Origin of the sequence: Roseomonas sp. CECT 9278, from assembly GCF_918698155.1 — a bacterium.
GTDB lineage: Bacteria > Pseudomonadota > Alphaproteobacteria > Acetobacterales > Acetobacteraceae > Neoroseomonas.
In genome coordinates, this window is sequence record NZ_CAKKLX010000011.1 from 56091 (window position 1) to 113625 (window position 57535).

The window sequence follows — 57535 nt, forward strand, 5'->3', positions numbered from 1 at the left end:
GGCCGCGCTGCGCGCCGGGGCGTACTTCCACCCCAGGCACAACATGTTCCTGTCCTGCGCGCATGGGCCTGCCGATATCGACGCGGCGTTGCAGGCGGCCGATGCGGGCTTCGCCGCGGTGGCGCGAATGGGCTGACGCTTCAGCGCGGCGCCAGCGATTGCCGCGCGGCGGCGGATGCCGCGATGCCATCCCAGCCGTAGCGCATGGGCGTGAGGCGTGCCTCGGCCCAGGTGGCGTGCTGGTCCGCGTAGTGCGGGCTGCCGGGGTGGCCCGAGGTGCCGTGGAAGACCGTCCAACGCGACTTCTCCCAGTCGCCGACATCGAAGACGTAGCGCGCCAGCGCGCCGTAGGTCGCGCGGGTCCCGCCGGAGGGGAGCAGCCCATTGGCGAAGACCGTATCGCCATCGCCGCCGATGGCGCGCGCCGGCGGGTCGAGCAGCGGCGCCGCCGCGGGAAACAGCGCGCCCAGCGGATGGGCCAGGCGCGGGCGATGCGCCTCGCCCCAGGGCTGCGCCGCGATCGGGTCGGTCGCGGCGGTGGTCAGCGCAGCCTGCAACGCCTGCGCCCAGGACCAGCCGCCGAGCAGCGATGCGTCGTCGGCACGCAGCAGTGCCGGCAGCGTCCACCAGAGTTGATTGAGCGGCACAACGCCCGGCGCGACGGCCAGCAGCGGGTCGCCCGCCAGCCCACCGAGGCCGCTGCGGTCGGCCAGGATGCGCGTCAGCGCCAGGCGCAGCGCGATGTAGCCGCTGGCGGCCAGGCTGTCTGCCGCCATGCGGCCATCCCAGCCAAGCAGCGTTTCGCGCAGCGCCGCCGCGGCGGCATCCTGCGGCGCCGGCAGCGTGGCCAGGTGGTCGCGCAGCAGCACCGCATTGGCGGAGAGCGTGTCGCCATGGATCGCTTCGGCCGTTGTGCCCGGCTGGCCCAGCAGCTTGCCGATGCGGCGCGCGCGGGTCGGCGGATGGCAGTCGGTGCAGAGGTAGTCCGGGCCGCCATCGGCCACGACACGGTTGTTCGCGGTGACGATCATGCCGCCCGCCGGGTCGATCTGGCGCGGCATGGAGTCGAAGGGGATCCAGCCCTGCCATTCGTGCTCGCCGGTCCAGCCGGGCACCGGCAGCCAGCCATTGGCGCGCGGCCGCCGCGGCACCATCGCGCGCACCAGGTGGCCGATGCGCCCTGTGGTATCGGCCGCCACCAGGTTGTGGTCGATCAGACCCCAGCCGCGCGTCGCCTCGAACAGCGATGACACGTCGGGCGCGCGCAGCATGCGCGGCAGGCAGTCGAAGGACAGGTCGGTCTCGGCGAATTGCACGGAGCGCAGCGCCAGCGCGGTGCCGCTGGCCGGATCGCCGGCGACGATGGGGCCGTGGGTGGTCTCGATGACCTCGATCTCGCGCGCGGGCGCGCCGCGCGCGGCGATGGTCTCGCGGCGGCGGCGCACCGGCAGCCAGGCATCGCGGAACAGGTGTTGCGCGGCGGTGGCATCGAAGCGTTCGACGAACAGGTCGTGGATATCGACGAAGGCGTGCGTCACGCACCAGGCGACGCGGCCGTTATGCGCGAAGTGCGGGAAGCCCGGCACGCCGGGCACTGTCAGCCCCACCACGTCGAAGGCATCGCAGGCGAGATGCCCCTGCGCGTACATGTTGGGGATTTCCAGCAAGCGATGCGGGTCGCCGGCGAGCAAGGGCCGCCCGGTCGAGCTGCGCCCGGCCGACAGCGCCCAGTTGTTGCTGCCACCACCCGCGGCATCCGGCGCGGCGCGGTCGAGCAGCGCGGCGATGCCAGGCGCGAGGTCCGCCAGCGTCGCGCTCCAGCGCGCCGCCTCGACCCCTGGCGGGATGCAGAGCAGGTCGATGCCAGCATCCTCGTAGCGCAGCTTCGCGGCCTGGTCGGCGCCGACCAGTGGCAGCGCCGCGGCGCGCCACAGCTTGAACCACACCGAGCCCATCAGCAGGCCGAGACGCCGCATCACCGCGATCGGATGCCAGGTCTCCCAGCGCATCGGGGTGGCGCCGAGCAGCACGTATTCCACCGCCGGCGGCGCGCCTGAGTCCAGGAAGGCATTCACCCCCGCGACATAGGCTTCGAGCATCCCACGTGCTTCATCGCCAAGCGCGGCGAGATCGCGCCGGCAGGCGGCCTCCATGCCCAGGCGACGGCACAGCACGTCCATCTCGGCGGCGGCCGCGCCAAGCCATTCGGCGCTGCGCCCCAGGGCGCGGCGCAGGTTCAGTTCCATCTGGAACAGCCGGTCCTGCGCGTGCACGAAGCCCTGCGCCAGGAAGGCGTCGTGCTGCGTGCGCGCGCGGATATGCGGGATGCCCTCGGGGTCGCGGAACACCGCGACGGCATCGGTAAGGCCCGCGACCCGCAGCGTGCCATCGAGCGGCGGCAGCGCCGCGCGCAGCGTCTCGGGCGTCATGCGGCGAGGTCCACCTCCCAGAACATCGGGTAGGAGGACTGGATCATGTTGTTCAATGTGGTGCGGTAGCCGGCGGGGATGGTGAACTGGCCCCACATGACGGCGGGCGTCAGGTCGTAGGCGATGGTCTGGATCTCGGCGGCGACGCGCGCGCGCGCGGCCTCGTCCTCGGCGCGCGCGAAGGACTGCAGCAGCCGCGGGATCCGGTCGTCGCAGGACCATCCGGGGAAATCGGCGCAGGTCGAGGCGACATAGAAATGCGTGAGTGGGGAGAACATGTCGGTCCCGTTCGAATAGACCGAAAACATCGACCACCCATCGCGCCGCACGCGCCGTGCCAGCACCGTGCCCCAGTCCATCACCTGCTGGTCCACGTTGAAGCCCGCCAGCTTCATGTTCTGCACCAGCACCATCGACGCCGTCTGGCTGATCGACCCGGCCACCTCCATGGCGATCACGGGTTCGCCGCGATAGCCGGCGGCGCGCAGGTCGGCGCGCGCGCCCTCGATGTCCACGCGTGCGCCGGCCGCACCGGCGGTCGAGGAATAGGGCGCGTCGCACATCCAGAAGGACGGGCATTGCGGCGCGCGGAAGCGTTCGGGCACGCCGATCGCGGTCAGCACCGCCGTCTGGTCCGCCAGCTTCCACAGCACACGCCGGATCGCGGGATTGTCGAAGGGCGCGACCGCGTGGTTCAGGCGGAAATTACCCTGGAACTGGTGCAATCCACCCAGCCCCAGCAGCCGCACGCCACGCGCGCGTTCCAGGCGCGACAGCATGTCGAAGGGCAGGTACTGCATGTAGTGGATCTCGCCCTGCATGAGGGCGTTGGCGCCGGTCAGCTGGTCGGGCATGACGCGCAGGTTGAGCTGGTCGATCTTCACGCGCTTGCCGCCGGCGAGGAAATTCGGCGGCTCGGCGCGCGGCACGTAGTCCGCGAAGCGCTCCAGCACCATGATGTTGCCCGGGCGCCAGAGATCCGCGCGGAAGCGGAAGGGGCCGGAGCCGATGATCTCGGTGATGCGCTGCGTGTTCGGCACGCGCGCCAGGCGTTCGGGCATCATCACCGGCAAGGGTGCGTTGGGCTTGCCCAGCACCTGCAGCAGCAGCGGGAATGGTTCCTTCAGCACCAGGGTGAAGCTGCGCGCGTCGGTCGCTTCCATCGAGGCCGTCGCGGCCTCCAGCATGCGCCCGAGCGGATCGCGTGGCGCCCAGCGTCGCAGCGACAGCACGCATTCCGCCGCCGTGACCGGCGCGCCGTCATGCCATTTCAGACCCTCGCGCAGGCGGAAGCGCCAGGTCAGGCGATCGGCGGAGGTCTCCCATGCCTCGACCATCTGCGGCTTGATCTGGCCGCGGTCGTCCATCGCGAACAGCGTGTCGAAGACGTGTGTGGCGAAGGTGCGCGTGATGGCGGCGGTGATGACATGCGGGTCGAGGATGACGACCTCGGATTCCAGCACGACCTCCAGCGCCCGTGCGGCACGCGCCTCGGGCGGTCGGATGATGCCGGAGGCGGCGAGTGCGGCGCCTGCGCCCAGAACGCCGCGCCGGCCCGTGGTTGCTTGCAGCATCTCCGCTTCCTCCGCGCTTGGAGGCGGAAGCCTAGCAGCCCGTCGGCGACGCGCCAGCCTTGCATCGGCCCCGGCCCTGAACCGTGGTTCGTTGACAGCCCCCCCCGAGCGCCCACAGCCTTCCCTCGGGACCAGGCCCTGGCGACACGCAGGGACCACCGGCAACGGCGGTCCGAACGGGAGAGGGACGAGCGCATGGCAACCTCGCGACGCAGCTTGGTGGCGGCAACCGCGGCCGCGACCGCGCTGCTTCCGCGCGCGGCAGGCGCGCAGCGCGCCTACCCGTCGCGGCCGATCCGCCTGGTGGTCGCCTGGGCGCCCACCGGTTCGATCGACACCGTGGCGCGCAAGGTCGGCCAGAAGTTGTCGGACCAGTTGGGCCAGCCTGTCGTGATCGAGAACCGCTCCGGCGGCTCCGGCACCATCGGCGCGGCCGAGGTCGCGCGCGCGGCGCCGGATGGCTACACGCTGCTCGCGATCGACAGCACCTACGGCATGATGCCCTTCCTGCACAGCCGCCTGCCCTTCGACCACGGCCAGGCCTTCCAGGTCATCACCATCACCGCCTTCACGCCGGTGATGGTCGCGGTGCATCGGGATTCGCCCTACCGCACCCTGCAGGACCTCACGGAAGCCGCGCGCCGCGGCCCGGAGCGGATCACCTATGGCAGCGGCGGCGTCGGCAGTTCCGTGCACTTCGCCACCGCGGCCTATGAGATCGAGGCCGGCGTCAAGCTGTTCCACGTGCCCTATCGCGGCGGTGGCGAAGCGGTGATGGCGGTGCTGTCGAAGCAGGTCGATGTCGTCTTTGCCTCGCCCAGCGCCGCCGTCGGCGCCGCGACATCGGTCCTGCGGCCCTTGGCGATCAGCGGTACGGCGCGCATGCCGGCGCTGCCGGAGGCCCCGACCTTCGCCGAGGCAGGGCTGCCGAGCTACGCGATCACGCATTGGTCGGGCCTGGCCGCGCCGAAGGGAACGCCTGGCGATGTGATCGACCGCCTTCATACGGAGACGGCGCGGGCATTGCGGATGCCCGACGTGCTGGAGTTCTTCGCCTCCATCGCCTGCCTGCCCGGCGGTGCGCCGCCCGCCGAGATGGAGCGGCTGATGGCCGAGGAGACGGTGCGCTGGCGCCGCGTGGTCGAGGCCTCCGGCATCCGCCCGCAATGAAGGCCGGCTTCGATGTCGTCGTGATCGGCGGCGGCTGCGCCGGCCTGGCCACGGCGATCGCGGCGAGCGACCTCGGCCTGGATTGCGTCGTGCTGGAGAAGGCGCCGAAGCTCGGCGGCGGCAGTGCGATCTCGAGTGGCTATCTCTGGATCGGCGCCAATCATCTTGATGCGGCAGCCGGCGGCACCGACACGCCGGAGGCGGTGACGGACTACATCCGCTACGTCGGCGCCGGCGCGGTGGACGAGGCCCGCATGGCGGCCTTCGTCGCCGAGGCGCCCGGCGCGCTGCGCTTCTTCGAAGCGGCCGGCATTCCCTTCCGGCTGTCGCCGCGCATCGACCACTACGGCATGGCACCGGGCGCGCGCGGTGCCGGGCGCATCGTCGATACGCCGCCCTTCGATGCCGGTGCCTTCGGCGACGCGGTCCTGCTGCCAGCAGGGCCGTTGTTCCGGGTCTCCGGCTCGACCCTGCCGGGCGGCGCCAATTCGCCGGCGCTCTGGGCGGCTGCCGAAGCCGCGGCGCGCGACCAGCCCGGACTGCGCGGTGGTGGCGCGGGGCTCGTGAGCCGGCTCGTGCAGCTCGCGATCGGGCGCGGCATCCCGCTGCTGACGGGCGTGGCGGTCGAACGCCTGACCGTCACCGATGGGCGCGTCAGCGGCGTCGTGGCGACAGGCGGCATCATCATCGAGGCCAGGCGCGCGGTGGTGATCGCCAGTGGCGGCTACGAGTCCAGTCCCGAACTGGTGGACCGCTTCGAGGCGCTGCCCGGCTGGCAATCCATGTTCCCCGGCAGCGTCACCGGCGACGGGCTGGTGATGGCGACCGAGCACGGCGCCGCGACGCAGGTGATCGGCAACAACCTGTCGGTCTTCCTCGGCTTCCGCAATCCGGACGAGGCGCCTAGCGGGGTGGCGCCCTGCCGGCTGTCCGGCACGCAGGAATTGCCGTCGCCGCACACGATGGTTGTGAACCGCCATGGCCGGCGCTTCGCCGACGAATCCTTCTTCCAGGCGATGGCGCCGGCGCTGCACCACTTCGACGTCGTTGCGCGCGAACGGCCGAACCTGCCCTGCTGGCTGATCTTCGACCGGCAATTCGCCGACAGCTTCTCGTTCGGCGGGCGGCCGCCCGGCGCCGCGATACCATCCTGGGTGCAGCGCGCGGACAGCATCGAGGCGCTGGCACGGGCGTTGGGCATCGATGCGGATGGCCTTGCCGCGACCGTCCGCGGCTTCAACGCGGATGCGCGCGATGGCGTCGACCGCGCGTTCGGCCGCGGCCAATCAGCCTGGGGGCTGAACCGCTACGACCCACGCACCACGCTCGGCGCGATCGACGCGCCGCCCTTCTACGGCATCCGCCTGCATCCGACGGCCCTGTCCTCCGTTGGGTTGCTGGCGGACGCCAAGGCGCGCGTGCGTCACGTGCGGGGCCATCCGATGGCGGGCCTGTATGCTGTCGGCAATGCGGCGGCGCGAACGGAAACCGGGTCGGGCTACCAAACCGGGTTCTCGCTCGCCTCCGGCCTCACCTTCGGCCTGATCGCGGCACGCGACACCGCATCCGACAGGGAAGCGAACTAGCCATCGAACGGGACGTGTACCCAGCCCTGCATCAGGATCCGCGCGCTGCGGCTCATGATGGCCTTGGTGACCGTCCACTGTCCGTCGGCCTGCTGCGCCAGCGAGCCCACGCGCAGCGTGCCGGAGGGATGGCCGAAGCGCACCGCCTCGCGCTCGCCGCCACCCGCGGCCAGGTTCACCAGCGTACCCGGCACGCAGGCCGCGGTCGCGATGGCAACCGAGGCGGTGCCCATCATCGCGTGGTGCAGCTTGCCCATCGACATCGCGCGCACCAGCAGGTCGACATCGCCGGCACCGATCATCCTTCCGCTGGAGGCAGCGTAGTCCCTCGGCGGCGAGACCCAGGCGACCTTCGGCGTGTGCTGGCGTTGCGCGGCCTCCTCGAGCGTCTTGACCAGGCCCATGCGCAGCGCGCCATGGGCGCGGATGGTCTCGAGCCGGGCCATCGTCGCGGCATCGCCGTTGATGTCGTCCTGCAACTCGGCGCCAGTGAAGCCGAGGGCATCGGCGTCCAGGAAGATGGTGGGGATGCCGGAGTTGATCATGGTCGCCTGGAAGGCGCCGACGCCCGGCACCTCCAGCGTGTCCACCAGGTTGCCGGTGGGGAACATGGAGCCGCCATCGCCGTCCTCGGCCGGATCCATGAACTCGAGCCGGATCTCGGCGGCCGGGAAGGTCACGCCGTCGAGCTCGAAATCGCCCGTCTCCTGGACCTCGCCCGCGGTCATCGGCACGTGGGAGACGATGGTCTTGCCGATATTCGCCTGCCAGATGCGCACGATGGCGATGCCGTCGCGCGGCACGCGGGCGGGATCGATCAGCCCGTTGCGGATCGCGAAGGGCCCGACCGCGGAGGTCAGGTTGCCGCAATTGCCGCTCCAGTCGACGAAGGGCTTGTCGATCGACACCTGGCCGAACAGGTAGTCGACATCGTGATCCGGGCGCGTGCTGCGGCTCAGGATGACGGCCTTGCTGGTGCTGGACGTCGCGGCGCCCATGCCGTCGGTCTGCTTGCCATAGGGGTCCGGGCTGCCGATCACGCGCAGCAGCAGCCGGTCGCGCGGCGCGCCCGGCACGCGCGCCGCCTCCGGCAGGTCGTCCAGCACGAAGAAGACGCCCTTGCTGGTGCCGCCGCGCATGTAGGTGGCGGGAATCCGGATCTGCGGTGCGTGGGCCATGGTCGCTTCCTGGGCAGTGCCTTGGGCGAAGGATACAGCGCGCCGGCGCCCGTGGAAGGTGCCGGCGAGCGGGACGCGGTCAGCCAGCCTGGCGGGGCGCCTCGGCGTTCAGGAAGTCCTGCGCGAAGCGTTGCAGCACGCCGCCGGCGTCGTAGATCGAGGCCTCCTCGGCCGTGTCCAGCCGGCAGGTCACGGCGGCTTCGACCGTGCTGCCGTCGCGGCGATGGATGACCAGCGTGAGGTCGGCGCGCGGCGTGCGCGCACCGGCCACGTCGTAGGTCTCGGTGCCGTCCAGGCCAAGTGTCAGCCGGTTGGTGCCCGGCTTGAACTCGAGCGGCAGGACGCCCATGCCGATCAGGTTGGTGCGGTGGATGCGCTCGAATCCCTCGGCGACGATGGCTTCGACACCTGCCAGCCGCACGCCCTTCGCCGCCCAGTCGCGCGAGGAACCCTGCCCGTAATCGGCGCCGGCCACGATGATGAGGGGCTGGCGGCGGGCCATGTAGGTCTCGATCGCTTCCCACATGCGCATGACCTGCCCGTCGGGCTCGACGCGCGCGAGCGATCCCTTGGCACCGGCCATCTCGTTGACCAGCGTCGGGTTGGCGAAGGTGGCGCGCAGCGCGGTCAGGTGGTCGCCGCGATGGGTGGCGTAGGAGTTGAAGTCCTCCTCCGGCAGGCCCATGCGCGCGAGGTACTCGCCGGCCGCGCTGTCCAGCAGGATGGCGTTGGACGGCGACAGGTGGTCGGTGGTGATGTTGTCGCCGAGCACCGCAAGCGGCCGCATGCCACGCAGCGTGCGCTCACCGGCCAGCGCGCCCTCCCAATAGGGCGGGCGGCGGATGTAGGTGCTCTGCGGGCGCCAGTCATAGAGCGGGCTGACCGTCTTGCGCGCGCCCTTGTTGCCGAACATCGGCGCATAGACCTTGCGGAACTGCTCCGGCTTCACGGCGGTGGCGACGACGGCGTCGATTTCCTCGTCGCTCGGCCAGATGTCCTTCAGGCGGATCTCCCCGCCATTGGCGTCGACGCCGAGCACGTCGCGCTCGATGTCGAAGCGGATCGTGCCGGCGATGGCATAGGCGACCACCAGCGGCGGCGAGGCGAGGAAAGCCTGCTTCGCATAGGGATGGATGCGTCCATCGAAGTTGCGGTTTCCCGACAGCACCGCGGTCGCGTACAGGTCGCGGTCGATGATCTCCTGCTGGATGCGCGGGTCGAGCGCCCCCGACATGCCGTTGCAGGTCGTGCAGGCGAAGGCGACGATGCCGAAGCCGAGCTGCTCCAGTTCGGCCGTCAGCCCGGCCTCGTCGAGGTACAGCGCGACAGTCTTCGAGCCCGGCGCGAGCGAGGACTTCACCCAGGGCTTGCGCGCCAGCCCCGCGCGGTTGGCGTTGCGCGCCAGCAGCCCCGCGGCGATCACGTTGCGCGGGTTCGATGTGTTGGTGCAGCTGGTGATGGCGGCGATGATCACCGCGCCATCCGGCATGAGGGCGCCGTCCTGCGTGACCGGTGCCGCGACGCCACGCGCCGCGAGGTCCGCGACCGGCAGGCGGCGATGCGGGTTCGACGGCCCGGCGAGCGTGCGCACGACGGTCGAGAGGTCGAAGCGCAGCACGCGCTCGTACTGCGCCTTCGCCAGCGTGTCCGACCACAGCCCTGCGGTCTTCGCGTAGGTCTCGACCAGCTTCACCTGCGCATCCTCGCGCCCGGTCAGGCGCAGGTAGTCGATGGTCTGCTGGTCGATGGAGAACATCGCGGCGGTCGCGCCGTATTCCGGCGCCATGTTCGAGATCGTCGCGCGATCGCCCAGCGTCAGGCTCGATGCGCCGGCGCCGTGGAACTCGAGCCAGGCACCGACGACCTTCTCCTTGCGCAGGAACTCCGTCAGCGTCAGCACGATGTCCGTGGCGGTGATGCCTGGCTGCGCCCTGCCGGTCAGCTCGACGCCGATGATGTCGGGCAGCCGCATCCAGGACGCGCGGCCGAGCATCACGTTCTCGGCCTCCAGCCCGCCGACGCCGATCGCGATCACGCCCAACGCATCGACATGCGGCGTGTGGCTGTCGGTGCCGACCAGCGTGTCGGGGAAGGCGATGCCTCCGAGCGTGCAGATGACCGGCGACATCCGCTCGAGGTTGATCTGATGCATGATCCCGTTGCCGGGGGGCACGATCTCCATGTTCTCGAAGGCATGGCGCGTCCACTCGATGAAGTGGAAGCGGTCCTCGTTGCGGCGGTCCTCGATGGCGCGGTTCTTCGCGAAGGCGTCCTTCTCGAAGCCCGCGTGTTCGACCGCCAGCGAGTGATCGACGATCAGCTGCACCGGCACGACCGGGTTCACCTTGGACGGGTCGCCGCCCTTCTGCGCGATCGCGTCGCGCAGGCCCGCCAGGTCCACCAGCGCCGTCTGGCCGAGGATGTCGTGGCAGACCACGCGCGCCGGATACCACGGGAAGTCGATGTCGCGCCGGCGTTCAATGATCTGCGTGAGCGCATCCGTCAGCAGCGCAGGGTCGCACCGCCGGACCAGGTTCTCGGCCAGCACGCGGGAGGTATAGGGCAGGCCCTCGAAGGCGCCGGGCGCGATGGCCTCGATCGCGGCGCGCGCATCGAAGAAATCAAGATCGGTGCCGGGCAGGCGCTTGCGGTATCGCGTGTTCATGGATCGCTCCGTGCCGGGGTTTCGCCGGCGATCAGTCGCTCGACAGTGTCGCTGGTCGGGCCAGTGTGCCGCCGCGCCGGCGCCAGGACCAGCCTGCCGGCGCGACCGCGACGCCGGCCGGACATGCGGCGGCCGGCATTCCGGACGGCCGCGTACTGGATGCCATCCGCGTCCGCAAGCGGGGGCATGCGCGGCCCGGCGCCAGACACTGGCCGCCGTCGGGTCCATTGTTCATCTCGCCCTGCGCCGCTAGGGTCAGGCAGCACCGTCATGGCGCGCTCAATGTGCGCCCGTGATCATGTCGAAGCAGCCATGGCCGCCGGACCGCCGACGCAAGAGCTGCCGAACCGGAGGACGACCCCATGATGAATCGCCGCACCCTTGTTGGTCTTGGCATGGGAGCGACCTTGGCGCGGCCCACGCTCGCGCTGGCGCAGGCCTATCCGAACCGTCCGATCCGCGTGCTGGTGGGCTTCGCCCCGGGTGGCAACTCGGACACCATGATGCGGCTCATCCAGCCGCGCATGTCCGAATTCCTCGGCGCCACCATGGTGATCGAGAACCGCACCGGCGGCGGCGGCGCGCTGGCGGCCGGCGTCGTGGCGAGCAACCCGGCCGATGGCTACACGCTGCTGTTCGATGCCGCCTCCTTCCTGATCTCGCAATTCGTCAACCGTGGCCTTCCCTTCGACTACGAGACGTCCTTCGCGCCGGTGGCGCTGGTCGGCGAGCTGCCCTACGTGCTGGCGGTCAGCGCCCAGAGCGGCATCCGGGACTTCCCGGGCTACCTGGACGCCACGCGGCGGGCGCCCGGCGGGATGTCCTTTGGCACGCCGGGCGTTGGCAATGTCGGCCACCTGGCCGGCACGCTGCTGGCGCATCGCACCGGCCTGCGCATGGAACACATTCCCTATCGCGGCGGGGCCGATGTGGCGCGCGACCTCGCGGCGGGAACGCTGCCGTCAGGCTACCTCGGGACCAGCTCGATCACGCCGGTGCTGCAGGCCGGGCGCGCGGTGGCCATCGCGCTGACCAGCGAGGAGCGGCGCGGCGGCATCGAGGGATTGCCGACCATCGCGGAGAACGGATTTCCAGGCTTCGATTTCACCAGCTGGAATGCGGTGTTCTGTCGCACGGGCACGCCGGAGCCGATCCGCGCGCGCCTGGAAGCCGCGGTCGCCCACGCGACCAACGACGCCGAGGTGCGCGCGCGGCTCATGGCCTCGGGCACCAACCCGATGCCGGCGGATTCCGCCCGCCTCGCGGCGCGCCTGGCGCGCGAACGTGCCCTGCTGCGCGACCTGATCCGCGATACCGGCATCAGCTTCGGCTAGACGCCGTCCCGGCGTGACCGTCGCGGCGAAATCGACCCGGCCAGGCGGTCCGGCAGGGTCGGTGCGTCGCCAGCCGGCCCCGCCTCGCCTGACCGCTGCATGCCAGCCTTGCTCGGGGCGCGGCAGCACGACGCCGCGGCCCGCGCCATTCTGCCAGCATGGGCTTCGCGATCATCATCGTGCCGGCGGATAACCCGGCGGCCATTGCGCGCGACGGCCGCAGCATGGCCATGGAGGACCGCATGGTGGCCTTGGCGGATCGCGACGCCCTGGTCGGGATCGCGGATCGGCTGCGCCGCGACGCGCAGTCCACCGATTGAACGCAGGGCGGGAGCAGGATGCATGGCCAAGCCGATCGACAGCCTGAACGCGATGCGCCCGCTGCGCGTCGACGGCATGTCCTACGTGATGATGAGCCTGGCCGCGGCCGAGGCGAATGGCCTGCCTGGGCTGACGCGCCTGCCGCGCAGCCTGAAGGTGCTGGCGGAGAACGTGTTGCGCCACGAGGACGGCCGCGCCGTGACATCGGCGACGCTCGATGCGCTGCGGCTGTGGTCCTCGGCCAAGGGAATCGGCGCCGAGGTTCCCTTCCACCCCACGCGCCTGGTCCTGAATGATTCCGGTGGCCTGCCCGCCATGGCGGACCTCGCTGCGCTGCGCGATGCTGTCGGCCGCGCCGGTGGCGACCCGAGGGGGATCAATCCGGGCGTGCCGGCGGACATGGTCGTCGACCATTCCGTGATGGTGGATGCCTTCGGCACGCCAGATGCGATGGCGCGTAACCTCGACCTTGAATATCAGCGCAACGGCGAACGCTACGCCTTCCTGCGCTGGTGCGAACAGGCTTTCGACGGGTTCCGGGTGGCCGCGCCTGGGCAGGGCATCCTGCACCAGGTGAACCTCGAGCACATGGCGCGCTGCATCTGGACCCGGGACCATGACGGCATCCGCTGGGCCTTCCCGGAATCGCTGATGGGCACCGACAGCCACACGCCGATGGTCAATGCGCTCGGCGTGCTGGGCTGGGGCGTCGGCGGCATCGAGGCGACGGCGGGCGTGCTCGGCCAGCCGATCGGCATCGTGCTGCCGCGAGTCGTGGGCTGCCGCCTCGTCGGCGCGCCGGCGCAGGGCGTGACGGCCACCGACATCACGCTGCTGGTGGTGCAAAGGCTGCGCGCCCATGGCGTGATCGCGGCCTACGTCGAATTCTTCGGCCCTGCCTTGTCCCGGCTTTCGCTGACCGACCGCGCCACCCTGTCCAACATGGCGCCCGAATACGGCGCCACCATGGGCTTCTGCCCGGTGGATGCGGAGACGATCCGCTTCCTGGAACTGACCGGGCGCGGTGGCGCGCATGGCCGGCTGGTCGAGGCCTATTGCCGCGCGCAGGGCCTGTGGCACGAGGCCGACGGCCCGCAGCCCGACTTCCTGGAGACGATCGAGATCGACCTCTCGGACGCCGAGCCCGCCGCCGCGGGGCCGCGCCGCCCGCAGGACCGCGTCGCGCTGCCGCAGATCCGCGCCTCCTTCGACACGGCCTTCCCGCCGCGCGACAGCGTGCCGGAGGGCGGGCTGCCCGATGGCGCCGTGGTGATCGCGGCGATCACCAGTTGCACCAACACCTCGAATCCCGAGGGCATGCTCGGCGCCGGCATCCTGGCGCGGAAGGCGGCGGCGCGCGGGCTGGCGACCAAGCCCTGGGTCAAGACGTCGCTGGCGCCGGGCTCGACCGTGGTGGCGGAGTATCTCGAAGCGACAGGATTGCAGGCGCATCTCGACCAGCTCGGCTTCAACCTGATCGGCTTCGGCTGCACGACCTGCATGGGCAATTCGGGCCCCTTGCCGGAGACAGTGGAGCAGGCGATCGGCATCGGCGGCAGCATCGCCGTCGCGGTGCTGTCCGGGAACCGCAACTTCGAAGGCCGCGTCCACACGCTGGCGAAGGCGAACTACATCATGAGCCCGGCGCTGGTCGTGGCGCATGCGCTGGCCGGCACCATCCGGATCGACCTGACGCGCGATCCGATCGGGATGGATCGCGATGGAAGGCCGGTGATGCTCGCGGATATCTGGCCCGCGCCGACCGAGATCGCGGAAGCGCGCGAGGTCGCGCTGACCACCGAACGCTTCGTGCGACGCTACGCGGCGGTCTTCGCGGGCGACGACCGCTGGCGCAGCGTGGAGGCGCCGGGCGGCGACACCTTCCCGTGGTCGCGGGACAGCCTGTACATGCAGGAGCCACCCTTCCTGCTCGACGTGCCGGCCGAACCGGCACCCGCGGAGGATCTGCGCGGCGCGCGCATGCTGGTCCTGCTGGGCGACAGCGTCACCACGGATCACATCTCGCCGGTCGGCAGCATCACGCCGGATTCCGCCTCGGGGCGCTACCTGGTGGACCGCCAGGTGCGGCCGCGCGACTTCAATTCCTTCGCGGCGCGGCGCCTCAACCACCACGTCATGATCCGCGGCACCTTCGGCAATATCCGCCTGCGCAACCGGCTGGTCGCCGGGACCGAGGGCGGCTGGACGCGCCATCAGCCCAGCGGGGAGGTGCTGCCGATCCACGAGGCTGCCGAACGCTACGGCGCCGAGGGCGTGCCGCTGATTGTCGTGGCGGGCAGCGAGTATGGCACCGGCTCCTCGCGGGACTGGGCGGCCAAGGGCACGCGGCTGCTCGGCATCCGCGTGGTCATCGCGAACAGCTTCGAGCGCATCCATCGCTCGAACCTGGTCTATCTCGGCGTCCTGCCGCTGCAGCTTCCGCAGGGCGTGACGCCCGGGACGCTGGGGCTGGACGGCACCGAGACCTTCGACGTGACCGGGATCGCGCCGGCGCCCGCGCCGGCGTCCAGCGCCACCCTCACCATCCATCGCGCCGATGGCCGCAGCGAGAGCCTGGCGCTGCTCTGCCGGCTCGATACGGCGTTCGAGGCGGAGTGCTTCCGCCACGGCGGCATCCTGCCGCGCGTGCTGCGCCAGCACCTGGTCGGGCTGGGCCAGCGCGCCGCGCCGGGTCCGTCGCCCGGTTGAGCCCCCGGTACCGTGACGATCCAGGGCGGAGCAGCATGTCCGCCGCCGATGGCGGCTGCGGTTCAGCCCGGCATCCCGAAGGCACCTGCCTGGCGCAGCGCGCCCAGTGCGCCCGTGTCGTAGCCGAGCATCGCCGCAATGGAGTCCGTGTCGGCACCCAGCGCAGGTGCTGGCCGGTCGGGCTCGGCGGGCAGGCCCGGATAGGCGACCGGCTGGCGTGCCGATCGCGCAAGACCGGTCCCGTTCGGCGCAAAGAAGTCGACATCCTGCAGATGCGGATCCGTCAGCAGATCCTCGAGCCGATTGACCCGCGCATGCGGAATGTCGAGATCCTGCAGCGCCTGCAGCCATTCCTCGGTGCTGCGCCGTGGCATCTCCTGCGCCAGGACGGCGTAGAGCTCGGCGATATGCGCGCTGCGTTCGCCGGGATCGGTGAACCATGGCAGCGCCAGCACGTCGTGCCGGCCGGTGAATTCCAGGACGCGACGCCATTGCTGCTCGGTATAGGGCAGCGCGGCGAGCCAGCCGTCGCGCGTGCGATACGGCCGGCGATCGGGCGCGAACATGCGGTGATATCCCGCGCCTTCGGGTGGACCGCCGAAGGCGGCGGCCGCCAGGTGTTCGTTCAGCACGAAGGCGGCGACGGCTTCGAACATCGCCGCCTCGACCTCGATCGGGCCGGCCATGCCGCGGCCGCGCGCGGCGATGGCGGCCATGACGCCATAGGTCGCGGTCAGCGCCGCCAGCTTGTCCGCCATCACGCCCGGCACATAGGCCGGGTCCTGCCCGCGATAGGAAGGCAGCGCGGCAATGCCGCCGGCCGCCTGGATCACGTCGTCGAAGGCCGGGCGCCCGGCATAGCGCCCGCCGCTGCCGAAGCCGACCGCGGCGCAGTAGATGATCCGCGGATTGATCGCACTGACCGGCGCGAAGCCGAAGCCCAGCCGTTCGATCGCCGCGGGGCGCATGTTGTGGACGAACACCTCCGCCCAGCGCAGCAGGCGCGTGAAGACCTCGCGCCCGGCCTGGGTCTTGAGGTCCAGCACGATGCTCCGCTTGTTGCGGTTGTTGCAGACGTACATCGCGCTGTCGCCCTGCGGCCCGCGCGGCTGGATGGCACGCGCGAGGTCGCCTTCCGGTCCTTCCACCTTGACGACATCGGCGCCGAGGTCGCCCAGCAGCTGGCCGATCAGCGGCCCGTAGATGACGGTGGTGAGGTCGAGGACCTTCAGCCCGGCCAGCAGTGGAACCATGTGCGCGTTACTCTGGCCTGATGCCGGCCTCGGCGACGACCTGGCGCCACAGCGGCAACTCGCGCCGCAACCGTTCGGACAGTTCCGCCGGGCCACTGAGCAGCAGCCGCCCGCCATCCGCCGCCATCCGCGTGCCGAGGGCCGAGCCGCTGGCCAGCGGCGCGAGCTCGGCGCCCAGCCGTTCCGCGGCCTCGGGTGGGAAGTTGCGCGGGGCGAAAAGCGCGAACCAGATGGTCATGCCGGTGCCGGGCACCACCTCGTTGATCGAGGGCACCGCGGGCACCACCGGCACGCGGTCCGGCGCGGTGACGCCGAGCAGCACGCCGCGGTTCTCGCGCACATGCGGCAGCAGGGTCGCGAGGTCGCCGCTCATCACATCGACATCGCCGGCCAGGAAGCCGCTGATCAGCTGCCCGCCACCGCGATAAGGGACGTGCTGCCAGTTCATGCCGGCGCGCGCGCCGAACAGCGCGGCGGCCATGTGCGTGGTGGTGCCATTGCCGGAGGAGCCATAGGTGATCCGCCCCGGCGCCGCCTTCGCCGCGGCGATCAGCGCCGGCAGGTCGCGGAACGCCGCGTTGGGGCGGACCATGAACCCGATGCTCGATTCCGAGACGAGGGAGATCGGCATCAGCTCGTTCACCGGGTCGTAGCCGATGTCCGGCTGCACGGCCGGCTGGATGGCGACCGCGCCGGTCACCATCAGCAGCGTGTGCTGGTCCGTCGCGGCGATCACCTGCTTGGTGCCGAGCGCGCCCCCGGCGCCAGGGCGCGTCTCCACAATGACGGGCTGGCCGAGCCGCGCCGAGAGGTGTTCCGCCAGGAAGCGCCCTGGAATCTCGACCGGCCCACCGGGCGCGTAGGGGATGACGATGCGTACCGGGCGATTGGGCCAGGCGCGCGCCTGCGCGCGGGCCGCGGCGGGCCATGCGAGGGTGGCGACGCCCAGGGCGCTGCGGCGCGTGAACGGCATGGTGGTTTCTCCCGGTTTGTGCGCGCAGGCTACGGCCGGGCGGGGCGAGCGTCTATTCCACCGTGATGCCGGCGCGGCGCACCAGGTCGGCGTTCTCCGCGAGATCCTTCGCCACCTGTTCGCGCATCGCGCGCGCGCCGGTCGGCCAGGCGGAGATGCCGAGCGGCTCCAACCGCTGCAACAGGCGCTCGTCGGAAAAGGTCGCGGCGATCGCGGCGTCCAGCGCGCCGGCGATGGCGTCCGGCAAGCCGGCAGGCGCCGCAACGCCTGTCCAGTTGGGCACGACGTAGTCGGGATAGCCCTGCTCGGCCACGGTCGGGAGGTCGGGCAGCGGCCGGAAGCGCTGCGCGGTGGCGATGCCCAGGGCCCGCACGCGGTTCGCCTCGATATGCGGCCGCGCGGGCGCGAGGGTGCTCAGCATGAAGTCCACGCGGCCGGTCGAGACATCGGTCAGTGCCGCGGCGGTGCCGTTGTAGGGCACGTGGATCAGCTCGATTCCGGCACGCCGCGCCAGGTCGAAGGTACCCAGATGCGCCGAGGAGCCGACACCCCAGGTGGCGTAGCTGATCTCGCCCGGGCGGCGCTTGGCGGCGGCGACCAGCGCCTCAAGGCTCGCCCAGCGCGGATGCGCGACGAACAGGTAGACGGCGCTGCCCGTCATGCCGAGCCACGTGAAGTCCTTCGTGGAATCGTAGCCGGCGTTGCGCAGCACGAAGGGCGTGATGGTGAAGGTGCCGTTGCCCGCGAAAACCAGCGTGGTGCCGTCCGGCCGCGCCCGCGCCACCTGGCGCGTGCCGAGCGTGGTGCTCGCGCCCGGCTTGTGGTCCATCACGAAGGTGCCGCCCAGGCGCTCCTGCAGCCCCTGGTTGATGGCATTGCCGAAGACGTCGGGGATGCCGCCGGCGGCGTAGGGGATGACGAGGCTGACGGGGCGGCCGCCCGGATAGGCTTGCGCGCGCGCGACGCGCGGGACGAAGAGCGGTGCGAGGCCAGCGGCCAGCACGGCGCGGCGTGGGGTGGCGATGCGGTTCATCCTGGACCTCCCTGGTCGCGCATTCCCGGCGCGGTTTTCGTCAGATCGCGCGGCCGGCCCCCTGCCAATGGGGATCGCGCAGCTTGCGCTTGAGCAGCTTGCCGGAATCGTCGCGCGGCAATTCGTCGTGGAACTCGATGACGCGCGGCACCTTGAAGTTGGCGAGCTTCACCTTGAGCGCCTCGCGGATCCCTGCCTCGGTGGCGCCGGGCGCGGCGCGGATGGCGGCGCAGAGCGCCTCGCCGAATTCCGGGTCCGGGATGCCGAAGACAGCGCAGTCGAGCACGCCGGGAATGCCGATCATCACGGCCTCGATCTCGGCGGGGTAGATGTTGACGCCGCCGGAGATGACCATGTCGCGCTTGCGGTCGCACAGGAACAGGTAGCCATCCGCGTCGAAGTAGCCGACGTCGCCGACGGTGATGAGGCCGTCGCGTTCCACTGCGCGGCGTTCGCCGTCGCGCTTGTTGTAGGTGAAGTCCGGCATGTAGTCGACGCGGGCGAAGATCTCGCCGGGCGTGCCGGGTGGACACTCCACCCCGGCGTCGTCGAGGATGCGCACCGTCGCGCCCTCGGTCAGGGTGCCGACGGTGCCGGGCTTCGCGAGCCACTGATGCGGCGTGCAGGCGGTCGGCGCGCCAAGATCCGTCGCGCCATAGAATTCATGGATCACCGGGCCCCACCAGTCGAGCATCGCCTGCTTCACCTCGGCCGGGCAGGGTGCCGCGGCATGGGTGACGTGGCGGAGCGACGACAGATCGTAGCGCCGCTTCACCTCGTCATCGAGCCGCAGCAGGCGCACCATCATGGTCGGCACGAGGAAGACGGTGGTGATGCGATGGCGCTCGATCAGCGCCAGCAGTTCCTCGGGGTCGAAGCGCGGCATCAGCACCAGGACCTCCGACAGCGGCACGGCGCGCAAGCCGAAGCCGTTCGGCGCGGAGTGGTACATCGGCCCGGGCACCAGGCTGCGGATGCCGGGCACCAGGCCATAGATCTGTGCGCGGTTGCGGGCGGTGGCGGCAGCCTGCGCGGGCGTTGGCGGCTGGCGTCGCACGCCCTTCGGCCGGCCGGTGGTGCCGGAGGTGTAGATCATGCTCTCCCGCGCCGGCTGCGGCGGGCCATCCCATTCGGCGTGGCGGTCGATGAAGGCGTTCCAATCCTCGCCCGGCAAGGCGCCGCCCGCGACGGGCATGCCGTAGGCGGCGACGCATTCGGGCGGGGTGGGCACCACGAGAATCACCAGGCCGTCCGGTGCATCCGACAGCAGGTGCGCGAGGTCCTGGTGCACGACGACGATGCGGGCCTCGCAGTCGCGTAGCAGATAGCCGATCTCGTCCGGCTTCCAATGCCAGTTGATCGGCACCGCATAGCCGCCGAGCGTCGATGCCGCGAGGCTTGCTTCTAGGAATGTGAAGTCGTTGCGCAGCAGCAGCGCGACGCAGTCGCCCGGACCGACGCCGAGGGCCGCGAAGCCGGTCGCCGCGCGGCGCACCCGCGCCATCAGCGCGTCCTGCGTGATGCTGCGGTCGCCGCTGATGATCACGGCAGGTATTCCGCCCGCCCGTTGTTGAGCACGATGACGTTGCGCGCCGGAACACTGACGCGGAAGGCGGCGACGCCGGGCCCCTGCTTCCACACTTCCGTGCGCAGCGTCTCGCCTGGATAGACGGGCGAGGTGAAGCGCAGGTCGAAGCGGCGCAGGCGTGTCGCATCGCCATCGCAGAGCAGGTTCGTCACTGCCCAGCCGGCAACGCCGTAGGAGCACAGCCCATGCAGGATGGGTTGCGCGAAGCCGCCCTGCGCCGCGGCCTTCGGGTCCGCATGGACCGGGTTGTAGTCGCCGTTCAGGCGATAGAGCAGCGCCGCATGGCGGCCCACCGCCCAGTCGAAGGAAGCATCCGGCGTGCCTTTCGGCACCGGATGCGGCTGCCGGATCGGTCCCGACGGCCCGCCGAAGCCGCCATCGCCGCGCAGGAAGGAGGTGCTGGTGATGCTGCACAGCGCTTCGTTGGTCGCGGCGTCGCGCAATTCGCGCGTGGTGTACATCAGCGCGCCCTTGCCGGCGCCCTTGTCGATGATCTCGTCGATGTGGAACCTGCTGACGACGCGACCCTTCGGTGGCAGCGGCCGATGGATGGTCAGCCCCTGTTCGCCGTGCAGCACCTTCGGCCAATCCACCCCGGTATCCGGTTCCTTGACCCAGAAGCCCGGCGTCGCCAGCACCACGCCCATCGTCGGCAGCGTGACGAGGTCTTCCTCGTAGACGTGGCGCAGCTGCTTCGGATCCATCGGGTCCTGGCCGAGCCCGAGGCCGAGCGCATAGAGCATCGTGTCCTTGACGCCGTAGCTCGCCTCGATGTCCGCGAACGTCCGGTTCTTCAGCGTGTCGTAGACGATGGCCATGCGTCGTTCTCCGGTCAGTCCTGGAACGCCGCATCGGCGGCGAGCACGCGCTGCGCCTGGCGCAGATGCGGCATGTCGATCATCTTGCCGCCGAGCCCGACCGTGCCGATGCCCGGCGCGGCGTCGAAGGCGGCGACAATGCGCCGCGCATGCGCGACTTCCTCCGCCGTTGGGCGGAACCCTGCATTGATCGCGGCGACCTGCGCCGGGTGGATGGCGATCTTGCCGGTGAAGCCCTGTCGGCGCCCATCGGCGCAGGCGGCGTGCAGCGCGGCCTCGTCGCGGAAATCCACCTCCAGCGTGTCGATCGGCTGCACCTTCGCGGCGACCGCTGCGAGCAGACATGCGGAGCGCGCGAAGCGGTAGGTCAAGGCATAGCCGCCCGCCGCATCCTGGTTGGTGCTCGCGCCGATGTCGGCCGGCAGATCCTCCGCACCCCAGGTCAGCGCAGCCAGCCGCGGGACGGCGACGCGTGCGTAGTCCGACAGGCGCAGCACCGCGGCCGCGGTCTCGGTTGCCACGGCAAGCAGCTTGATGTTGCCGGCCGGCAGGCCATCGCGCGCCTCCAGCGCATCGAGCCAATGCGACAGACGAAGCAGATCATCCGGTCCATTGACCTTCGGCACCACGAGGCCGTCAGGCGCGGCGCGCACCACGGCCGCGGCGTCGGTCAGGCCCTCGGTGTCGAGGGGGTTGATGCGCACCCACAGCTGCGGCCGCCGCGATGTGTGCGCCGTCAGGTAGTCCACGACCATGCCGCGCGCGACGGGGCGGCGCGACGCCGCGACGGAATCCTCAAGGTCGAGGATCAGCGCATCGGCACCGCTCTCGCCACCCTTGACGAGCTTGCGTTCGCTGTCCGCCGGGACGAACAGCCAGGACCGGATCATGCCGGCCGGCCCAGCATCAGCGCCTGGCGACGGCAATGGCCGACCAGCACGTCGTGCTGGTTGTAGGCGCGGTGCATGAACTCGACGATGCCCTGGCCGGGGCGGGACTTGCTGGGGCGCTTCATCAGCACCTCCGATTCCACGCGGATGGTGTCGCCATGGAACAGCGGCTTCGGAAAACGCACTTCGTCCCAGCCGAGATTGGCGACCGTGGTGCCGAGCGTCGTGTCGCCGACCGAGATGCCGACCATCAGCCCCAGCGTGAAGCAGGAATTCACGATGCGCGTGCCGAACTCGGTGCCCTTCGCGTACTCCTCGTCCAGGTGCAGCGCCGCCGGGTTGTGCGTGATGGCGGAGAACCAGACATTGTCGGTCTCGGTGATGGTACGGCGGATGGCGTGCTGGAACACCTGGCCGACCTCGAACTCCTCGAAATACAGACCTGCCATGGTCGTCAGTCCTTCACGCGCCACTGGACCAGCGTATAGGGCGGGTCGGCCGCGTCATGCGGTTCGAACACCGCCTCGACCTCCGCGCCGATCTCGACCGGCGCGTCGGGCGCGCAGAGCAGGTTGCCGACCATGCGGATATTGCCCGCATGCGGGAGCTCCACCAGCACGACCGTATAGGGGCCGTGGCCGTTCAGCGCCGGATGCACAGGATGGTGCGGGCGTTGCCACGACCAGATGCGGCCGCGTGGCGCCACTTCCTCCCATCCCAGGTCGAAGGAATGGCAGCGATGGCAGACCCATTCCGGGCCCCATTGATGCGCGCCGCAGCCCTTGCAGCGCTGGATCACCAGCTTGCCGGCACGCGTGCCATCCCAGTACGGCTTGGCGACGGGTTCCTGCGCGGGGGCGGGCAGGCCGGGGGGAAGGACGGTGCTCACAGGGTTGCCTCCGTGCCGAGGACCAGGCTGCTGACGGGCGTCACCATGGGGCCGCCGAGGACGGCGACGACCTCGGCATCCGGCACCTGGTTGTTCGCGGTGCCGCGCAGCTGGCGCACGGCCTCGTTCACCATCTCGAGGCCATGCATGTAGCATTCGGCGAGGTTCCCGCCGCTGGTGTTCATCGGCATCCTCCCCGTGGGTGCGAGCAGGTTCTCCAGCACAAGGAATTCGTTGGCCCTGGCCGGATCGACGAAGCCGTGCTCGACCAACGAGAGCAGCACGCCGCCGGTGAAGTTCTCATAGGCCTGCACGACGTCGACATCCTGCGGGCCGAGCTTCGCCATGGCCCACATGTTCTTCGCCACCGTGGGGAAATGGGCGGAGGCATAGTCCGGCGCGTTATGCACGGGTGCGGCGCTACGGTGATGCCCGCCCTGCGCCACGCCCAGCAGGTAGGTCGGCTTGTGCGGCAGGTCCTTCGCGCGATCGGCCGGCACCACCAGCACGGCGCCTGCGCCGTCATTCTCCTGGCAGCAATCGAACAGGCGATGGAAGGGTTCGACGATCCAGCGCGACGCGTCGTATTTCTCCTGCGTCAGCGGCCGCCCGTACATCACCGCCGACGGGTTGTTCTGCGCGTGATGGTAGGACGCCATGGCGATGCTGCGCAGCGCCTCGTGCCGGATGCCATGTTCGGTCATGAAGCGCGTGATCTTCATGGCGAAGCGCTGCGCCGGCGACATCAGACCGTAGGGAAACAGGAAGGCATCGTCGCCGGTCGCCGCCGCCACCGCCGCGCCGCGCCCGTAGCGCGCGAATTGCCCCTGCGCGAGCGAGCGAAAGGCGATGACGCAGTTCGCCATGCCCGACTGCACCGCGGCCGCGGCATTGCCGACCGAGGCCGCCACGCCGCCACCGCCGCCGCCCCAATGCATGTTGGAGAAGCGCAGTTCCTTGATGCCGAGGGCCGCGGCAAGACGCACGGCCTCCGACCGGTCATTGCCATAGGACGCGAAGCCATCGACCTCCTTCGGGTCGATGCCGGCGTCGCGACAGGCGGCGATGATCGCCTGCAACGCAAGCTTGAACTCCGCATCGGGCGACTGCCCATGCTTGTAGTAAGTCGTCTCGCCGATGCCGGCGATCGCGACCTTGCCGCGCAATGTGCGCTCGGTCATCGGCGCTGTGTCCTCCGTTGATCGGTCATCGGGCGTCCTGGAACAGGCGCCGGCCGATGATCTCCTTCATCAGCTCCGCCGCCCCGCCCGCGATGCGCGTCACGCGCGCATCCGTCCAGGCGCGCGCGATCGGCGTCTCGGCCATGTAGCCTGTGCCGCCGAACAGCTGCAGGCAGCGATCGAGCACCTCGCATTGCAGGTCGGTACAGAACAGCTTCGCCATGCCGGCCTCGACCGGGTCGAGCGTGCCGTCCATCTGCAGCGCGATCAGCCCGTCGGTCATCGCCCGCGCGGCAGCGGTCTTGGCAGCGAGCTCCGCCAGCACGAAGCGGGTGTTCTGGAAATCCGCGATGGTGCGCCCGAAGGCCTTGCGCTCGCGGGTATGGGCGATGGTCCAGCCGATCGCCTCCTCCGCCAGCACGGTACCGCGGATGGCCTGGACCAGGCGCTCGCGCGCCAGGTTGGTCATCAGCATGCCGAAGCCCTGGCCCTCGGCACCGAGGCGATTGGCCACGGAAACACGCACGTCGTCGTAGAAAAGCTCCGACGTGTCCTGCGCCTTCATGCCGATCTTGGCGAGGTTGCGGCCGCGCCGGAATCCGGGCGCCGTCGCCTCCACCACGATCAGGCTGACGCCGTGCGCGCCGGCCGTCGTGTCCGTCTTGCAGGCAGTGACGATGAGGTCGGCGTTCTGGCCGTTCGAGATGTAGGTCTTCTGCCCGCGGATCACATAGTGGTCGCCATCCGTCACGGCCCGCGTGCGCATGCCCTTCAGGTCGCTGCCCGCGTCGGGTTCGGTCATCGCGATGGCGCCGATGAGCGAGCCATCGACCATGCCCGGCAGCCAGCGGCGCTTCTGGTCGTCGGATCCGAACTTCGCGATGTAGGTGGCGACCATGTCCGAATGCACGACGAAGCCTGGGCCTGACAGGTTGGCGCGGGCCAGTTCCTCGGTGACCACGGTGCAGTGTCCGAAATCACCGCCAGGCCCGCCATGATCCGGCGCGACATCGCAGCACAACAGCCCGGCCTCGCCCGCCTTCCGCCAGGCCTCGCGCGGCACGATGCCGGCCTCCTCCCAGGCCATGGCATGGGGCACCAGCTCGGTTTCCACGAAGCGACGCACGGAGGCGCGGAAGATCGCGTGCTCCTGCCCCAGCACCGTGCGCGGACGCTCCAGCATGGCGTTTCCTCGATCGTTCTTCCTGCGCTTGCCAAATGGTAAGCATGCGTACGATCATCGCGCAAGAAGCCCTGGAGGACCCGCATGGATTTCGGCCTGTCGCCCGAGCAGGAGGCGATCGTTGACGGCGTCGCCGCGGTCTGCCGCAGCTTCGGCGACGATTACTGGCGCGCCTGCGACGACGAGGCACGATTTCCCCGCGAGTTCCACCGCGCCATGGCCGAGGGCGGCTGGCTCGGCATCACCATGCCAGAGGAGCAGGGCGGCGCGGGCCTCGGCGTGACCGAGGCCGCGCTGATGATGCACACCGTCGCGCGCCATGGTGGCGCGATGGCCGCGGCGTCGTCCATTCACATCAACATGTTCGGCCCGCACCCCATCGTCGTGCACGGCACGCCCGAGCAGAAGGCGCGCTGGATCCCGCCGCTGATCGCCGGCACCGACCAGGCCTGCTTCGGCGTGACCGAGCCCAATGCCGGGCTGGATACGACCTCCATCACCACCTTCGCTGCGAAGGTGCCTGGCGGCTACCGCGTGAATGGCCGCAAGATGTGGACCTCGACGGGGCAGGTCGCGAACAAGATCCTGCTGCTGACACGCACCACCCGGAAGGAGGAGGTGCGCAAGCCGACCGACGGCATCACGCTGTTCTACACCGACATCGACCGCAGCAAGGTCGAGATCAAGCGCATCCCGAAGATGGGTCGCGCGGCGGTCGATTCGAACATGACCTTCATCGACGACCTCTTTATCCCCGACGCGGATCGCATCGGGGAGGAAGGGCGTGGTTTTTCGTACATTCTGGACAGCCTCAATCCCGAACGCATCCTGGTCGCCGCCGAAGCCATCGCGATCGGCCGCGACGCACTCGATCGCGCCGCGCGATATGGTCAGGACCGCAGCGTGTTCGGCCGGCCGATCGGCATGAACCAGGCGATCCAGCATCCGCTCGCGGAATGCTGGACGGCGTTGGAATCGGCCTGGCTGATGGCCCAGAAGGCGGCCTGGCTCTACGACAACGGCAAGCCCTGCGGGGCCGAGGCGAATGCGGCCAAGCTGCTGGGCGGGCGGGCCGGCCACAACGCGTGCCTCCAGGCGATGCTGACCCATGGGGGCATGGGCTATGCCAAGGAATACGTCGTCGAGCGCCTGCTGCGTGAATCCCTGATCTGCCGCATCGCACCGGTGTCGGAGCAGATGGTGCTGTCGTTCATCGCCGAGCGCGTGCTCGGCCAGCCGCGATCCTACTGACCATGACGCCGCTCGATGGACTTCGCGTGCTGGATTTCTCGAAGGTGCTGGCTGGCCCGCTCTGCGCGCAATGGCTCGGCGACCTGGGCGCGGATGTCACGAAGGTCGAGCCACCATCCGGCGGCGACGACACGCGCGGCTGGCCACCCTTCCGCGGCGGGGTCGGTGCGGTCTTCCTCAGCGCCAATCGCAACAAGAAGTCGCTGACGCTCGATCTCAAGACCGAAGCCGCGCGCGGCGCCGTGCGACGCATGGTCGCCCAGGCCGACGTGCTGATCGAATCCTACGCCACCGGCGTGGCCGAACGGCTGGGCATCGGCGCAGAGGAGATGCGCGCGCTCAATCCGCGCCTGGTCTACTGCTCCATCTCGGGCTTCGGGCGCACGGGGCCGCTCAAGGACGGGCTGGGCTACGACGTCATCCTGCAGGCCTTCTCGGGCATCATGGCGATGACCGGCGAACGCGGCGGCGGGCCGGCACGCAGCCCTTTCTCGCCGATCGACCAGTCGACCGGCATGAACGCCTTCTCGGGCATCCTCGCCGCGCTGCTGGAACGCCATCGCACGGGGCAGGGCTGCCGGCTCGAAGTCTCACTGTTCGAAACCGCGGCGGCGCTGCTGGGCTACAATTTCCAGATCTTCTGGGAGAAGGGATCGCTGCCGGAGAAGTGCGGCTCCGGTCATGAATCCCTCTGCCCCTACCAGGCTTTCGACGCCGCCGACCGGCCGGTGCTGATCGGCATTGCGAACGACAATCTCTGGCGCCGCTTCACCGCGGGGATCGGCCAGCCGGAACTCGGCGAAGACCCGCGCTTCCGCACCAATGCAGACCGCGTTTCGCGCTTCGCGGAGACGGTCGCGCTGGTGCAGTCCATCGTCTCGGCGCGCAGCGCCGATGACTGGGTGGCCTTCTGCCTGCGCATCGGCATTCCCTGCGCCGCCGTGAACACGCTTGCCGACATGCTCGCCCATCCGCACATGGCCGCGCGCGGCATGGTCATGGACTACGATCATCCGCAGCTCGGCCCGTTGAAGACGATGGCGCAGCCGATCCAGTTCGACGGCAAGGCACGAACTGTCGCGGCGCCGCCGCCGATGCTGGGCCAACACACGCAGCAGGCGCTGGCCGGCTATGGCTTTGCACCGCACGAGATCGCCGCGCTGCGACAAGCCGGTGCCCTCGGCGCGCCATGAGGAGGAATCGGCAATGATCGCACGCAGGCTCATTCTGGCCGCGCCCTTCCTGGCGCAATCCGCGTGGGCGCAGGGCAGCGACGCATTCCCCACGCGCCCGCTGCGCGCCATCGTGCCCTTCCCACCGGGCAGCGCGACGGATGGCATCGCCCGCTTCGTGGGCGAACGCCTCTCGCGCAGCCTGGGCCAGCCGGTTGTGGTGGAGAACGTGACCGGCGCCAACGGGGCCATCGCCGCGCGCCAGGCGGCGCGCGCCACGCCAGACGGCCACGCCTTCCTGTTCGCCACCAACTCGACCCATGCGGCGGCCGTCCACCTGATGCGCGAGCCCGGATACGACCCGGTGCGGGACTTCGCGCCCGTCACGCTGACCAGCATCGCGCCGCTGGTGCTGATGGTTCGGTCCGATTTTCCCGCGCGCAACGTCGCGGAGTTCGTCGCGGAAGCAAAGGCGCGCGGTGGGTCGCTGAACTACGGCACCGGCAATATCGGCAGCCTGGCGGCGGCGCAGCTGCTCCTCAGCATCACCGGCATCAGCGCGGAGCGGATCGCCTATCGCGGCACGCCGGCGGCGGTCACCGACCTGCTTGCCGGGCGGGTGCACTTCATGGTCAGCGACCTTGCCTCGGCCGGGGAGCATGTGCGGGCCGGCACGCTGCGCGCGCTGGGGGTCACGCCGGCGCAGCGCATCCCGATGCTGCCGGACGTGCCCACGCTGCAGGAGGCAGGTGTCCCCGGCTACGACTTCGCATCCTGGGTGGCCGTGTTCCTGCCGGCGCGCAGCCCGGACATCGCGGTCGCCCGCCTGAACCGCGAGATCCGCGCCGTGCTCGACAGCGACGAAGGTCGGCGGTTCTCGCTCAGCCTCGGCCTGGTGTCCTCGACCGGCACGCCGGAGGACCTGGTTCGTTTCCAGGCCCGCGAGATCGAGCAATGGGGCCGCATCGCCCAAGCCGCCAACCTGCCGCGCGAATGAGCGCCGCGGCGGATCGGCGCGTCCGGAGCGCCTCGCGCGGCGGCAGCGATTTCCGCATCGGCTTCCTGGTGCATGATGTCGCGCGCCTGCGCCACGCGGTGTTCGACCAGGCGATGCGTCCGCATGGTGTCACGCATGCGCAGTGGTGGGCGCTGGCGCAGCTGACCCGGCACGACCCCGCGGGCGGCATGACGCAGGTGGAGCTCGCGCGGCTGCTGGGGTTGGGCAAGGTCGCGACAGGATCCATGATCGCGCGGCTTGAAGCCGCGGGGCTGGTGTCGCGGCGAGCGGATGGAGCGGATCGGCGCCTCAATCGCGTGCATGTCACGGCGCGCGGCCAACGCGTGCGCGAACGCATGATCGCGGTCGGGCGGGCGCTGAACGAGACGCTGCTCAAGGGCCTGTCGCGCGAGGAACTTGAGGCCACCGACCGTGTCCTCACCACGCTCCGGAGCCGGCTGGGCGCAACCCTGCGCGGGGATGCCGCCGGATAGCGCCCGCGTGGCTACGCGGCATCCACCAAGGCTGGTGCCGCCCGCAGTGCCGCGCGGTATTCCTCGCGGAGGCGCGCGACCAGGTCCGCCATGCCAGGCGTGTCATGGATCGACCCCACGCCCTGCCCGGCCGACCAGATGTTCTTCCACGGGCGCTTGTCGTGGTCGCCGACATGCTCGCCGGTGGCCTCGGGCAGCCTGTCCGGGTCGAGCCCGGCCGCAGCAATGCTGGCGCGCAGGAAATTGGCGTGCACCCCGCTGATCGCCGGCGTGTACACGATGTCGGCCGCCGTCGCGTCCACCACCATTTGCTTGTGGGCGTCCGCCGCCATGCTCTCGCGCGCGGCGATGAAGCGCGTGCCCATATAGGCCATGTCGGCGCCCAGCATGAGCGCCGCCGCGACCTGCCGTCCGGTGGAAATGGCGCCGCCCATCAGCAGCGGTCCGCTGAACAGGGCGCGGAGTTCCGGCAGCAGCGCGAAGGGGCTCAGGCGCCCGGCATGGCCGCCGGCGCCAGCGCAGACCGCGATCAGCCCGTCCACCCCGCCATCCACCGCCTTCACCGCGTGGCGGAGGTTCGTGACGTCGTGGAACACCAGGCCGCCGTAGGACTGCACGGCGGCGATGACCTCCGGCACGATGCCGAGCGAGGTGATCACCAGCGGGACCCTGTGCCGCACCGTTGCCGCCAGGTCGTCCTGCAGCCTGGCGTTGGAACGATGCACGATCAGGTTCACGCCGAACGGCGCGGCCGAAGGCGCCGCAGCCAGGCGTTCCGCGATCTGCTCTAGCCAGGCGCCGTAGCCTTCCGTGGTGCGCTGGTTCAGTGCGGGGAAGGTGCCGACGATGCCCGCGCGGCAGGCCTCCACCACGTAGTCCGGCCCCGAGACGAGAAACTGCGGCGCCGCCACCACGGGCACCGACAGGCGCCCCCGAAAGATCGCGGGTATCGGCATGCGGTGTCCTCCCTGTGGCTGGGTCCAGCATACCGGACGGCGCGCCGCGACGGGAGGCGCGGCGCGGTGTCCGGCTATGCGTCGATCAGCTCGCGCAGCGCGCGCATCGCCGTGGCGTAGCCGCGCGCACCCAGCCCGGCGATCACGGCGGTCGCGACGGTGGACACCAGCGACTGGTGATAGATCGCGTCGCGCCGATGAATGTTCGAGATGTGCAGTTCGATCAGCGGCGCCCTGAACATCTTGAGCGCATCGAGCAGCGGGATCGACCGGAAGGTCAGCCCCGCCGGGTTGATGACCATGCCGGCCGCATCGGTGTCGATCGCCTCGTGGATCCAGTCCACCAGCTGGCCTTCGTAGTTGGACTGGCGGAACACGACATCGTCGCCGCCGGCCTCCGCGCGGCACATCGCCTCGATCTCGGCGAGCGTGGTGCGGCCGTAGATCTCGGGCTCGCGCCTGCCCAGGCGGTTGAGGTTCGGGCCGTTGAGGACATGGATGCAGCGGGGCAAGGCGGGGTTCCTCGATAGACGGCTCAGCCCTGGTAACCCATCTGGCGCGGCAGCCAGAGCACCAGGTCCGGCACGAAGGTGATCAGCATGAGCGCGGCGATCATCGCGACAATGAACGGGATGGTGTCGCGCACCACGGCCGTCAGCGGCGTGTCCGACAGCTTCGCCACGATGAACAGCAGCAGCCCGTAGGGCGGCGTGATCAGGCCGAGCATGATGTTCACCACCACGACCACGCCGAAATGCACCATGTCCACGCCCAGCGCCTGCGCGGTCGGCACCAGTACCGGCACGACCACCAGCAGGATGGTGCTGCCTTCCAGCAGGCAGCCCAGCACCAGCAGGATCACGTTCACCACCAGCAGGAATTCCCAGCGCGACATCTCCCATCCGGCCAGGACGCCGCGGACGGTGTTGGGCACGTTCTCGCTGGTGATGACGTAGTTGAAGGCCAGCGCGCCGGCGATCAGCATGCCGATGGCGGCGGTGGAGCGCGCGCTTTCCGTCACCGCGGTCCAGGTCTGGCGCAGCGTCAGGCTGCGGTAGAACACGGCTGCGATCAGCCAGGCATAGGCTGCGGCGACCGCTGCGGCTTCGGTGGGCGTCATCACCCCGCCGTAGATGCCGCCCAGCAGGATCACCGGCATCAGCAGCGCCGGAAGTGCCTCCAGCGTGAGGCGTGGGAATTCGCGCAGCGGTACGCGCTCGGAGACCGGAAAGTCGTGGCGATGCGCCATCCACGAATTGATGCCCATCTGCGCCGCCGCCATCAGGATGCCCGGGACGACGCCGGCCAGGAACAGGAAACCGATCGACGCATCCGCGACCAGCGCATAGAGCACCATGGGGATGGATGGCGGGATGATCGGGCCGATCACGGCGGTCACCGCCGTCAGCGCGGCCGCGTAGCTGGGCGGATAGGCGCCGCCCTTGGTCATCATGTCGATCTGCACCTTGCCGCTGCCCGCGGCATCGGCGATGGCGGACCCGGACATGCCGGCGAAGATCACGCTCTGCACGACATTCACGTGGCCCAGCCCGCCACGGAAACGCCCGACAAGAAGGTTGCAGAACCGCAGCAGGCGGTCGGTCAGGCTGCCCGCATTCATCAGCCCGGCCGAGAAGATGAACAGCGGCACGGCCAGCAGCACGTAGCTGCCGTTCAGGCCGTTCAGCACCTGTTCGGCCGCCGTCGACATGTCCTGTCCGGACAGGCCCAGGTAGATGATGCTCGCCATGATCATGGTCAGCCCGATCGGCAATCCCATCAGGGACAGGCCGACCAGCGCGCCGAGCGCGAGGGTGAACGGGTCGTGCAGGTTCACGTGATGCCCCGCCCCGTGATGGACCGCCAGGCGATGGCCGCGTGCCGGATGATCATGGCGACGGCGAAGATCAGCCAGACCGAGTAGACCACGTCGAAGCGCAGGCCTAGATAGGCGCTGCGCTCGACCTTCATGAAGGTGACGTAGTCCACCATCGCCGGCAGCGACCAGGTGAAGACCGCGACGACGGCGACGGCCGTGATGGTGTCGCAGGCGCGCCGCACCCCGCCCGGCATGGCGCCGTAGAGCAGGTCGAAGCGGATCTCCTCGTCGTCGCGCAGCACCAGCCCGGCGCCCCACAGCACGCCCCAGAGCCAGGCGAAGGTCGACAGCTCCGCCGTCCAGCTGAGCGGCGCGTTCAGGACGTAGCGCGTGACGATCTGCAGGATGAAGGCGACGAACATCGCCACCAGCAGCGCCGAGAGAACGTCCTCAGCGCGCCGCCGGCCCCAGCCGAGAAGGCGGCGCGCCCGATCCATCCGGTCAGCGCACCGCGGCGATGCGGTCGAGGATGCCCGCCGGCCAGGCCTGCGACTGCGTCGACGCGAGGTAGCGCCGCTGCGCCTCGGCACGGAAGGCCGCGACGTCGGGCTCGTAGACATCGAGACCCTGGGAGCGGAAGAAGGCGACCATCTCCTGCTCCTGCGCCAGGTGCCGCTGCGTGCTGGCGTCGATCGCCTTGTTCGCCGCGGCCTGGATGGCGTCGCGCTGCGGCTGCGTCAGGCTGTCCCACAGGCGCGAGGAGATCGACAGCAGGTCGTAGGCGACCAGGTGGCTGGTCAGGACGAACTGCGTCGTCACCTCGTGGAAACGCATGGTGCGGCTGGTCGGCAACGGGTTGTCCTGGCCGTCCACCGTGCCCGACTGCAGCGCGGTATACAGCTCGGCGAAGGCCACGGGCGTGGGGTTGGCGCCGAGCGCCTCGCCGAGGAACTGCCAGGTCTCGCCCGGCGGCATGCGCAGCTTCATCCCCGCCATGTCGGCTGGCGTGTTGATGCGCTTGCGCGGCTTCAGATTGACGTGGCGCGTGCCGAAATACAGCGGGCCCAGCACATGCACGTTCAACTGGTCGCGCGCCATCCGATTGAACTCGGCGCCGACCGGCCCCGCGAAGACCTGGCGCATATGCGCGGCGTCGCGGAACAGATAGGCCGAGGCCATCACCGACCAGGCCGGGATCTGGCGCGAGAAGTCCTGCGGCGCGAGGTTCGCCATCTCGACATTGTTGCGCTGGATCGCGACGAGCTCCGTGCCCTGGCGGAACAGGGTCGCGTTCAGGTGCAGCTCGACATCGAACTGCGACTGCAGGTCGGCGGCGAAGCCGCGCATCGCCTCGGCACGGATGTCCTGGTCGGAGAAGACCGCGGTGAAGCGTATGCGCCGGCGCGCCTGGGCGCGCGCGGGCATCGCCGGCAAAGCCATGACCGCGGCGGCGGCGACGACGGACCGACGTCCGAAATGCATGCGCATGGGCGTTTCCTTCCCTGAACCTTGGTTGAGGGGACGCTAGGCCCAGCGCGCCATCCGATCAATAGAGGTTTCGCATTATCTAGGAGATTTCGAGGAATACCGGGTATTGCGACCAGCCGCGTCGGTCGCCGATACTGCCGCGGCCGGAAAGCCCGGCTGGAGGCGCGAAATGGCGCGCGCGGCGCATGAGCATGGTGTCGAGGAAACCGCCGGCGATGCCGCCTATCGCCGCATGCGCGCCGATGTCGTGCTGGGGCGGCTCGCGCCTGGGCGCAAGCTCGGGCTCGACGGGTTGCGCGCGATCTACGGCGTCAGCATCGGCACGCTGCGCGAGGCGCTGAACCGCCTGGCCGCCGAGGGCCTCGTGCAGGCCCAGGGCCAGCGCGGCTTCGCCGTGGCCCCGGTTTCCGCCGAGGATTTCCGCGAAGTCGCCGAATTGCGCCTGCTGCTGGAATGCGAGGCCATCGTGACCTCCTTCGCCGCCGGCGACCTGGACTGGGAAGGCCAGGTCGTCGCGGCGCATCATAAGCTGGCGGTGCTGGAACGCCGCCTGCTGGCGGGCGCGCCGGCGGATCCATCCCTGTGGAAGCACTACGACCGCGAATTCCACCACGCGCTGATTGCCGCCTGCGGGTCGCGCACGCTGCTCGAGACCTACGCCGCCGCCTATGACCGCTTCCTGCGCTACCAGATGGTCGCGGTGGTGTTCCGTGGCGCGGTTGCTGCCGAGCAGCACGCGGCGTTGCTGGCAAGCGCTCTGGCACGCGATGGCGTGCGCGCCTGCCGCATCCTGCACGCCCATGTCGAAGGCTGCGTCGACCACGTGGTGCGTGGCAGCGCGCTGGCGCCGTTCCTGGCCGGAGCACGGCCGGCGCGCCCGTCGCCGGACCCTGCACAGCCCGCACGGCGCGCCCGGTGACGGCAGCGTCGATACTCGCCGATGGCGAGGCCGCCAGCGAGCGCGCATGGCGGCTGATCCGCGCCGACATCCTGCGCGGCACCCTGGCCCCCGGCCAGAAGCTGAAGCTGGAGGGCCTGCGGGATGCCTACGGCGTCGCGGTCGGCACGCTGCGCGAGAGCCTCAGCCGGCTGATTGCGGAGCGCCTGGTGGTCGCGGAAGGCCAGCGCGGCTTCGAGGTCGCGCGATTCTCGGCACGCGAATTGCGCGAACTGGCGGGCCTGCGCCTGCTGCTGGAAGGGCACGCGCTGGACCACGCCTTCCGCGCCGGCGACATGGAATGGGAAGGGCGCGTGGCCGCCGCGCATCACAAGCTGTCGCAGATGGAGCAGCGCCTGGGCGATGGCGACGCGGGTGCCATCGACGCATGGCGCCGCTTCGATTCCGAATTCCATCGCGCGCTCATTGCCGCCTGCGGGTCGCGCACGTTGATGGCGACGCATGCGACGGTCTTCGACCGCTACCTGCGCTACCAGAACCTCGCGCTCGGCTTCCGTGGCGCGATCGCCGTCGAGGAGCACGCGGCGCTGCGCGACTGCGCGATCCGCCGCGACGCGGCGCGCGCGCGGGAGATCCTGGCGGCGCATATCCTGGGCGGCGTCGACCATGCGCTCGCGAGCGGGGCGGTGTGAACTGACCGCCGCACGGCTCAGCCGCGCAGGCGCCACACCTGCCGGATCGCGATGGCAACGGCCAGCAACGCCGCCGAGGCCGCCAGCATGGACTGCCCATGGGTCGGCGCCGGTGCCGGATGCGGCGCGGCGACCACGCGGTGTGGCGCGACCTCCGTGGGCTTGGCCGCGACCGGGCTGGCCTGCCGCGACCCCTCGCGGCTGGCCCAGGCCCGGGTGAACTCCGCGCCGAGCAGGAAGATGATCGACGAATAGTAGATCCACACCAGCACCGCCGCGAGCGATCCCGCGGCGCCGAAGCTGCTGGCGACACCGGCGCCGCCGATGTACAGCCCGATCGCCGACTTGCCGAGCGTGAACAGCGTCGCGGTCACCAGCGCGCCGACCACGACATCGCGCCAGGCGATGCGGCGATCGGGCAGCAGCTTGTAGATCGCCGCGAACAGCAGCGACAGCAGCGTGAGCGAGATCGTCGCATTGGCGATCTCCAGCAACAGCGCGCCGCCCGGCAGGCGCGTGGTCATCCACGTTCCGATCACGGCGATCGCGGCACTCGCCACCAGGGAGGTCAGCAGCAGGAACCCGGTCGCCGCAACCAGCCCGATCGCCGCGGCCTTGGCGCGGATAAGGCGCGACAGGGTGCCGTGCGGCGGCACCTCGGTCTTCCAGATGGCGTTGAGCGCGGACTGGATCTCGCCGAAGGTGCCGCTGGCCGTCAGCAGCAGCAGCCCCACGCCCATCGCGCCCGCCACCAGCCCCGACCCGACATCGCCGGCGCCGCGGATCGCGGCCTCGACGGCGCCAGCGGCCTCGGTGCCAAGCAGGCCGCGCAGCTGCTCCTGCACGGCGCCGCGCACCGCTTCCTCGCCGAAGGCGGCGCCGGCGATGGCGATCGCCACCACCAGCAGCGGCGACAGCGAGAACAGCGTGAAGTAGGCGATGGACGCCGCGCGACTGAGGCATTCGTCGGCGATGAAGCCACGCGCCATGTCCACGAGCACGGCCTTGAGGCGCCCCAGTGTCATCGATCCATGCCTGTTGTCCTGATCCCGCAACGCAGGGCGGGACCCAGGGTTGCGCGCCTTCGGGGCACGCCTTGGCATTCTGCCGTGGCCTTGGGCATCGGCCAGGCGCGCCATGGCGCGATTCGCGATGAGCGGGGCTTGCCTGCCCGGTGCCCGGCGGTCTCAGATGCGACAACGTCATCCGTTCCAGGGAGAACCGCCATGGGTTTTCGCCGCCTGCGCGCCGCCTTTCTCGCCGCTGCCGTCGCCACCCTGCCGGTGTTCGCGGGGCCTCTTCCGGCCGCGGCGCAGCAGCGCCCGCTGGTCTGGGGCGATACCCTGCCCGCGACGCTCGATCCGCACGCCATCTTCGATGTGCCGAGCCAGTTCGTGCTGCTCAATGTGTATGACGGGCTGTACCGCTACCAGGCGAACCCACCGCAGCTCGTGCCCTGGCTTGCGGCGAGCCACACCACCAGCGCCGACGGCCTGACCTGGGATTTCACCCTGCGCGAGGGCATCACCTTCCACGACGGCAGCGCCATGACGGCGGAGGATGTCGTCTATTCCTTCCGCCGCCTGCTCGCGATGAACCGCGCGCCGGCGGCCGCCTTCGCACCCGTGCTGCGGCCGGAGAACGTGACCGCGCCCGCGCCGCGCAGGGTGCGCTTCGTGCTGTCCAGCCCCTATGCGCCGTTCCTCTCGGCGATCCCGCTGGTCGCGATCGTGAACCAGCGCGCCATCGCGCCGCATGTCGCGAACAACGACTGGGGCGCGGCCTGGCTTGCGGTGAACGGCGCGGGGTCGGGTGCCTATCGGGTGGATCCCGCGAGCTACCAGGCGCGGGTCTCGCTGGACCTGGCGCGCTTCCCGCAGCACTTCATGGGCTGGGCGCACAACCAGCGGCCGATCGACACGGTCCGCGCACGGCCGGTGATGGAGACCTCCACCCGCGTGCTCGCGCTGCTGCGCGGCGAGATCGACGCGACCGATTCCTACCTGCCGACCGACCAGGTGGAGCGCGTGGACCGCAACGCCCGCACGCGCGTCGCGCGAGACGAAAGCATGCGCGTCTTCATCATCCGCATGAACAACCGCAAGCCACCCTTCGACAACCGCGACGCTCGGCTGTGCTTCGCCCATGCCTTCAACTACCAGGGCTTCAACGACGTGATCCTGAAGGGGCTGGTGGTGCGCAATGGCGGGCCGAACCCGAACAACCTCTGGGGCAATCCGCCGGACCTCGTGCCCTATGCCTTCGACCTGAACCTGGCGCGCCAGCACTGCGACCGCGCCCGCGCGGCCGGTGCGCCGATCGGGCGCGAAATCGAAATCCACGTCCAGAACGAGCTGGAACAGACGGTGCAGGCCGCGCAGATGTTCCAGGCCGACCTGCGCCGCGTCGGCATCAATCTGCGGATCGTGCCGAACACCTGGGCCGGCATCACCGGCGCCACCGGCCAGCCGCAGACCACGCCCGACATGTGGGTGCACTGGGTTTCGACGTACTTCGTTGATCCTGAGAACTGGATCGGCCAGATGTACGACAGCCAGTTCCACGGCACCTGGAAGGCCAGCGCCTGGTATACGAACGGCGAGGTGGACAGCCTGCTGCGCCGTGCCCGCGCCAGCCTCGATCGTGCGGAGCGTGAGCGTTTGTACCAGGCGGCGACGCGCCAGGTGGTCGCCGACAGCCCGGATATCTGGGTCTACAACACGCTGAACCTGCGCGGCCTTGCGCGCCGGGTCGAGGGCTACACCTTCTCACCCGTCGGCTCGGGCGGTGAACTGCGGCTGATGTCGCTGGCCAACTGAGTGGCGCGCTACATCCTGAAACGGCTGCTGCTGGCGCTGCCGGCGCTGCTGGGCCTGGTGGTGCTGACTTTCGTGCTGTCGCGCGTGGTGCCGGCCGATCCCGCCGCGACATTGGCGGGCGATGCCGCCACCCCTGCGCTGATCGCCGAGATCCGCGCGCAATACGGGCTCGACCGGCCGATCCTGGAGCAGGCGGTGATCCATCTGCGCCAGGTGCTGACAGGGGATTTTGGCCGCAGCGTCTTCTCGGGGCGGCCGGTGGCGGAGGAGATCCTCCAGCGCCTGCCGGCCACGCTGGAACTCACCTTCGCCGCGCTGTTCATCGCCACGGTGCTCGGCATTCCGCTTGGGCTCGTGGCGGCGCTGCACCACAACGGCGTGGTCGACAATCTGGTGCGCGTGCTGTCGGTCGGTGGGCTGGCCATCGCCTCCTTCTGGCTGGCCATCATGCTGCAACTGGTCTTCTCGATGGAGCTCGACATCCTGCCGCTGCGCGGGCGCGTCGATGTCGCGCTCGGCATGCCGCCGCGCGTCACCGGCTTCGTGCTGGTCGACAGCCTCGTCGCCGGCCGGTTCGACATCTTTCTCGATGGCTGCCGCCACCTGGTCCTGCCGGCCATCACGCTCAGCCTGCCGGGGCTTGCCACCATCGCGCGCTTCACGCGTTCGGGCGTACTTGAGACCCTGCAGAAGGACTTCGTCCTCTATGCCCGCGCCGCCGGCTATGGCCGCGTGCGGCTTGCCGCGATCTACGTGCTGCGCAATGCCGTGACGCTGGTGGTCACGCAGGTCGGCCTGCTGTTCGGCGCGCTGATCTCAGGCGCGGTGGCGGTCGAGGCGATCTTCGACTGGCCGGGCCTTGGCACCTACGCCGTGCAGGCGATCCTGTCCGCCGACTACAAGGCGCTGCTGGCGGTCACGCTGGTGGTCGGCGTGGTCTATGCCGTGGTGAACGTGCTGGTGGACGTGGCGCAGGTGGTGATCGACCCGCGCGTGGCGGAGGAAGGGCGTTGACGGCGCTGCGCCTGCTGCTGCGCGACCGCGTCGCCGCCTTCGGCGGGCTGATCGTGCTGTTCGCGCTGGTGGTCGCGATCTTCGCGCCGTGGATCGCGCCCTACCCGGACGACGCCTTCGAGAGCCACATCATGCAGCGGCTGCGGCCGCCATCGGCGGAGTTCCCGTTCGGCACCGACAATCTCGGCCGCGACATCCTCTCGCGCGTCATCCTCGGCACGCGCAATGCGCTGCTGGTGGCGGTCGCGGTGGTGGTGGCAGCGATGGCGATCGGCGTGCCGATCGGCCTCGCGGCCGGCTGGCGCGAGGGCTGGCTGTCCGAGACGCTGATGCGCGTGACGGATGTCTTCCTTGCCGTGCCGCAACTGATCCTGGCGCTGGCGCTGGGCCAGCTGATCGCGCCGGGCATCGGCGCGGCGATGGTCGCGCTCGCGCTGACCTATTGGCCGTTCTTCGCGCGCACGGTCTTCGCCGAGACGCGCCGCCTGCGCAGCGCGCTGTTCGTCGATGCGCTGGCCGGCATCGGCGCAAGCCCCACGCGCATCCTGCTGCTGCACGTGCTGCCCAATGCCGCGCCGGCGGTGCTGGTGCGCGCCACCATTGGCATGGGCTTCACCATCCTGACCGCGGCGATCCTGGGGTTCCTCGGCGTCGGCGCCGCGCCGCCGTCGCCCGATTGGGGCCTTGCGGTGTCCGAGGCGCGGCAACACCTGCCCGAGGCCTGGTGGTTCCCGACCTTCCCGGGCCTGGCGATCCTGCTGCTGGTGCTGGGCTTCAACCTGCTGGGCGATGGGCTGCGCGACGCGGCCGATCCCCGCCTGCGGCGATCGCGCCGATGAGCACGCCTGTCCTGCAGGTCGACGGTCTCGCCGTGCATCTGCGCGGCGAGGGCGGCCTTGCGCGGATCCTCGACGATGTGGCGCTGACCGTCCCGCGCGGCGGCACGCTCGGCGTGGTGGGCGAGAGCGGCTGCGGCAAGTCCACGCTGCTGCGCGCCATCCTCGGCATCCTGCCGCGCGGTGCCGAGACACCCAGCGGAGCGATCCTGTTCGAGGGCCGGGACATCCTGTCGGACGACGGGGCCTCCGCGCGCGGCCGGATCGGCTTCGTACCGCAGGATCCCTACCTCTCGCTCAACCCGGTGTTCCGCGCCGGTGACCAGATCCTCGAGATCATGCGCCGGCACGCTCCGGGTTCGCGCCGGGACCACCGCGACCGGCTCATCGAGCTGTTCCGCGCCGTGCAATTGCCGGACCCCGAGGGCGCGCTGCGGAAATACCCGCACCAGTTCTCGGGCGGGCAACGCCAGCGGCTGCTGATCGCCGCGGCACTGTCCTGCGATCCCGCGCTGGTCGTGGCGGACGAACCCACCACCGCGCTGGATGTCACGACGCAGCGGGAGATCCTGGCGCTGCTGCGCGCACTGGTGGCGGATCGCGGGCTGTCGCTGCTTTTCGTCACGCATGATTTCGGCGTGCTCGCCGCGATCTGCGCGGATGTTGCCGTGCTCTATGCGGGGCGGGTGGCGGAGGCGGGGCCGACGCGTGCCGTGCTCGATGCGCCGCGGCATCCCTATACGCGCATGCTGCTGGCCTGCCATCCGGACCGGGCGACGGATCTCGCCGGCATACCGGGTACCGTGCCGGCTGCGACAGCGCAGCCGCAAGGGTGCCGGTTCCATCCCCGCTGCCCGATCGTCCAGCCCGGCTGCGCGGCACAGGCGCCGCCGATGGTGGCGCTCGGCGCAGGGCGTGGGGTGGCGTGTCCGTGGCACGAGGTCGCCCTTGCCTGAGATCCTCGGCGCCACGGATCTTGTCGTGGAACTCGGCGCAGGACGCGGGTTGCTGCGCCGGCGGGCCGGCGTGCGCGCGGTGGACGGGGTCGACATCTCGGTCGCGGAAGGCGAGACCTTCGGCATCGTCGGCGAGAGCGGCTGCGGCAAGACCACGCTCGCGCGCGCCCTGCTCGGCCTGCAGCGCGAATCCGCGGGCGAGATCCGCCTCGAAGGCCGCGCCGTCTCGGGCCTCCACCCGCGTGCGGCGCGCCGCGTGCGGGACGCGGTGCAGTATGTCCACCAGGATCCCGGCGCGGCGCTCGACCCCTGGTGGCGCGTCGGCGCGACGCTGGCCGAAGGCCTCGCCATCCATGGCCTCACCGACCGCGCCGAACAACGCGCGCGCATCGCCGAGACACTTGCCGCCGTCGGCCTCGATGCAGCCATGGCGGACCGCTATCCGCACGAACTCTCCGGCGGCCAGCAACGACGCATCGGGCTCGCGCGCATCCTGCTGCTGCGGCCCAAGGTGGTGATCCTGGACGAGCCCACGGCGGGTCTCGACCTGTCGGTGCAGGCCGCGGTGCTGCGGCTGCTGCGCGACCTGCGCACGCGCTTCGGGCTGACCTATGTGTTCATCTCGCACGACCTGTCCGTGGTGCGGCGCGTCTGCGACCGTGTCGCGGTGATGTATCTTGGACGCGTCGTGGAACACGGCAGCGCGGCGACGCTGTTCGCCGAACCGCGCCACCCCTACACGCGCGCCCTGATCGCCGCCGCGCCGCATCTCGATGGGCGCGAGAGCGGTCCGTCCCTGCCGGGCGATCCGCCCAGCCTGCGCGCCGTCCCGCCCGGCTGCCGCTTCCACCCCCGCTGCGCGGCGGCGGCGGCAGGCTGCGCCCAGCGCGACCCCGTGCTGGAGGAGGCCGGCGCCGACCATGCCGTCGCCTGCCTGCGCTGGCGCGACCTCGATGCCGCATGAAGGCCCGCCGATGACACGCTGCGACCCCGTCACGCTCGAGATCATCCGCGGCGCCGCGCGCGCCGCGCAGGCGGAAATGGAGGCGCTGCTCGAACGCACCGCCATGTCCGCCTTCATTCGCGAGAAGAAGGATTTCTACACCGCGCTGTTCGATGCCGACGGCGCCATGGCGGTGGGCAGCGACCTGCCGATCTTCGGCGACATCGTCGGCCCGGTCGCCGAGCATTTCCCGATCGAGACCATGCGCGAGGGCGACCTGTACTGGTACAATGACTGCTACGGCAGCCGCGGCGCGGTCTCCCATTCCAACGACCAGGTCTTCCTCGCTCCCGCCTTCCACGACGGGCGGCGCATCGGCTTCGTGATGGGCTGGGCGCATTTCTCCGACATCGGCGGGCTGCGCCCCGGTTCGATCAGCCCCGATGCCACCGACCATTTCCAGGAAGGCATCATCGTCCCGCCGGTGCGCCTGGTGCGCGACGGCGAGACCAACACCGACCTGCTGCGGACCTTCTGGCGGAACAGCCGCTTCCCGACCCAGTCGCAGGGCGACACGAGCGCGCTGATGGCAGCGGTGCGCCTCGGTGAGCGGCGCCTGGTGGACATGGCCGCCCGCTTCGGGTCCGCGGTGGTTGCGGATGCCTTCGCTCAGCTGCTGTCGCGCACGGAAGCCACCGTGCGCGCGCAGCTCAAGGCGATCTTCCCGATCGGCACCACGCGCTTCGCCGACACCATCGACAGCGACGGGCAAGGCAACGGGCCGTTCACCCTGCGTCTCGCGCTGACGCGCACGCCCGATGATCGCTTGATCTTCGACGCCACCGAGACGGACGACCAGGCGCCCGGACCGGTCAACCTGCTCATGCATCCCGATGTTCCAGGGATGGCGCTCGGCCTGTACGTGCTGCAGGACCATCCGGCCCAGGTGCTGAACGCCGGCGGCCCGCGCGCCATCGACGAGGTCCGTCTGCGCGAGGGTTCGCTGCTGGCGCCGCGCGCGCCCGCGCCGCTCGGCCTGCGTGGGCTGACGATGATGCGCCTGCTGGCGGCGCTGCATGGCCTGGTGGCGGTGGCGCGCGGCGGCAACGCGCCGGCCGCGCATTCCGCCTATGTGGTCATCGCGCTGCGTGGCACCGCCGATGGCCGCCGCTTCCTGTTGAGCGACGGCATCGGCGTGGGCTACGGCGCGCGCCCCTTCGCGGACGGCACCGACGCGGTCTACTTCGTCGCGCAGGAGAACTACCCGGTGGAGTTCATGGAACTCACCTACCCCGTTCGCCTGCGCGGCTATGCGCTCAACCCCGATTCCGGCGGCCCGGGTCGCTTTCGCGGGGGCTGCGGCGTGGTGCGCGAGTTCGAGGTGATGGCCGATGAAGCGATGCTCGCCGTGCGGATCGACAGCGTGAAGAACCCGCCCTGGGGTGTCGCGGGCGGCATGAACGGCGGTTCCGGGCGCGCCGTGGTCAACCCCGGCACGCCGCGGGAGCGCCTTCTCGCACCGCTCTCCGACGGGACCATGCTCAAGAAGGGCGACGTCTTTCGCATCGAGACCGGCGGCGGCGGCGGCTGGGGCGACCCCCTGGAACGGCCGGCCGACGATGTGCTGGCCGATGTCCGCGGCGGCTTCGTCAGCATCGAGGCCGCTGCGCGCGACTACGGCGTGGTGATCCGCGCCGGCGCGATCGACGCCGCCGCAACCGGTGCGCAGCGCGCCAGGCGCCGGCCGACCGCGCTGTTCCATCGCCGGGAGTACCGCGATGCCGTCGCCTGATGCCGCGGCCGGATCGCCGCTGATCGTCGCCGTCGATATCGGCGGCACCTTCACCGACATCACCCTGCAGGACATCGCGACCGGCGAGGCCTGGACCGCCAAGACCCCCTCGACCCCGCGCGACCCGTCCGAGGCCTTCATCACCGGCATGCACCTGGCACTGGCGACGGCGCGCCGCGATGCGCAAGACATCGGCCGCGTCCTGCATGGCACCACCGTCGCCACCAACCTCATCCTGGAAGGCCGCACCGCGCCGACCGCGCTGCTGACCAATGCCGGCTTCCGCCACGTGCTGGAGATCGGCCGCGCCGACCTGCCGCGCCGCGACAACCTCTGGGCCTGGGTCAAGCCGCGCCGACCCGTCCCGCCCGCCCTGGTGTTCGAGGCAGCGGGCCGCATCGGCGCGGACGGCACCGAACTCGCGCCGCTGGACGAGGCCGCCGTGCGCGAGGCCGCCCGCGCGGCGCTGGCGGCCGGCGTCGCGGCGCTGGCGGTCTGCTTCCTGCACGCCTTCGCCAACCCGGCGCACGAACGCCGCGCGCTTGCGATCCTGGCGGAGGAAGCACCAGGGCTGGCGCTCAGTGCTTCCGTCGACGTGCTCCCGGTCGTGCGTGAATACGAACGCAGCATGGCGACCGTGCTGAACGCCGCCGTCATGCCGGCTGTGTCGACCTACATCGCGCGGCTCGAATCACGACTGGCGGAAGCCGGCATTGCCGCGCCGCTGCTGCTGATGAAGTCGAATGGCGGCGTCGCGGGCGCCGGCTCCATCCGCCGCGCGCCGGCGCAGACCGCCTTGTCAGGGCCTGCCGCCGGCGTGGTCGGCGCGCGCGCCGTCGCCGCGGCCGCAGGGGTGGCGAACCTGATCACCGTCGATATCGGCGGCACCAGCGCCGACATCTGCCTGATCGCCGGCGGCGAGATCGGGCTGACGCAGACCGGCCGCGTCGGGCCCTGGCCGCTGTCGCTGCCGATGGTCGACATGGTGACGATCGGCGCCGGTGGCGGCTCGCTCGCGCGGGTCGGTGCCGATGGCGCGCTGACCGTCGGCCCGCGCAGCGCCGGCGCCGAGCCAGGCCCGGCCTGCTACGGTCGTGGCGGGACGCAGGCGACGGTGACCGACGCGCATGTCGTGCTCGGCCAGCTGCCGCTGTCGCTGCTGGGCGGGCGCATGGCGCTCGATGCGGCGCTGGCGGAAGCCGCGGTGCGCGGTGTCGCGGAACCGCTGGGGCTCGACCTCGCGCAGGCGGCGCGCGGCATCCTCGCCATCGCCGACAACAACATGGTCGGCGCCATTCGTGTCGTGTCGGTCGAACGCGGCCACGATCCGCGCGACTTCACGCTGGTGCCCTTCGGCGGCGCCGGGCCGCTGCATGGCTGCGCGATCGCCGAGCTGCTCGGCATCACGCGCGTGCTGGTGCCGCCATCGCCGGGGGTGCTCTGCGCGCAGGGATTGCTGGCGGCGGATCTGAAGGCGGAGTTCACGCGCAGCGTGGCGCAGCCGCTCGAAAGCGCCGACCTGGCGCGCCTGGAACAGGCCTTCGATGACCTCGAGCAGGATGCAGCCGCCTGGTTCGACCGCGAGACTGTCCCGCCGGCGGATCGCCGCGTCGAACGCGTCGCGCTGATGCGCTACGAGGAACAGGGCCATGAGCTCGCGATCCCGTGGCGGGTCGCGGACCCCGCCGCACTCGGCGAAGCCTTCGCCACCGCCCATCGCGGCCTCTATGGCTTCGACCTGCCGGGTGTCGCCATCGAGGTCGTGACGCTGCGCGTCGAGGCCTCCGGCCTGCTGCCGGCGCCGGCGCCGACCGAACCGCGCGGCGGTACGGCCGCCGATGCCGTGATCGGACGCCAGCGCATCCTTCTGCGGGACGCCGCGGTCGATGCGCCGGTGTATGAACGCGCGCGGTTGGGCACCGGTGCCAGCTTCGCCGGCCCCGCCATCGTCACGCAGCTGGATGCAACCACGCTGGTCGGCGTGGGCTGGACGGCGCGGATGGACGCCTCGGGCGCCTTGATGCTGGAGCGTGGCTGAGCGCAGCGACGGTGGCATCCTGGCGCGGCCGTGGCATTCTCCCCCGGCGCCCGGCGCGCGACCGGCAGGAGCACCCCCCGTGACACCGACGACATCGGCCAGCACCGCTTCCATCGCCGCGCGGCGCGCGGCATGACGGCGATCGCGCAGCGCGGCCTTTCCCGCCGCCGGGTCGAGGACGACCGCTTCCTGCGCGGCCTCGGCCATTTCATCGAGGACATCGACACGGCCGGCGCGCTGCACGGCGTCATGCTGCGCTCGCCGCACGCCCATGCGCGGATCGTCGCGATCGATACGGCTGCCGCGCGCGCCATGCCCGGCGTGCACGACATCATCGTTGCGGCCGACCTGCGGGCCGAAGGCCTCCATCCGATGCCTTGCGTCGCCAAGGTCGCGACGCTGGAACCGCTCATCATCCCGCCGCGCCCCGCCCTGGCCGAGGCGCGCGTCCGCCATGTCGGCGATCCGGTCGCCTTCGTGGTGGCGGAGACGCCGGCGCAGGCGCGCGATGCCGCCGAGGCGATCGAGATCGATTATGAAATGCTGCCCGCCGTCACCGACGGGGCCGCGGCGCTGCGACCCGATGCGCCGGCACTGTGGGACCAGGCGCCCGGCAATCTGGCCTTCCGCTTCCAGAAGGGCGACGCGGCCGCCGTCGAGGCCGCCTTCGCGCGCGCCGCCACCATCGTCTCGCTCGACCTGGTGAACAACCGCGTCACCGCGGCGCCGATGGAAGTGCGCGCCGCCATCGCGACCTGGGATCCCGCGACGCAATCCTTCCTGCTGGAGGTCACCGGCCAGGGCGTGCACGGCATGCGCGACCAGCTCGCCACGGTGTTCGGCATGCCGCGCGACCGCATCCGCGTCGTGGCGCCCGATGTCGGCGGCGGCTTCGGCGCCAAGAACTTCATCTTCCCGGACTATGTGCTGACGATGCTCGCCGCCCGGCGCCTCGGCCGGAAGGTGCGCTGGGTGTCGGAACGGACGGAGGACTTCCTGTCCACCGTGCATGGGCGCGACAACCGCACCCATGCGCGCCTCGCGCTCGATGCCGATGGCCGCTTCCTCGCGCTGCATGCACAGACGGTGGCGAACATGGGCGCCTACCTGTCCGGCAGCGGGCCGGGCAGCTCGACGAATTCGCCCGGCACGGCGATGGGCGGGCTGTACGACATACCCGCGGTCTTCATGGATGTACGCGGCGCCTTCACCAACACCGTGCCGATCGACGCCTATCGCGGCGCCGGCAAGCCCGAGGCGAACTACGTCACCGAACGCCTGGTGGATCTCGCGGCGCGGCGCCTGGGCATCGATGCGGTGGAGCTGCGCCGGCGCAACCTGATCGCATCCTTTCCGCATCGCACTGCCATGGGCATGACGATCGATTGCGGCGAGTTCCGCGCGAATCTCGATCGCGCCATGACGGCCGCGGATGTCGCCGGCTTCGCGCAGCGGCGCGCGGAGTCCGAGGCGCGCGGGAGGCTGCGCGGGCTCGGCATCGCGCATTTCATGGAGACCTCGCGCGGTGCACCCGGCGAATGGGCCGCGGTGCGCTTCGGCGCCGATGGCACGGTGGCGCTGGCGCTCGGCACGCAGTCGAACGGGCAAGGACACGAGACCAGCTTCCCGCAGGTTGCCGCCGACCTGCTGGGCCTGCCCATCGGCATCTTCCGCCTGGTGCAGGCCGATACGCGCGATGTCGCGCGCGGCCATGGCCATGGCGGTGCGCGATCGCTGCACATGGGCGGCGAGGCGCTGGTGCGCGCGATCGACCTGGTGCTCGCGAAGGCGCGTTCCCTGGCGGCGCAGCTGCTGCAGGCGCCCTCGGCATCGCTCGGCTTCGCCGATGGGCGGTTCAGCGTGGTGGACGACGCGGCGGGGCGCGGCGTGGCGTTGCTCGACCTCGCGCGTGAAGCGCCTGGTGTGCTGGATGCCGAGGTCGACAGCGACCTGGACCTGGTCACTTTTCCCAATGGCTGCCAGGTGGCGGAGGTCGAGATCGACCCCGAGACCGGCCAGGTGAAGCTCGATCGCTACACCGCGATCGACGACTACGGCGTGCTGATCAACCCCATGCTGACGATCGGCCAGGTGCAGGGTGGCCTCGCGCAGGGCATCGGCCAGGCGATGTTCGAGGAAGTGTCCTACGATACGGAGTCGGGGCAGATCCTCGCGGCGTCGCTGATGGATTATTGCCTGCCCCGCGCGCAGGACCTGCCGCCGCTCGATGTCACCTGCATCGAGGTGCCGACGGGGTCGAACCGGCTCGGCGTGAAGGGGTCTGGCCAGGCGGGGTGCATCGGCGCGCCGCAGACAGTCATCCATGCGGTGCTCGATGCGCTGGCGCCGTTGGGGATCGAGACGATCGACATGCCGGTCACGCCGAACAAGGTCTGGGCCGCGATCCGGTCGGCGCGGTAGAGCATCATCCGTTCAAACGGAGTCGTTTGGACGGGTAACGATGCTCGCAAGAACAATGACCTAGAGCCGTCTTAGTGAGCCAAAGCGAACGGCAACGGCGCTAGGCTGAATCGACATTGGCTTGAAGCGGCTACGGCGGGGTGTGATTCATCGCTGGGCGGTTCTGGGTGGGATCCGCGCGGCGATGGTGAAGCGATACGAACCGATGGACCGGCCGTGGTTGGCGATGCGCGACCTGCTACCGGGCAAGCCCGATGACCGGGGGCGGACAACCGCGCCTACGACGCACGCAGCTTTCGCGAGACCATCGAGGCCATCAGCGCAGAACCGGTCATCCCGCCCAACCCGACCCGCAAGCATCCGGCATCCTACGACCGCCTGCGCGAGCTCGACCGCAATCGCATCGAGCGCCTCGTCGGCCGCCTCCAGCGCTTCCGCCGCATCCCTACCCGTCACGACCGGCGCGCCGCATCCTTCCTCGCCGCCATCCACCTCGTCGCACGCATCGAATGGATGACCTGAAGGTCGATTCAGCCTAGTCGCTCGCCGCGCCGCTGGCCCAGGGTTCTGCCACGAAGACCGCATTCGCATAGGACAGGCCGCGCATCGACGTGTTGGTCTGGAAGTTCATCCGCCCGCCCGGGAACAGCTGGTACAGGCCGTAGCCGAAGGCGAACATGAACTCCGCGACCCGCGCATAGGGCACGTGGAAGGGGCCGTCGGGCACGATCCCGACCTCGACGATGACGAATTCGGCGCGCCGGTCCGCGATCATGCGGTGGAAGCCCGCCAGCACTTCGAGGTCGTGGCCCTCGGTGTCGATCTTGAGGATGTCGAGCCGGTCGATGCCCTGCGCGGCGCAGAAGACATCCCCGGCGACGAGTTCGACCTCCTCGACGTGCTTCTCGGTGCCCGGCTGGCGCAGGATCCGGTTCATCGGGCTGCCGGGCTTGGCCAGCATCGACACCCGCCCCGGGCGCGCGCCGAAGGCCAGGCGGTGCAGCGTCAGTGCCGGATCGCCGGCGGTGTTGGCGCGCAGCTTCTCGAAGGTCGAGCGGATCGGCTCGAAGGCATCGATGACGGCATCGGGCCAGGTCGCGCGCAGCTCCCGCACCGTCTGGCCGACATTGGCGCCGATGTCGAAGATGCGCGCCGGTGCGAAGCCGGGGTGCTCGCGGGCGATCCGGCGGTACAGGTGCATCGGCGATCTCTCCTTGATGGCGCGGCCGGCCCCGCGTGCCGTGCCGCCGCCCCGCTCAGGCCGGGGTGTAGAGGAAGTCGGTCGGTGACAGCGTCTCGGCCTGGCGGTAGCCCAGGGCCTGCATCGCCGCGTCGCCGGGTTCGTATTCGCCCTGCGCCGGGCGCAGCTCGATCCAGATGGTCGGCCGATGCCGGGCGATGGTCTCGCGCGCGCCGTCCAGCATCGCGACCTGGCTGCCCTCGACATCGATCTTGAGGAAGTCGAGCCGGTCGAGACCGAGCTGGTCGAGCGTCATGACCGGATACGCCGACCCGGCGCCGAGGTCGAAGCTCGATGCCGCCATGTTGCCGGTGCCGTAGTTCGCGAGGGAGGCGCTGCCCGGCCGCGCGCCCAGCGCCGCGTTGTGGCAGCGCACCTGCGTGAGGCCGTTGAGCTCGACGTTGCGCTGCAGGACCGGGAAGATGGTGCGCAGCGGCTCGAAGGAATCGATCCGGCCGGCGCGGCAGACCAGCCCGAAGAACAGCGTGTGGTTGCCGATATTGGCGCCGGCATCGACCACCGCGGCGCCGGGCGGGATCAGCGGCTGGACACGGCGCAGCAGCGCCATCTCGAACAGGTTCGACGTCGACAGGATGTAGCGCTGCACGATGTCCGTCGTCGCATAGGGCAGGTGCATGCGGAACAGCGTGTCGAGCACCGGGAATTCCAGGACCCGGTCGGGGCCGAGCGCCTGGTACAGCGTCACGAGGCGCAGTTCCTCGAGCCGGCGGTTCATCGCCTTGAACTTCAGCTCCAGCTCGGCCGACATGTCGCGGCGCTACCCTTTCAGGATCGGGGCGCCCGGTCGTGGCTCAGGCGCGGTCGTTCAGGTGGCAGGCGCTGCGCTGGCCCGGCGCCACTTCGCGCAGGACCGGCTTCTCGACCCGGCAGCGATCCATCGCATGCGGGCAGCGCGGATGGAAATGACATCCCGGTGGGGGGTTGAGCGGCGACGGGATCTCCCCCTTCACGACCGAGAAGGCACGCTTGCGGCTCTCGATGCGCGGCACCGAGGCGAGCAGCGACTGCGTGTAGGGATGATTGGGCTGCGCGAAAACCGTCTCGGACGGCGCTTCCTCGACCACGCGACCCAGGTACATGATCACCACCCGGTCCGAGATGTGTTCGACCACGCCCAGGTCGTGGCTGATGAACAGGTAGGTGAGGTCCAGTTCGCTGCGCAGGCGGATGAACAGGTTGAGGATCTGCGCCTGGATCGACACGTCGAGCGCGGCCACGGCCTCGTCGCAGACGATGAAGTCGGGCTTCACCGCGAGCGCGCGCGCGATGCCGATGCGCTGGCGCTGCCCGCCCGAGAACTGGTGGGGGTAGCGCCGCTTGAAGGCGGGGTCGAGCCCGGCGCGGCGCATCTGTTCGTCGACATACGATTCATAGCCGCCGCGCGAGGTGATGCCATGCACCAGCGGCGCCTCGCCCACGATGTCGGCCACGCGCATGCGTGGATTGAGCGACGCGTAGGGGTCCTGGAAGATCATCTGCGTGCGCAGCTTCATCTCCCGCGCCGCGGCGTTGTCGCGCGAGAGGATGTCGGTGCCGTTGCGCAGGATCATGCCGTCCGACGGCGGCAGGATGCCCGCCACCATGCGCCCGAGCGTGGACTTGCCGCAGCCGGATTCGCCGACCAGGCCCACCACTTCGCCCTTGCGGATGGTCAGGTCGACATTGTCGACCGCATGGACCACTTCCTCGCGCACCGGTGCGCCCAGGCGCTTGGCGATCCTGCCGGCGAAGTCGAGCTTCTTCTCGAAGCGGCGGGAAATGCCGCGCAGTTCCACCATGGGCGAACCGGCGTCGATCGCGGTGGCGGCGCTCATGCCGCCTGCTCCTCGGCGGAGGTGAGCGGCAGGAAGCACCGCGCCTCGCGGCCGGGCAGGATTTCGCGGATCTCGGGTTCGGCCATGCAGGGGGCGGCGGCGCGCGGGCAGCGCGTGCGGAAGGCGCAGCCCGGCGGCAGGTTCAGCAGCGAGGGCGTCATGCCGGGGATCTGGCGCAGCGGCTCGCCGCGCTTGTTGCGCGACGGCACGGAGCCGATCAGCCCCGAGGTATACGGATGCAGCGGGCGGTCGAGCACCTCGGCCACCGTGCCTTTCTCAACGATGCGGCCCGCATACATGACCGCGATGTCGTCGGCGAGGCCGGCGACGACCGACAGGTCGTGCGTGATCCAGATCAGCGACGTGCCGGTGGTCTCGGCCAGCTTCTGCACCTCGGCCAGGATCTGCCCCTGGATGGTCACGTCCAGCGCCGTGGTCGGTTCATCCGCGATGATGAGTTCGGGTTCGTGCAGCAGCGCGATGGCGATCGCCACGCGCTGGCGCATGCCGCCGGAGAACTGGTGCGGATAGGCCTTCAGCCGTTCGTCGGGTGACGGGATGCCCACCATGCCGAGCGTGTCGCGCGCGCGCTGGCGGGCGGCTTCGTGGCTGACCTTGCGATGCGCCTGCACCGTCTCGATCATCTGCGTGTCGATGCGCAGGACCGGGTTCAGCGTCATCATCGGGTCCTGGAAGATCATCGCGATGCGGTTGCCGCGCAGGTCGCGCATCTCCTCCTCGCTGAGCTTCGCGAGGTCGCGGCCCTGGAACAGGATGGAGCCGCCGGCGATGCGCCCGGGCGCATCCACCAGGCCGATGATCGAGAAGCCGGTGACCGACTTGCCCGATCCGGATTCGCCGACCAGCCCCATGACCTTGCCGCGGCGCACGGTGAAGGAGACGTCGTCCACCGCCTTCACCACGCCCGCGCGGGTGAAGAAGTGCGTCTGGAGGTTGCGGACCTCGAGCGTCGGAGCGGTGGTCACTGGTTCCACCTCATCGAATCCGGCCGCACAGCGGCCGGCGCGCGCAGGACAACCTCCGCGTCGACGCAACAGGACGTCGGCGCGAAAGCCAAGCCGGCGCCCGGCGTTTGAGGGCTCATTTCTTCAGCCTCGGGTTCAGCACGTCGCGCAACTGGTCGCCCATCAGGTTGATCGACACGATGGTGACCAGCAGCGCGATGCCCGGGTAGAAGGATATCCAGTACTTGCCCGACAGCATGTATTCGTACCCGTTGGCGATCAGCAGCCCGAGCGAGGGCTCGGTGATCGGCACGCCGAGGCCCAGGAACGACAGCGTCGCTTCCAGCGCGATCGCGCGCGCGACCTGCATGGTGGCCACCACGATCAGCGGCGGCAGGCAGTTCGGCAGCAAATGCCGGAACAGGATGCGGTGCGTCGGCAAGGCGAGGCACTGCGCCGCCTCGATGTATTCGCGCCGGCGTTCCACCAGCGCGGTGCCGCGCACCGTGCGCGCGTAGTAGGCCCATTCCACGATCACCAGCGCGATGACCACGTTCATGATGCCCTTGCCCAGGAAGGCCAGGATCATCAGCGCGACCAGGATCGACGGGAAGGACAGCTGCAGGTCGACCAGGCGCATGATGACCGTGTCGGTGCGCTTGCCGGCATAGGCCGCGAGCAGCCCGAGCGAAGCCCCCACCACGCAGGCGATCAGCGCCGAACCCGCACCCACCATCAGCGAGATGCGCAGCCCGTACATGATGCCCGACATCATGTCGCGGCCCTGGTCGTCGGTGCCGAGCCAATAGGTGAAGCCCGCGCCGCCCACCGTGCCGGGCTCCATGCGCCCGTCCATGATGTCGAGCTGCGCGAGGTCGTACGGATTCTGCGGCGCGATCCAGGGCGCGAAGATCGCCACCAGGGCGATCACGCCAAACACGATCGCGCCGCCGACCGCGACCTTCGATTCGCAGAATTCCGAGACGAAGCGCCGGAACGGCGTCTCAACCTTGGCGGGCACCGGCGCGGAGGCCGGCGCGCCCTTCAGCGCGACATCGCTCATGTGCCCTTGGTCTCCAGCCTCACGCGCGGATCCAGCATCGAGTAGGTCAGGTCCACGATCAGGTTGATGGTGATGAACAGCAGCACGATGATCATCAGGTAGGCGACGATGACCGGCCGATCCAGCACGTTGATGCTGTCGATGATCAGCTTGCCCATGCCCGGCCAGGCGAAGACGCTCTCGGTCACCACGCTGAAGGCGATGGTCGACCCGAGCTCAAGCCCCACCACGGTCACCACCGGGATCAGGATGTTCTTGAACACGTGCACGAAGGTCACGCGCGACCGCGACAGACCCTTGGCGCGGGCGAACTTCACGTAGTCCATCAGCATGGTCTCGCGCACGCCCGCGCGCGTCAGGCGGATCACCAGGCTGATCTTGAACAGCGCCAGGTTCAGCGCCGGCATCGCCATGTGGCGCAGCCCGTCCCAGGTCAGGAAGGACCATTGCAGCCCTTCATTGCACGACTGCAGCCCGACGAAGCCGAGCACCGAGCAGGTCTCGCCGCGCCCGGTGGATGGCAGCCAGCCGAGCTGCACCGCGAAGACCATGATCAGCATCAGCCCGACCCAGAAGGTCGGCAGCGAGAAGCCCAGGATCGACCCCGCCATGATCCCCTTGCTGACCGGCGAATCGGGCTTCAGCCCGGCGAACAGGCCAAGCGGCAGGCCGATCAGGATCGACAGGAACATCGCCCCGAAGGCGAGTTCCATCGTCGCGGGCATACGTTGCAGGATCAGCTTCAGCGCCGGTTCGTTGAACACGAAGGACCGGCCGAGGTCGCCCTGCAGCGCATTGCCCAGGAAGACCAGGTATTGCTCCCACAGCGGCAGGTCGAGCCCGAGCGCCTTCACCGCGCGCTCGCGCTCGATCTGGTCGGCATCCGGGCTGATCAGGATCTCGACCGGGTCGCCGATCCCGTAGATGCCGACGAAGACGATGACGGACATCGCCAGCACGACGAACAGCGCCTGGATCAGGCGCCGAACGAGGTAGACCGTCATCGCCGTCTCTCCCGGCTCAGCGCGGCGCGGGGCGCAGGCGCTGCGCCAGCGTGCCTTCGTCGACGCTCGCGGTGTATTCGAAGGCGCGGCGCGTCGCCCAGATGTTGGTCTGGATGTGGATCGGCACCACCGCCACGTCCTCCATGGCCGTGCGCATGGCGCCCACGATCAGCTCGCCGCGCCGCGCCTCGTTCAGCTCGGACAGCGATTCCAGCAGCATCGCGTCGACCCGCGGGCTGGAATAGCGCCCGCGGTTGGACGCACCCCAGCCGCGGTCACGGGTCACGGTGGCCAGCACGTTGCGCAGCGGGTGCGACCCGTCCGGGTTCGACCCCCATCCGATCAGGAAGGCAGAGTATTCCTGCCGCCCGGCACGCCCCACGAAGGTGGTCCAGGGCTGCGCCTCGACCGCGGTGCGCACGCCGATGCGCGTCCACATCTGGCCGACCGCCTGGATGATGCGCGAATCATTGATGTAGCGGTCGTTCGGCCCGTTCAGCTGGATCCGGAAGCCCTGCGGATAGCCGGCCTCGGCCAGCAGGCGCCGGGCGCCGTCGGGGTCGAAGGCAATCGCCGGCAGGTCCGGGACGTTGCCGAACACGCCTTCGGGCAGGAACTGGTTGGCCGGCACCGCGGCACCTTCCATCACGCGCTCCACGATGGCGCGGCGGTCGATCGCCATGGACAGCGCGCGGCGCACGCGCACATCGGCCAGCGGATTGCGCCCCAGCGGCCGCCCGTCATTGTCGGTGACGAAGGGCGAATTCTCGTTGGCCGGGCGCAGGTGGTCGAGCCCGAGGAAGATCAGCCGCAGCCCGACCTGCTCGGCCAGCCGCACGCGCTGGTCCTGGCGCAGCTTCGCCAGGTCGGAGGTCGGCACCTGGTCGATCAGGTCCACATCGCCCGCCAGCAGCGCGGCGGTGCGCGCCGCATCGTTGGTGACCATGCGGTAGTTCACGCGCTGGAACGGCGCGCGCTCGCCCCAATAGCCGTCCCAGCGTTCGAATTCGATGCGGTCGCCGTTGCGGTGCGCGACCGCGCGATAGGGGCCGGTGCCGGCCGCCGCGCGCAGCGTGTTGAAATCCTCGGTCGTCGCGTTCTCCGCGGTTTCCTTGTCGACGATGCGGACATTGGTCATGTCGAGCGGCATCAGCGGATAGGGCTGCGCGGTGTGGAAGCGGATGGTCAGCGGATCGACGATCTCGACCCGGTTCATGGTGCGCGCATAGGCCGCGAAGGAGGACGGGCTGTTCGGCACATTGGGCAGCCGCTGCAGCGTGAAGGCCACGTCGTCGGCGGTGAAGGCGTTGCCGTTGTGGAAGCGCACATTCGGGCGCAGCTTGAATTCCCACACGGTCGGCGCGACCGCGCGCCATTCCAGCGCCAGGCCCGGGATGTTGCGCGACTGCGCGTCGTTGTTCACCAGCCGGTCGAAGATGATGTCCGCGACAGCGTTGTTCGGCGACAGCTGGTGGTAGTGCGGATCGATCGAGGTGACCGGCGCGCCGACCGCGATGGTGGCCGTCTGCGCGTTCGCCTGGCCGGCCGCGAGCGCGACGCCCACTGCCGCGAGCACCGCGGCCGCAGGCGGCCGCCGCTGTTGAATCCGCTTCATCCCAAGCCTCCCGGGGCGTCTTTCGTGGCCCCGGTTGTAGCAGCCCGCCCCGGCTGCCGCTAGGCTCGCGACCCAGCACCCGACACGCCGGAGACACCGCTATGCCACGCCTGCCCGCGCACCGCGCATGGATTGCCTCGATCATGGTCGCCGCCGGCGCCGCGCAGGCCTGGGGGCAGAACCTCACCATCGGGATCGGCGGATCGCCGACCTCGCTCGACCCGCATTTCTACAATGCCTCGCCGAACATCAGCCTGACCCAGCACATGTTCGACCGCCTGGTTGAACAGGATGCGCAGGCACGGCTGCGCCCGATGCTGGCGGAATCCTGGCGCGCGGTCGAACCCACCCTGTGGGAATTCAAGCTGCGCGCCGGCGTGACGTGGCATGACGGGCGCGACTTCACCGCCGACGACGTCGCCTTCAGCATCGAACGCGTGCCCACCGTGCGCAACAGCCCGGGCACCTTCTCCGGCCTGATCCGCGCCATCACGCGGATCGAGGTGGTGGACCCCCGGACCATCCGCTTCCACACCGCATCGCCGCATCCGCTGCTGCCGACCGAATTGGCGTCGATCCAGATCATCTCGCGCCATGCCGGCACCGGGGCCGAGACCGAGCACTACAACGCCGGCTCCGCCGCGATCGGCACCGGCCCGTATCGGCTGGTCTCCTACCGGTCCGGCGACCGCACGGAATTCACGCGCAACGACGCCTATTGGGGCGGGGCGCAGCCCTGGGCGCGCGTGTCGTATCGCTTTGTCGCCAATGATGCGGCGCGCACCGCGGCGCTGCTGGCGGGCGATGTCGACCTGATCGACCAGGTGCCGTCCTCGGACCTCGCGCGGCTGCGCCGCGAACCGCGCGTGAGCGTGCACGAGATCCAGGGCCTGCGGCTGATCTACCTGATGTCGAACTTCAACCGCATCGAGGACCCGCTGTTCGTCACCGACAATGACGGCCGGCCCCTGCCGCGCAACCCGTTCCACGACGTGCGCGTCCGCCGCGCCATGTCGATGGCGATCGACCGCACGGCGCTGGCCGACCGCGTCATGGAGGGCACCGCGCGGCCGACCGGCCAATGGCTGCCGCCCGGGTCCTTCGGCTACAATCCGGACGTGCCGGTGCCGACGCTCGACCCCGATGGCGCGCGGCGCCTGCTGGCGGAGGCCGGCTATCCGCAGGGCTTCCGCATCACGCTGCACGGGCCCAATGACCGCTACCCCAACGATGCGCGCACCATCCAGGCGGTGGCGCAGATGTGGACGCGCATCGGCGTGCGGACCGAGGTGTCGGCCCTGCCCTGGGCCACCTATGCCGCGCGCAATTCCCGCCAGGAGTTCAACATGCGCCTGGGCGGCTGGGGCAGCGTGACCGGCGAGGCATCGTACATGCTGGTCAACATCTTCGGCACCTACGACCGTGAGCGCCGCCGCGGGGCGGCGAACAACTCGCGCTACTCGAACCCCGCGCTGGATGCGCTGACCGACCGCGCGGCCTCCACGCTGGATGACGCGCAGCGCGAGGTGATGCTGCGCGACGCGGTGCGCATCGTCACGGTGGAGGATGTCGCGATGATCCCGCTGTACCAGCTCGTGAACTTCTGGGCGACGCGCCGCGGCATCGCCTATGAGGCGCGGATGGACGAGCGCACCACGGCCATGAGCGCGACGCCCGTGCGCTGACGCGCCGTCAGCCGGGGGTCGCGAGCTTCAGCCCGACGATCCCGGCCAGGATCAGCCCTACGCAGGCGAGGCGCCATGCGGTCGCCGCCTCGCCAAACAGCACGATGCCGAGGATGACGGTGCCCACCGTGCCGATCCCCGTCCAGATCGCATAGGCGGTGCCGAGCGGCAGCGTCTTCAGCGCCAGCCCCAGCAGGCCGAGGCTGACGACCATGCTTGCCATGGTCAGCAGCGTCGGCACCGGCCGCGTGAAGCCCTGCGTGTATTTCAGCCCGATCGCCCAGCCGATCTCGGACAGGCCGGCGCCGACCAGATAGATCCATCCCACCGCAGGTCCCCTTGGTGCCTGTGGCAGGGCCGTCCCCGCCGGTTCGCGACATGCGCCGGGGTCGTCCCCGGCGCGGGCCCGCTCAGCCCTGGCGGGACGCGACGAAGCGTTCCAGCCAATGGATCGTGTAGTCGCCCGACTGGAACTCGGGGTCGTCCATCACGGCCTGGTGCAGCGGCAGCGTGGTGCGGATGCCGGCCACCACCATCTCGCTCAGCGCGCGGCGCATGCGCCCGATCGCCTCGCGACGCGACGGCGCATGCACCACCAGCTTCGCCACCAGGCTGTCGTAGTGCGGCGGCACGGTATAGCCGGAATACAACGCGCTATCGACACGCACGCCGAGCCCGCCCGGCGCGTGATAAGTGTTCACGCGCCCCGGGCTGGGGGCGAAGGTCTCGGGGTCTTCCGCCGTGATGCGGCATTCGATCGCGTGGCCG

50 protein-coding genes and 1 pseudogene (2 of these 51 only partly in view) are annotated in these 57535 nt (G+C 70.3%); 22 read left to right on the plus strand and 29 right to left on the minus strand.

The genetic code is table 11. The annotated features are described in order from the left end of the window. Positions 1-136: the end of an aminotransferase class III-fold pyridoxal phosphate-dependent enzyme gene (locus LQ222_RS09710; protein ID WP_230166078.1), read on the plus strand. The gene continues 1097 nt to the left of window position 1, outside the view; only the last 136 of its 1233 coding nucleotides appear in the window; the start codon falls outside the window, past its left edge; it ends in the stop codon at positions 134-136. Positions 137-140: 4 nt separating this feature from the next. Here the strand turns inward: LQ222_RS09710 and LQ222_RS09715 are convergent, their stop codons facing one another. Then, entirely contained in the window at positions 141-2429 is a 2289-nt protein-coding gene (locus tag LQ222_RS09715) for a penicillin acylase family protein (RefSeq protein WP_230166079.1), read from the minus strand. Further along, positions 2426-4003 (minus strand): ABC transporter substrate-binding protein, encoded by a 1578-nt coding sequence (locus LQ222_RS09720; protein ID WP_230166080.1) that lies wholly within the window; start codon positions 4001-4003, stop codon positions 2426-2428. The genes LQ222_RS09715 and LQ222_RS09720 overlap by 4 nt, the downstream gene beginning before the upstream one ends. A gap of 195 nt (positions 4004-4198) precedes the next feature. On the opposite strand from LQ222_RS09720, the gene LQ222_RS09725 reads away from it, so the two are divergent. Together LQ222_RS09725 and LQ222_RS09730 are read left to right on the plus strand one after the other, a co-directional pair. Beyond that, entirely contained in the window at positions 4199-5173 is a 975-nt protein-coding gene (locus LQ222_RS09725; protein ID WP_230166082.1) for a tripartite tricarboxylate transporter substrate binding protein, read from the plus strand. Then, positions 5170-6759 carry an FAD-dependent oxidoreductase gene (locus tag LQ222_RS09730; protein ID WP_230166084.1) on the plus strand — a complete coding sequence of 530 codons (1590 nt, stop codon included), beginning with the start codon at positions 5170-5172 and terminating at the stop codon, positions 6757-6759. The genes LQ222_RS09725 and LQ222_RS09730 overlap by 4 nt, the downstream gene beginning before the upstream one ends. On the opposite strand, the gene prpF is transcribed toward LQ222_RS09730, so the two are convergent. Further along, the gene (gene prpF / locus LQ222_RS09735) at positions 6756-7937 is read right to left on the minus strand and encodes a 2-methylaconitate cis-trans isomerase PrpF (protein ID WP_230166086.1); all 1182 of its coding nucleotides are present in this window, start codon (positions 7935-7937) and stop codon (positions 6756-6758) included. The two genes, LQ222_RS09730 and prpF, sit on opposite strands and share 4 nt — an antisense overlap. 79 nt (positions 7938-8016) lie before the next feature. Next, positions 8017-10602, minus strand: a complete 2586-nt coding sequence (gene acnD, locus LQ222_RS09740) for a Fe/S-dependent 2-methylisocitrate dehydratase AcnD (RefSeq protein ID WP_230166088.1) — start codon at positions 10600-10602, stop codon at positions 8017-8019. 362 nt (positions 10603-10964) lie between these two features. Between acnD and LQ222_RS09745 the strand changes: the two genes are divergently transcribed. From LQ222_RS09745 to acnA, 3 genes are all read left to right on the plus strand, one after another. Further along, positions 10965-11936, plus strand: coding sequence for a tripartite tricarboxylate transporter substrate binding protein (locus tag LQ222_RS09745; protein ID WP_230166090.1), 972 nt, complete (start codon positions 10965-10967; stop codon positions 11934-11936). 158 nt (positions 11937-12094) lie between these two features. Further along, on the plus strand, positions 12095-12256 hold the full coding sequence (locus tag LQ222_RS09750) for a hypothetical protein (RefSeq protein WP_230166092.1): 162 nt from the start codon (positions 12095-12097) through the stop codon (positions 12254-12256). Between the two features lie 22 nt (positions 12257-12278). Further along, a complete protein-coding gene (gene acnA, locus LQ222_RS09755; RefSeq protein WP_230166094.1) occupies positions 12279-14966 on the plus strand; it encodes an aconitate hydratase AcnA in 2688 nt (895 codons plus the stop codon). 62 nt (positions 14967-15028) lie between these two features. Here acnA and LQ222_RS09760 read toward each other — a convergent pair whose 3' ends face one another. The 10 genes from LQ222_RS09760 to LQ222_RS09805 are packed head-to-tail and all read right to left on the minus strand — an operon-like array spanning position 15029 to position 24774. Further along, entirely contained in the window at positions 15029-16219 is a 1191-nt protein-coding gene (locus LQ222_RS09760; RefSeq protein WP_230166096.1) for a CaiB/BaiF CoA-transferase family protein, read from the minus strand. A 7-nt stretch (positions 16220-16226) separates the two neighbouring features. Next, a complete protein-coding gene (locus LQ222_RS09765; protein WP_230166098.1) occupies positions 16227-17192 on the minus strand; it encodes a tripartite tricarboxylate transporter substrate binding protein in 966 nt (321 codons plus the stop codon). A gap of 52 nt (positions 17193-17244) precedes the next feature. Beyond that, a complete protein-coding gene (locus tag LQ222_RS09770; protein ID WP_230166099.1) occupies positions 17245-18225 on the minus strand; it encodes a tripartite tricarboxylate transporter substrate binding protein in 981 nt (326 codons plus the stop codon). 40 nt (positions 18226-18265) lie between these two features. Next, the gene (locus LQ222_RS09775) at positions 18266-19771 is read right to left on the minus strand and encodes an acyl-CoA synthetase (RefSeq protein ID WP_230166100.1); all 1506 of its coding nucleotides are present in this window, start codon (positions 19769-19771) and stop codon (positions 18266-18268) included. Then, entirely contained in the window at positions 19768-20631 is an 864-nt protein-coding gene (locus LQ222_RS09780) for a MaoC/PaaZ C-terminal domain-containing protein (protein WP_230166101.1), read from the minus strand. Before LQ222_RS09780 ends, LQ222_RS09775 begins: the two co-directional genes overlap by 4 nt. 14 nt (positions 20632-20645) lie before the next feature. Next, entirely contained in the window at positions 20646-21521 is an 876-nt protein-coding gene (locus tag LQ222_RS09785; RefSeq protein WP_230166102.1) for a CoA ester lyase, read from the minus strand. Beyond that, the gene (locus LQ222_RS09790; protein WP_230166103.1) at positions 21518-21970 is read right to left on the minus strand and encodes a MaoC family dehydratase; all 453 of its coding nucleotides are present in this window, start codon (positions 21968-21970) and stop codon (positions 21518-21520) included. Before LQ222_RS09790 ends, LQ222_RS09785 begins: the two co-directional genes overlap by 4 nt. Before the next feature lie 5 nt (positions 21971-21975). Beyond that, positions 21976-22410: a Zn-ribbon domain-containing OB-fold protein gene (locus LQ222_RS09795; protein ID WP_230166104.1), complete on the minus strand. Its 435-nt coding sequence runs from the start codon at positions 22408-22410 to the stop codon at positions 21976-21978. Then, positions 22407-23591, minus strand: coding sequence for a thiolase C-terminal domain-containing protein (locus tag LQ222_RS09800; RefSeq protein ID WP_230166106.1), 1185 nt, complete (start codon positions 23589-23591; stop codon positions 22407-22409). The genes LQ222_RS09795 and LQ222_RS09800 overlap by 4 nt, the downstream gene beginning before the upstream one ends. A 25-nt stretch (positions 23592-23616) precedes the next feature. Next, complete coding sequence (locus tag LQ222_RS09805) at positions 23617-24774, minus strand: acyl-CoA dehydrogenase family protein (protein WP_230166108.1); 1158 nt, start codon at positions 24772-24774, stop codon at positions 23617-23619. Positions 24775-24858: 84 nt separating this feature from the next. Here LQ222_RS09805 and LQ222_RS09810 point away from each other — a divergent pair, with 84 nt between their 5' ends. From LQ222_RS09810 to LQ222_RS09825, 4 genes are read left to right on the plus strand one after another with little or no spacing between them, the layout of a single operon-like run. Next, complete coding sequence (locus tag LQ222_RS09810; RefSeq protein ID WP_230166110.1) at positions 24859-26025, plus strand: acyl-CoA dehydrogenase family protein; 1167 nt, start codon at positions 24859-24861, stop codon at positions 26023-26025. A gap of 2 nt (positions 26026-26027) precedes the next feature. Beyond that, entirely contained in the window at positions 26028-27218 is a 1191-nt protein-coding gene (locus LQ222_RS09815) for a CaiB/BaiF CoA-transferase family protein (protein WP_230166112.1), read from the plus strand. A gap of 13 nt (positions 27219-27231) precedes the next feature. Then, a complete protein-coding gene (locus tag LQ222_RS09820) occupies positions 27232-28194 on the plus strand; it encodes a tripartite tricarboxylate transporter substrate binding protein (RefSeq protein WP_230166113.1) in 963 nt (320 codons plus the stop codon). Further along, a complete protein-coding gene (locus LQ222_RS09825) occupies positions 28191-28688 on the plus strand; it encodes a MarR family winged helix-turn-helix transcriptional regulator (RefSeq protein WP_230166114.1) in 498 nt (165 codons plus the stop codon). The genes LQ222_RS09820 and LQ222_RS09825 overlap by 4 nt, the downstream gene beginning before the upstream one ends. Positions 28689-28699: 11 nt before the next feature. On the opposite strand, the gene LQ222_RS09830 is transcribed toward LQ222_RS09825, so the two are convergent. From LQ222_RS09830 to dctP, 5 genes are all read right to left on the minus strand, one after another. Then, the gene (locus tag LQ222_RS09830) at positions 28700-29644 is read right to left on the minus strand and encodes a nitronate monooxygenase family protein (RefSeq protein ID WP_230166115.1); all 945 of its coding nucleotides are present in this window, start codon (positions 29642-29644) and stop codon (positions 28700-28702) included. Positions 29645-29718: 74 nt separating this feature from the next. Continuing rightward, the gene (locus LQ222_RS09835; protein WP_230166116.1) at positions 29719-30156 is read right to left on the minus strand and encodes a type II 3-dehydroquinate dehydratase; all 438 of its coding nucleotides are present in this window, start codon (positions 30154-30156) and stop codon (positions 29719-29721) included. A 23-nt stretch (positions 30157-30179) separates the two neighbouring features. Then, the gene (locus LQ222_RS09840) at positions 30180-31481 is read right to left on the minus strand and encodes a TRAP transporter large permease (RefSeq protein WP_230166117.1); all 1302 of its coding nucleotides are present in this window, start codon (positions 31479-31481) and stop codon (positions 30180-30182) included. Beyond that, on the minus strand, positions 31478-31960 hold the full coding sequence (locus LQ222_RS09845) for a TRAP transporter small permease (RefSeq protein ID WP_230166118.1): 483 nt from the start codon (positions 31958-31960) through the stop codon (positions 31478-31480). The genes LQ222_RS09840 and LQ222_RS09845 overlap by 4 nt, the downstream gene beginning before the upstream one ends. Positions 31961-31964: 4 nt before the next feature. After that, positions 31965-32951, minus strand: a complete 987-nt coding sequence (dctP, locus tag LQ222_RS09850; RefSeq protein WP_230166120.1) for a TRAP transporter substrate-binding protein DctP — start codon at positions 32949-32951, stop codon at positions 31965-31967. Positions 32952-33120: 169 nt separating this feature from the next. Here dctP and LQ222_RS09855 point away from each other — a divergent pair, with 169 nt between their 5' ends. Beyond that, a complete protein-coding gene (locus tag LQ222_RS09855) occupies positions 33121-33870 on the plus strand; it encodes a GntR family transcriptional regulator (RefSeq protein WP_230166122.1) in 750 nt (249 codons plus the stop codon). Continuing rightward, on the plus strand, positions 33867-34541 hold the full coding sequence (locus LQ222_RS09860; RefSeq protein ID WP_230166124.1) for a GntR family transcriptional regulator: 675 nt from the start codon (positions 33867-33869) through the stop codon (positions 34539-34541). Before LQ222_RS09855 ends, LQ222_RS09860 begins: the two co-directional genes overlap by 4 nt. Before the next feature lie 17 nt (positions 34542-34558). On the opposite strand, the gene LQ222_RS09865 is transcribed toward LQ222_RS09860, so the two are convergent. Beyond that, positions 34559-35566, minus strand: coding sequence for a YihY/virulence factor BrkB family protein (locus LQ222_RS09865; RefSeq protein ID WP_230166125.1), 1008 nt, complete (start codon positions 35564-35566; stop codon positions 34559-34561). Positions 35567-35767: 201 nt separating this feature from the next. Here LQ222_RS09865 and LQ222_RS09870 point away from each other — a divergent pair, with 201 nt between their 5' ends. From LQ222_RS09870 to LQ222_RS26365, 9 genes and pseudogenes are all read left to right on the plus strand, one after another. After that, positions 35768-37360, plus strand: coding sequence for an ABC transporter substrate-binding protein (locus LQ222_RS09870; protein ID WP_230166127.1), 1593 nt, complete (start codon positions 35768-35770; stop codon positions 37358-37360). Beyond that, the gene (locus LQ222_RS09875) at positions 37361-38374 is read left to right on the plus strand and encodes an ABC transporter permease (protein WP_230166128.1); all 1014 of its coding nucleotides are present in this window, start codon (positions 37361-37363) and stop codon (positions 38372-38374) included. After that, the gene (locus tag LQ222_RS09880) at positions 38371-39213 is read left to right on the plus strand and encodes an ABC transporter permease (protein ID WP_230166129.1); all 843 of its coding nucleotides are present in this window, start codon (positions 38371-38373) and stop codon (positions 39211-39213) included. Before LQ222_RS09875 ends, LQ222_RS09880 begins: the two co-directional genes overlap by 4 nt. Beyond that, positions 39210-40166 carry an ABC transporter ATP-binding protein gene (locus LQ222_RS09885; protein WP_230166130.1) on the plus strand — a complete coding sequence of 319 codons (957 nt, stop codon included), beginning with the start codon at positions 39210-39212 and terminating at the stop codon, positions 40164-40166. The genes LQ222_RS09880 and LQ222_RS09885 overlap by 4 nt, the downstream gene beginning before the upstream one ends. Then, positions 40159-41130, plus strand: a complete 972-nt coding sequence (locus tag LQ222_RS09890; RefSeq protein WP_230166131.1) for an ABC transporter ATP-binding protein — start codon at positions 40159-40161, stop codon at positions 41128-41130. The genes LQ222_RS09885 and LQ222_RS09890 overlap by 8 nt, the downstream gene beginning before the upstream one ends. Positions 41131-41140: 10 nt before the next feature. Then, positions 41141-42901 (plus strand): hydantoinase B/oxoprolinase family protein, encoded by a 1761-nt coding sequence (locus LQ222_RS09895; RefSeq protein WP_230166132.1) that lies wholly within the window; start codon positions 41141-41143, stop codon positions 42899-42901. After that, positions 42888-44939, plus strand: coding sequence for a hydantoinase/oxoprolinase family protein (locus LQ222_RS09900; protein WP_230166133.1), 2052 nt, complete (start codon positions 42888-42890; stop codon positions 44937-44939). Before LQ222_RS09895 ends, LQ222_RS09900 begins: the two co-directional genes overlap by 14 nt. A 30-nt stretch (positions 44940-44969) precedes the next feature. Further along, entirely contained in the window at positions 44970-47360 is a 2391-nt protein-coding gene (locus LQ222_RS09905; RefSeq protein ID WP_230166134.1) for a xanthine dehydrogenase family protein molybdopterin-binding subunit, read from the plus strand. Positions 47361-47645: 285 nt separating this feature from the next. Further along, a pseudogene (locus LQ222_RS26365) lies at positions 47646-47882 on the plus strand (IS5/IS1182 family transposase); the annotation flags it as partial. Positions 47883-47895: 13 nt separating this feature from the next. Here LQ222_RS26365 and LQ222_RS09910 read toward each other — a convergent pair. The 7 genes from LQ222_RS09910 to LQ222_RS09940 form a co-directional block, all read right to left on the minus strand. Continuing rightward, positions 47896-48561: an FkbM family methyltransferase gene (locus LQ222_RS09910; protein WP_230166136.1), complete on the minus strand. Its 666-nt coding sequence runs from the start codon at positions 48559-48561 to the stop codon at positions 47896-47898. 55 nt (positions 48562-48616) lie between these two features. Then, positions 48617-49369: an FkbM family methyltransferase gene (locus tag LQ222_RS09915; RefSeq protein WP_230166138.1), complete on the minus strand. Its 753-nt coding sequence runs from the start codon at positions 49367-49369 to the stop codon at positions 48617-48619. A gap of 43 nt (positions 49370-49412) precedes the next feature. Next, on the minus strand, positions 49413-50435 hold the full coding sequence (locus tag LQ222_RS09920) for an ABC transporter ATP-binding protein (protein WP_230166139.1): 1023 nt from the start codon (positions 50433-50435) through the stop codon (positions 49413-49415). Further along, positions 50432-51421, minus strand: coding sequence for an ABC transporter ATP-binding protein (locus LQ222_RS09925; protein WP_230166140.1), 990 nt, complete (start codon positions 51419-51421; stop codon positions 50432-50434). The genes LQ222_RS09920 and LQ222_RS09925 overlap by 4 nt, the downstream gene beginning before the upstream one ends. A 115-nt stretch (positions 51422-51536) precedes the next feature. Continuing rightward, a complete protein-coding gene (locus LQ222_RS09930) occupies positions 51537-52463 on the minus strand; it encodes an ABC transporter permease (protein WP_230166141.1) in 927 nt (308 codons plus the stop codon). Then, positions 52460-53467, minus strand: coding sequence for an ABC transporter permease (locus LQ222_RS09935; RefSeq protein WP_230166142.1), 1008 nt, complete (start codon positions 53465-53467; stop codon positions 52460-52462). Before LQ222_RS09935 ends, LQ222_RS09930 begins: the two co-directional genes overlap by 4 nt. A gap of 16 nt (positions 53468-53483) precedes the next feature. Then, positions 53484-55082 (minus strand): ABC transporter substrate-binding protein, encoded by a 1599-nt coding sequence (locus LQ222_RS09940; protein WP_230166143.1) that lies wholly within the window; start codon positions 55080-55082, stop codon positions 53484-53486. A gap of 101 nt (positions 55083-55183) precedes the next feature. Here LQ222_RS09940 and LQ222_RS09945 point away from each other — a divergent pair, with 101 nt between their 5' ends. Continuing rightward, positions 55184-56767 (plus strand): ABC transporter substrate-binding protein, encoded by a 1584-nt coding sequence (locus tag LQ222_RS09945; RefSeq protein ID WP_230166144.1) that lies wholly within the window; start codon positions 55184-55186, stop codon positions 56765-56767. Positions 56768-56774: 7 nt separating this feature from the next. Here LQ222_RS09945 and sugE read toward each other — a convergent pair whose 3' ends face one another. Together sugE and accC are read right to left on the minus strand one after the other, a co-directional pair. Further along, positions 56775-57095: a quaternary ammonium compound efflux SMR transporter SugE gene (sugE, locus tag LQ222_RS09950; protein ID WP_230166145.1), complete on the minus strand. Its 321-nt coding sequence runs from the start codon at positions 57093-57095 to the stop codon at positions 56775-56777. An 82-nt stretch (positions 57096-57177) separates the two neighbouring features. Continuing rightward, positions 57178-57535, minus strand: the final stretch of a protein-coding gene (gene accC / locus LQ222_RS09955; protein ID WP_230166178.1) for an acetyl-CoA carboxylase biotin carboxylase subunit. 989 nt of this gene lie beyond the right edge of the window; only the last 358 of its 1347 coding nucleotides appear in the window; the start codon falls outside the window, past its right edge; the stop codon is at positions 57178-57180.

Excerpts from the sequence above, each read along its gene's own strand:
- LQ222_RS09715 (WP_230166079.1), bottom strand. The coding sequence starts at position 2,429 with ATGACGCCCGAGACGCTGCGCGCGGCGCTGCCGCCGCTCGATGGCACG.
- LQ222_RS09720 (WP_230166080.1), bottom strand. The coding sequence starts at position 4,003 with ATGCTGCAAGCAACCACGGGCCGGCGCGGCGTTCTGGGCGCAGGCGCC.
- LQ222_RS09725 (WP_230166082.1), top strand. The coding sequence starts at position 4,199 with ATGGCAACCTCGCGACGCAGCTTGGTGGCGGCAACCGCGGCCGCGACC.
- LQ222_RS09730 (WP_230166084.1), top strand. The coding sequence starts at position 5,170 with ATGAAGGCCGGCTTCGATGTCGTCGTGATCGGCGGCGGCTGCGCCGGC.
- prpF (WP_230166086.1), bottom strand. The coding sequence starts at position 7,937 with ATGGCCCACGCACCGCAGATCCGGATTCCCGCCACCTACATGCGCGGC.
- acnD (WP_230166088.1), bottom strand. The coding sequence starts at position 10,602 with ATGAACACGCGATACCGCAAGCGCCTGCCCGGCACCGATCTTGATTTC.
- LQ222_RS09745 (WP_230166090.1), top strand. The coding sequence starts at position 10,965 with ATGATGAATCGCCGCACCCTTGTTGGTCTTGGCATGGGAGCGACCTTG.
- LQ222_RS09750 (WP_230166092.1), top strand. The coding sequence starts at position 12,095 with ATGGGCTTCGCGATCATCATCGTGCCGGCGGATAACCCGGCGGCCATT.
- acnA (WP_230166094.1), top strand. The coding sequence starts at position 12,279 with ATGGCCAAGCCGATCGACAGCCTGAACGCGATGCGCCCGCTGCGCGTC.
- LQ222_RS09760 (WP_230166096.1), bottom strand. The coding sequence starts at position 16,219 with ATGGTTCCACTGCTGGCCGGGCTGAAGGTCCTCGACCTCACCACCGTC.
- LQ222_RS09765 (WP_230166098.1), bottom strand. The coding sequence starts at position 17,192 with ATGCCGTTCACGCGCCGCAGCGCCCTGGGCGTCGCCACCCTCGCATGG.
- LQ222_RS09770 (WP_230166099.1), bottom strand. The coding sequence starts at position 18,225 with ATGAACCGCATCGCCACCCCACGCCGCGCCGTGCTGGCCGCTGGCCTC.
- LQ222_RS09780 (WP_230166101.1), bottom strand. The coding sequence starts at position 20,631 with ATGGCCATCGTCTACGACACGCTGAAGAACCGGACGTTCGCGGACATC.
- LQ222_RS09785 (WP_230166102.1), bottom strand. The coding sequence starts at position 21,521 with ATGATCCGGTCCTGGCTGTTCGTCCCGGCGGACAGCGAACGCAAGCTC.
- LQ222_RS09790 (WP_230166103.1), bottom strand. The coding sequence starts at position 21,970 with ATGGCAGGTCTGTATTTCGAGGAGTTCGAGGTCGGCCAGGTGTTCCAG.
- LQ222_RS09800 (WP_230166106.1), bottom strand. The coding sequence starts at position 23,591 with ATGACCGAGCGCACATTGCGCGGCAAGGTCGCGATCGCCGGCATCGGC.
- LQ222_RS09805 (WP_230166108.1), bottom strand. The coding sequence starts at position 24,774 with ATGCTGGAGCGTCCGCGCACGGTGCTGGGGCAGGAGCACGCGATCTTC.
- LQ222_RS09810 (WP_230166110.1), top strand. The coding sequence starts at position 24,859 with ATGGATTTCGGCCTGTCGCCCGAGCAGGAGGCGATCGTTGACGGCGTC.
- LQ222_RS09815 (WP_230166112.1), top strand. The coding sequence starts at position 26,028 with ATGACGCCGCTCGATGGACTTCGCGTGCTGGATTTCTCGAAGGTGCTG.
- LQ222_RS09820 (WP_230166113.1), top strand. The coding sequence starts at position 27,232 with ATGATCGCACGCAGGCTCATTCTGGCCGCGCCCTTCCTGGCGCAATCC.
- LQ222_RS09825 (WP_230166114.1), top strand. The coding sequence starts at position 28,191 with ATGAGCGCCGCGGCGGATCGGCGCGTCCGGAGCGCCTCGCGCGGCGGC.
- LQ222_RS09830 (WP_230166115.1), bottom strand. The coding sequence starts at position 29,644 with ATGCCGATACCCGCGATCTTTCGGGGGCGCCTGTCGGTGCCCGTGGTG.
- LQ222_RS09845 (WP_230166118.1), bottom strand. The coding sequence starts at position 31,960 with ATGGATCGGGCGCGCCGCCTTCTCGGCTGGGGCCGGCGGCGCGCTGAG.
- dctP (WP_230166120.1), bottom strand. The coding sequence starts at position 32,951 with ATGCGCATGCATTTCGGACGTCGGTCCGTCGTCGCCGCCGCCGCGGTC.
- LQ222_RS09855 (WP_230166122.1), top strand. The coding sequence starts at position 33,121 with ATGGCGCGCGCGGCGCATGAGCATGGTGTCGAGGAAACCGCCGGCGAT.
- LQ222_RS09865 (WP_230166125.1), bottom strand. The coding sequence starts at position 35,566 with ATGACACTGGGGCGCCTCAAGGCCGTGCTCGTGGACATGGCGCGTGGC.
- LQ222_RS09870 (WP_230166127.1), top strand. The coding sequence starts at position 35,768 with ATGGGTTTTCGCCGCCTGCGCGCCGCCTTTCTCGCCGCTGCCGTCGCC.
- LQ222_RS09885 (WP_230166130.1), top strand. The coding sequence starts at position 39,210 with ATGAGCACGCCTGTCCTGCAGGTCGACGGTCTCGCCGTGCATCTGCGC.
- LQ222_RS09895 (WP_230166132.1), top strand. The coding sequence starts at position 41,141 with ATGACACGCTGCGACCCCGTCACGCTCGAGATCATCCGCGGCGCCGCG.
- LQ222_RS09900 (WP_230166133.1), top strand. The coding sequence starts at position 42,888 with ATGCCGTCGCCTGATGCCGCGGCCGGATCGCCGCTGATCGTCGCCGTC.
- LQ222_RS09910 (WP_230166136.1), bottom strand. The coding sequence starts at position 48,561 with ATGCACCTGTACCGCCGGATCGCCCGCGAGCACCCCGGCTTCGCACCG.
- LQ222_RS09915 (WP_230166138.1), bottom strand. The coding sequence starts at position 49,369 with ATGTCGGCCGAGCTGGAGCTGAAGTTCAAGGCGATGAACCGCCGGCTC.
- LQ222_RS09920 (WP_230166139.1), bottom strand. The coding sequence starts at position 50,435 with ATGAGCGCCGCCACCGCGATCGACGCCGGTTCGCCCATGGTGGAACTG.
- LQ222_RS09930 (WP_230166141.1), bottom strand. The coding sequence starts at position 52,463 with ATGAGCGATGTCGCGCTGAAGGGCGCGCCGGCCTCCGCGCCGGTGCCC.
- LQ222_RS09935 (WP_230166142.1), bottom strand. The coding sequence starts at position 53,467 with ATGACGGTCTACCTCGTTCGGCGCCTGATCCAGGCGCTGTTCGTCGTG.
- LQ222_RS09940 (WP_230166143.1), bottom strand. The coding sequence starts at position 55,082 with ATGAAGCGGATTCAACAGCGGCGGCCGCCTGCGGCCGCGGTGCTCGCG.
- LQ222_RS09945 (WP_230166144.1), top strand. The coding sequence starts at position 55,184 with ATGCCACGCCTGCCCGCGCACCGCGCATGGATTGCCTCGATCATGGTC.